This is a genomic window from Sphingobium olei (assembly GCF_042678845.1).
Taxonomy (GTDB): Bacteria; Pseudomonadota; Alphaproteobacteria; order Sphingomonadales; family Sphingomonadaceae; genus Sphingobium; species Sphingobium olei.
Genome location: NZ_JBHTLS010000123.1, coordinates 1 through 57,671 on the forward strand (window position 1 = coordinate 1; position 57,671 = coordinate 57,671).

Sequence of the window (57,671 nt, forward strand, 5' to 3'; positions counted from 1 at the left end):
ATCCTTGCGTGCCGGGAGACTGGCGTCCGTCTATGAAGGCGACCAACCGCAGCGAAAACCAATGGCCCTCACCGCGTCGGTGACCAGCCCTCTAAATCCAACAAACGAACCCGTCAACCGCAATTTTCAAAATTTCTTGCCGCGGCGGAAATCATTGTGGGTCGCTCGTGCGTGTGTGAGGCGACAGGCCGCCTGAGGCAATGATCAAGCACCTAGCAGCGCCAGAGCTTCGATCTGGGCGCGGTTGAAGCCCTGGGCCGAGAGAGCGGGAACGTGGCGCTCGGCAAGGCGATGCGATCGCCCGGTCTCACATAAAAAATCTCTGATCGACACCAGATCGGGCCGGAGAACCGGGCTATCCCCGATGGAACGAACCGCAGTAGCAGGCGACCGCCCGATACGCGACCGGAGGGAGGCCGCGCCGCGCGCCCCATTACAGCCGCAGTCCGCCACCGCGATCAGCGCCGATTGGACGTCCTGCCACTCGGCATCGGTAAGTCGGGGTGTCGCTATGTCCAGCATGATCGCCTCCTTGATCCTGTGCAGGATGTAGCAGCGATGATGGCTTGTAAGCATTCGGATAAAATCGTTCTGGATATTCTATTAACTCGAAGAACCGTTCCTCATTCACGCTCGGCCCTGTGCGTTGTGCTTACTCGAGGGCGAGCGGACAGAGGTACGAAGGTCGGCCGCGAGAGGAACATGAAGAAACCGTAATATCCCGCTCACCCTCCCGTGAAGCGCCTGCTCCTAACAGCGACGAGGCGGCCGTTCCCTGGTCGCAAGAAAGAGAGGCGGTGCGTTCCTGTCATGCACCGCCTCTCCATGTTCGCAGGGGCAAGGCAGATGCAGAAACCGGTTTTTTACGACGCCAGCGGGCGACGCAAGCGCATCACCCTGCCCCTCCTTTTCGTCCTGCTCCTCTCGATCTTGCTTACGGCAATCGCCTTCGCCGCGACGATCGTTAACGTGCCTGTACCGCCTGCCGTGCCGCTCAGCATGGAGCGTCCCCATAGCGAGGGCCTTGGCCAGAAGATCGGCAGATTAAGCGCCAAGCTGCGGGCCGACTTCGCCAAATGGCTGCCGCGACACGCCTCTCCTTGGCCTACCCATCCGGTTACCATGGCTTTCTATGTCCCGTGGGATGATGCCAGCCGAGCGTCGCTGCGCCAGCATGTCGGCAAAATCGACTGGGTCGCGCCTGCTTTGATGTCCGTGACCGGCAGCGCCCATGATCTGCGCGTCACGGCCGATCCTGTTTTCCAATCCATTATCCGGACCACCAGCCGCCGCCCGCACATCATGCCCGTAGTGCAGAATGTCGCCGATGGCACATGGGATGGCGAGGGGACGGCTGCCCTGCTTAACAGCAGACGCGCGAGAACCGCTTTCCTGAAAGCGTTGCTGCCACAACTCAAATCCATGCATGCTGCAGGCGTCATGTTCGATTTCGAGGCGCTGCCGCCCCGCGCGCAGGCTGACTATCTCGCCTTCCTGAGACAAGCCGCTCCGGTTCTTCATGGCCGACATCTGTCGCTGGCCCTCACCGTGCCGGTCGATGATCCGCGCTGGGATCTGCGCCAGTACGGCAAAGTCGCGGACAAGCTGATCCTGATGAATTATGACCAGCATTATATCGGTGACCATGCTGGGCCAATCGCCGCGCAGCCGTGGTTCGTGGAACGGTTGCGCGCTGCGATGCGGATCGTTCCTGCCCCGAAGCTCATAGTCGCGATCGGCAATTATGCCTATGACTGGACGGAAGGCGGCGGCGCGGCAGATACGCTTTCCATCGAGGATGCATGGCTCTCCGCCCATGATTCCGGCGCCACCATCCGCTTCGATCCCGCGTCCGGCAACGCCACTTTCGATTATCAGGAGAATGGGCGGATTCACCATGTGTGGATGCTGGACGCCGCAAGCGGTTGGAACCAGATCCGCGCGGCGCAACTGGCCGGGACCGGAGGCATCGCGCTATGGCGCCTCGGGTCGGAAGATCCCGGCTTCTGGTGGGCATTGAAAGCACGCAATGACCAGATGCCGCCTGACCTGTCCCGACTGACGAGCTTCAACTCGGTCGATATCGAAGGCAATGGCGAAATTCTGCGGATCAATGACGTGCCGACGGCGGGGCATCGCATGATCTCCACAGGCGCTGGCCCTGCAAAGGGGTTGATCGTCAACGAGAGTTTCGACAGCCTGCCCACGCCCTATGTGATCGGCCGCACCGGATACAAGCCACACGAGATCGCGCTGACCTTCGACGACGGTCCCGATCCGGTATGGACGCCCCCGATATTGGACCTATTGAAAAAGGCCAACGTGCCGGCGACCTTCTTCGTCATCGGTGAAAATGCGATGCTGCATCCTGCTCTGCTGCGTCGGATCGTCGCTCAAGGCAGCGAAATCGGCAACCACAGCTACACCCACCCAAATCTTGCCCAGGTCTGGGACAGAGGCGTTGAGCTGGAGCTGAACAGCACACAGCGACTGGTGGAAGCCTATACCGGCCGTGCCATGCGGCTGTTCCGTGCGCCCTATTTCGGCGACGCTGAACCAACGACCGCAGAAGAAATCAATCCCGCGCGGCTGGCCCAGATGGCGGGATATATCAACGTCGGCCTGCACGTCGATCCGGGCGACTGGACGCGGCCTGGCGTGGACGCAATCGTGCGCAGGACGGTCGCGCAAGTGGAAGCGGGGAACGCGGAAAGATCTGCGCAGGTCGTCCTGCTGCACGACAGCGGCGGCGACCGCGCACAGACCGTCGCCGCCTTGCCCATGATCATCCAGGCGCTAAAGGCCAGCGGCTATCATTTCGTGCCGGTGTCGTCGCTGGCAAACCTGTCGCGCGATCAGGTCATGCCCCGGATCAGCGGTGCGGACCTGATGGCAGTGCGGATCGACGTCGCCATCTTCCTGGTTCTGGCCGCCGTCAGCGTCAGCCTCAAGTGGCTGTTCTTCGCCGTCATCCTCCTGGGCATCGGGCGCGCGGTGACGCTGGCAGCTCTCGCTCTGCTCAGTCGATCGCGTCGCAACCGGGTCACGCCTCCCGACATCGTGCCCGGCACCTTCGTTTCGGTCATCATCCCTGCCTTCAACGAAGCGAAGGTGATCGAAGCATCGGTCCGGCGCGTGCTGGAGAGCCAGGATGTCCTTCTTGAAGTGATCGTCGTCGATGACGGATCGACCGATGCGACTAGCGCGATTGTCGCAAAAGCTTTCGCCGACGATGATCGCGTGCGACTGCTGACCCTTGAAAATGGTGGTAAGGCGGTCGCGCTCAACCACGCCCTGCAGCTGACCAACGCGCCCATCGTGATCGCGCTCGACGCCGATACGCAGTTCGAGCCCCTGACCATAGCACGGCTGGCTCGCTGGTTCGCGGATCCGTCAGTAGGCGCCGTTGCGGGCAACGCCATGGTGGGCAACCGCGTCAATCTTGTCACCCGCTGGCAGGCAGTCGAATATGTGACCGCGCAAAATTTGGAGCGGCGTGCCCTGGCCCGCTTTGGCGCGATTACCGTTGTGCCCGGAGCGGTAGGTGCCTGGCGGCGATCCGCGCTGACCGCGGTCGGCGGCTATCCGGTGGATACGCTGGCGGAGGATCAGGATCTCACCATCGCCGTGCAACGCGCCGGTTGGACCGTTGCCTATGACACCGAAGCGGTGGCATGGACGGAAGCGCCGGAAAGCTTCCGCGCCTTGGCAAAGCAGCGGTTCCGCTGGGCCTATGGCACTCTGCAATGCCTCTGGAAGCATCGTGACCTGGTGCGCAGTCGCAGGCCGGCTGGCCTGGCATGGGTCGGCCTGCCACAAGCCTGGCTGTTCCAGATCGGCTTTGCGCTCGTTTCGCCGATTATCGACCTCGCGCTCCTGGTAAGTGCTGCCGACACAGCGGTGCGTATCCATCAGCATGGCTGGGCGCAGACGCAAAGCGACGTGTTGCGCATGGCCGCATATTGGGTCGCATTCACGCTGATAGATATCATGTGCGGGGCTGTCGCCTATCGGCTGGAGCCGCGGGAGCGGCGTTATCCGGCTCTGCTGCTGGTGGCGCAACGCTTCGTCTATCGGCAGATCATGTATGGCGTGGTTATCCGCGCGGTCGGCACGGCCATTCTGGGTCCATGGGTCGGTTGGGGCAAACTTGAGAGAAGCGGCCGCGTGCAATCGAGCGAGGTGCCCCTTGTCCCGGAAGGCGGAAGGACGGAACGCGCATGACCCGCACCAACTCCGTCATCGGCCTCGTCCTGGTCGGTTTCCTGCTTACGATATGGCATCTCGGCTATATCGGAGGGCCGCTCTTCGATGTCCGCTTTGCCAAACATGCCGCACCGGGGCAACCTCGCGCCGTCGCTCTGTATCTGTCCGGCGACATGGGATTCCACGCGGGTCTGGGGCCCAAGATCGCAAAAGATCTGACCGAACAGGATGTTCCGGTCGTCGGCGAAAACAGTCTTTTCTTCTTCCGGACGCGTCGGACGCCTGAAGAGACGGGGGCAATGATCGCGCAGGGGCTGCGCCGCGCCATGGCGGTCGCCCCGGGTGCACAGGTGGTCCTGATCGGCCAGTCCTTCGGTGCGGACGTTGTGGCACCTTCCCTGCCCTATGTGCCTCTCGCATTGCGCAGGCGTATCGCGCTGGTCGCGCTGATCGTGCCGGGCGCGACCAGGCAATGGCGTGCGTCTCCATCCGAAATATTCTCCTTTACGGAACCGGAAGAGGATGCAGCGACGGCAGGCCGCAAATTGAGTTGGGTTCCAGTGCTTTGCATCTACGGCAAGGAGGAGGCGGCAAGCCTCTGCCCCGCCCTGCGCCAGGCCAACGCCGTGCGGCTGATGTTGCCGGGCGCTCACTCCCTCAATCATGATCCGGCGCTTGTCAGCAGAGCGTTGGTCCACGCCATTGACCGTACGGTCGCTCGGCGCAGCGGCAGGGGATGATCGCCATGAACATGAGCCATGCCGTGCGACGGCACCGTTCCTGGTTTGCGATCCCGGCGATGCTGATGATCGCGGCCCTCGGGATAATCGCGCTCGATCATCTGGTGGCCGACGTAAGATGGAGCGATGTGCGGACGGCGCTTGGCGCGCTACCACCCGTCACGATCGCAAAAGCGCTCATGTTCACGATCCTCAGCTATTTGGCGCTGACCTTCTACGATTATCTCGCCCTGCGCATCGTGGGCCGGCCGAGGCGCTGGTCCATCGCGGCTCTCGCATCCTTTTGCAGCTACACTTTGAGCCACAATCTGGGTCTTGCGCTGCTGACCGGCGGGTCAGCCCGCATGCGGATCTATGGAGCGTCCGGCCTGACGGGCGGCGATGTCGCCAGGGTGATCGCGTCCGCCAGCCTGGCCTTCTGGGGTGGCGTGGTCATGCTTGCCGCTGCTTCGCTCGCAATCGGCCCGACGAGCGTCGGCATAGGCGCGCTCGGCATTGCGCTTCCGTTGCAACGGGCGGTGGGCTGGACGTTGCTGGCGGCGGGAGCGGCGTCGATCGCTGCGCTCGGCCCGTATGCCCGGCGGGTGGACCTTTTCGGATGGACGCTGACCCTTCCCAACAGGGTGCAGGCGCTGGCCCATCTTGGTCTGGCGGCAGTCGACCTGATGCTGGCTTCCGCCGCCCTTTTCATCCTGATGCCGCACCTGTCCTGGTCACTCTACCCCCTCTTCTTTCTTAGCTATGTGCTCGCCATCATCGTCGCGCTGCTCAGCCATGTGCCAGGCGGACTTGGCGTGTTCGAGGCGGTGATCATCGCGCTTTTGCCGCAGGTCGATCGTCCAGCGCTGCTTACCGCGCTGATCGCATATAGGGTGCTCTATTATCTCCTGCCCCTCGTCGTCGCCCTTTGCCTCATTGCGCGGCATGAAAGCGTCATCTGGCAAAAACCCGCAGGAAAGATCCGCGAATTCGCGACCACGACCGGACACATGGTTGCGCCCTTCCTTCTTTCCGCCGTCGTGGCGGCCGGCGGTGCGATCCTCCTTGCTTCAGGATCATTGCCGGCGGTGCCGGATCGATTCCATGCTGTCTCCCGGCTGGTGCCGATGCCGTTCGTTGAAGCATCACATCTTGCGGCCAGCATCATCGGCGCCGTGCTCGTGTTGCTTGCATCAGGGCTATACCGCCGCCTTGATGGCGCCTTCTGGCTAACGAGATCGCTTCTGATCGCTGGCGCCTTCTTCTCGATCCTGAAAGGACTGGATTATGAGGAAGCGACCGTGCTGCTCCTCATCGCGGCCGTGCTGCAGGTTTGCCATGGCGCATTCTATCGAAAGACGAGCTTCACCTCTGCGATGTTGACGCCAGCCTGGGTCGGCGCGCTCGGCATCGCCGTCGTCTTGTCCGTGTGGATTGGCTTTATGGCTTATCGCCATGTCGAATATCAAAATGATCTATGGTGGCAATTTGGCCGCCATCAGGATGCGTCCCGCTTCCTTCGCGCCGCGTTGGCGGCCGGCGTCATTACGATTGCCGCAGCGATCTGGACGCTGCTCAGACCCGCACAGCCAGGACTTCGGCACCGGCCAGCCACAACGCCAAGCGACGTTGCGATGCGCCTGGCAACAAGGACCGACGCCTGCCTTGCACTGACGGGCGACAAGCTGTTTGAAACATCGCCCTCCGGCCGCGCGTTCCTCATGTATCAAGTGCAGGGCCATAGCTGGATCGTGATGGGCGATCCGGTTGGAGATCCCGCCGAATGGCCAGATCTGCTCTGGCGTATGCGGGAGCGGGCGGATGCTGCCCAGGGCCGTCTTCTCCTCTATCAGATAAGCTTCGCTTTGCTGCCACTCGCCATCGACCTTGGCTTGTCGATCCTCAAATATGGCGAAGAAGCCCGGGTGGACCTCTCCCGCTTTACCCTCGAAGGCCCGGCGGCCAGGCCGTTGCGGCACGCCATGCGGCGGGTTGCCCGCGAAGGCGCGGTGTTCGAAATTGTCGCGTCAGATCGCGTTCCTGACCTCATTCCCGAACTGCGAGCCATATCCGACGACTGGCTCTCCGAAAAAGCCATGACCGAAAAGAGCTTCAGCATCGGGCGTTTCGATCCCGACTATCTGTCCAAGTTCGATTGCGCGCTTGTCCGGTGCAACGGCCGTATCGTCGCTTTCGCCAACATATGGGCCACGACCGACCGCAAGGAATTGTCCGTCGATCTGATGCGACACCGTGCCGGCTCGCCGCCCGGAGTCATGGATTTCATCTTCATACATCTCATCCTGTGGGGACAGGAGCAGGGGTTCGGCTGGTTCACGCTCGGTCTGGCGCCCCTGGCGGGACTGGAAGCACGGCGGCTGTCCCCACTTTGGGTGAAAGCCGCGGCCTTCCTTTATCGTCACGGCAACGCATTATATGGATTTGGCGGGCTGCGCGCCTATAAGGCCAAGTTCGCTCCGGTCTGGGAGCCGCGTTTCATTGCTGGGCCACAAGGCCTCTCGCTGGCGCGGGCGACACTGGACCTTCAGCGACTTATCGGCGGCGGGCGCAGCAGTGCAGCTTCGAGGATGCGCAAGGTGATCCTCCCGACTGGAGAAGGGACGATGGAGTCATGAGCCACAAGCTGCTGCTGGTCGAAGACGATGCGACGACCGCAGATTACATCGTCCAAGGATTGATCGAGAAAGGTTTCACCGTGGACCGGGCGGATAACGGCCGCGACGGCCTGTTCCTCGCTACTGAAGCCGTGCATGACGCCATCATACTCGATCGCATGCTGCCCGGCATGGACGGCTTGGCCGTACTGGCCGCGTTGCGGGCCGCGCAGATTTTCACGCCGGTGATCCTTTTGTCTGCGCTCGCCACGGCAGATGAACGGGTCAAGGGCCTGACGGCAGGGTCAGACGATTATCTGACCAAACCATTCGCCTTCGCGGAATTGCTGGCCCGTCTGCAGATCATCTTGCGGCGAGGCAGCCAATCCACTCGGGAAACCCGGCTGTCCTGCGGCGATCTCGATATGGACCTGCTATCCCGAAAGGTGAAACGGAGCGCCAGGGCAATCGACCTTCAGCCTCGGGAGTTTCGGTTGCTGGAATATCTGCTGCGCCATCAGGACGAGGTCGTCACCCGCACCATGCTGCTGGAAGGGGTGTGGGATTATCATTTCGATCCAGGCACCAACGTCATAGATGTGCACATCAGCCGCTTGCGGCGCAAAATCGATGAGGAAGGCGAGCCGCCCCTGATCCACACCGTTCGCGGCGCAGGATATCGGCTGGGGCTGCAGGACTGACCGTCCATGCGTTGGCGTCATAGCGTTATCTGGCGGTTCGCCGCCCTCGTCTTCCTGATGCAGATTGCCTGCGTCATGCTGGCGCTTGTTGCCGTCCATCACTTCACCAGCCAGTCCGTCAACCGGGCCAGCCGCGAAGTGGCGGTGTCGCTGCGCGATGACATCGCTGCCACTTACGCCGCCGCTGGTCTGAAGGCAGCAGCGGCGGCCGTACGGTTCCGGATTGCCACAGACCCTGCCAAAAGCTCGGTCATATTGCTGCTGGACCCGCGCGGGCAGCGGATCGCCGGCAATCTGAGTGGATGGCCCGCAGGTGTGGGACGGTCGGAAAGCTGGCGGCATGTCGATCTGCGGCGCAGCAGACATCAGGATCGAGAGCCGCTGACAATGGGCATCGTGACGACGCGCTTTCCCGATGGCACACAACTTCTGACAGGACATGTCGTCGAAAATGATCTCCGCTTTGGCGGATATCTGGAGGCGTCTCTGGTCGGAGCCGTTCTTCTTGCCATACCGCTGGCAGGCTGCGCCGCGTTCGTGTCCGCAGCCATTATCAAGGGACGGCTGCGATCGGTCATCGAGGCGGCCGGTGCCGTGGGCAGCGGCGATATGGAGCGGAGAATAAAACCCACAGGCAGCGGCGATATGTTCGATGCGTTGAGCGAGGAAATCAACGCCATGCTCGACCGGATCACGTCCCTTATGAACGAGATGCGGCTGGTCACCGATGGGCTTGCGCACGATCTGCGCTCTCCTCTCACCCGTATGCGCGCAGTGCTCGACAACGCAATGCGCCACAGCAAGGACGAAATATCCACCGCTGCCCTGGAGAAGGCTCTGGACGAGGGCGACACCTTGCTGCGCATGCTGGACGCGGCCCTGTTCATCAGCCGCGCGGAGGCCGGCATCGGGCGGGACAGTTTCATTCCGGTGGACGTCGGTTCGCTCCTGCAAGACTTTCAGGAGATGTATGACGTGCTGGCCGAAGACCAGGGTGTGGTCATCGAAGTGGACGCGCCAGCCGGGCTGATGGTGCGCTCCCACCGGGAAATCTTCGGACAGGTGCTGTCCAATCTGATTGACAACGCTCTTAAATATGGGGGCGACCGCATCCTGTTGTCCGCACAGCGGCAGGACGGTCGGGTACGGATCATAGTGGCTGACAACGGGCGCGGCATTCCCGAGGGCCACCGGCAGGAGGCTCTGCGCCGCTTTGCGAGACTGGATGCCGCCAGGCATATATCGGGCGCGGGGCTTGGTTTGTCTCTTGCCGCCGCAGTCGCTCATCTTCACGGCGGCACATTGACACTGGGGGATGCAGCGCCCGGCCTTTGCGTATCCCTAATACTTCCTGCGATGATGGACGAGCCCAACACAACCGCCCAATAGCCCGCTGAGTTTCATCCATGACACTTTGCCAACTGGCAAAGTGTCATGGACGACAAAGCGACGGGCAGCGAAAAAGGCGATTCACACAGGCTGCATATTGTGCTTGATTCACGATATGTTTCACGCGCCTTCCCATTGCTCGTCGACCAGTGGCGACATGGCCCAGTTGCTGGACATGCTCGCGCAATGTTGCTCCCGGCCGCGTTATGCCTTCATGCTCCTGACATTGATCGCCGACGTGGCCCGCCCGGACGGTAGCGCCGGGCCGGTCGTAAGACATGAAGGTAACCTCATACCGCTGCGAGACTGGCTTTGCGATGCGCTTACGCCCATGGCCCATCGCGATCCCCGTCGAATTGCTCTGGTCGAACGTGTGCGCGACGACATGTGTAAGACCGGTCAATTGACCGGCGATCCGGACCGGGACGACCCATTGGTCCAGGAGGAAGTGCTGATTCGCGCGCGGGCGTCGGGGAAGACCAATCTAAGCCGGGCCGCCTCGGAGCTTGTAAAAGCGGGACTGCTGAAGCGGCATTATCAGGGCTATCGCGTCGATCACCTCAATCGCGGGGCGCAGAGACAGGCGGTATATACATTGATGGGCCGCGCCAGAACGTTGATGCCGATCGCAGCGGCCCGCGCAACCCCCACGCGCGTGCCTCGCCAGGGCGAGCTATTCGCACCCTGAGCGAGCCGATCGTCAATGCGTTTCTAGCTTCAGCCTCTCCGCAAGCGCTTCGATTTCCTCGGGATCGAGCAGCCATGTCCGCGTCTTTCGCCCCTCTCGGTGGACGGGCTGCGTCAACACTATGCGCGCTTGTGCCTTGGCATGGGGCTTGTAGAGGCCGAAATGCACGGCGCAGTCGCGGATCGTGCCGATCAAGGGCGGCTTGCCATCCAGATCGATCATCGTCGCGGGTTGATCCCACGGAATATCCTCAATGCCGGGAAATTTCTGTTGCATGCCGGCATGGACACCATGGTCGGCCACATAAATCAAGGGCCCCGACCTAACAAGGCAGTCAAAACCGGGTCGCCCGTTGCGCGAGGATCGCGACGGATTTCCGCCTCCTCCCGCCCAATGGCGCGAAAGATTGCATTGCCTATCTGCCCAGAAACCGTGTCGGCCAGCGCCAGGACATCCCTGCCCGATCCGGCGGACAGTGCGGCCGAGAGCATTTCAAAAAGGTCGGAACGCAAGGCGCGCGACATGCCCGGCACTATGGCTTCGACAAGCGACCCGCGCGTTTCTCTCGCAAGCAGATCCGTTGCCGCCGTCGGTCCTCCGCGCAACACACCGATCGCGTCGGCAAATGTCATGCGCCGGATAGAGTCGGTGACGATCGGCGCGGCGCTCGATGCCAGATCCACCGCCACATCGTTCAGCAAAATGGCCACCCTTTCCCGCAATGCGCGCGTGCGCATCAGAGCGGATAAAATGGCGCTCCCCCGATCGCCGGCACCATCCGGTGGCGTTATTCGGGTCAACTGATCGTCGTAGAAGCCGCCCGGCTCGGTCAACCGGGCGAAGGCGCGTTCGCTCGACAGCAGAAGGAGACGGCGGACGCCCTCCTCGACAGAATAATTGCCCATCGTGGTCGCGCAGCCAGCGAGCGGGAGCATCAGCAAACCGATCATTATCGCGCGCCTGTCCGGCTTTTGAATGTGTTCGCCCATCATCACCTCCTGCCCGAAACGGAGGCTATGCGACCCGCAGGCTTGCCCATCGCTGAACAATCAACTGGCGCCTCGCCATCCGCCGCCGAGGGCTCGGAATACATCCACTTGCGCGAAGGAGACGGCACGGCTGGCGGTGGCCAGCTCGGCTTCAGCGCCGGCAAGGGTGCGTTGCGCGTCGAGAACCGTCAGGAAATCGATTTGGCCTTCGCGCTGCCTCGCAAGACTGATGCGCGCTGCCCTTGCCGCTTCGTCCCGCGCGGCACTCAACGTCCGCATGCGATCAATGGCGTGCGCATAGGTGGAGAGCGCGCGCTCCGTCTCTTCCAACGCCTGCAATATGGTGCCGTCGAATGCTGCCAGCGAAGCGGCGCTGTCCGCCTTCGCCACGCCTATCCTGGCGCGGATCGATTCCTGGTTGGGGAAAGCCCAGCTGATCAGCGGCCCCAAGAGCCAGTTCAGCGGGCCGCCCCCGAACAGGTTGCCGCCGCCCAAAGCGGTGCTGCCGACCGACCCGCCCAAAGTGATGCGCGGATAGAGATCTGCTGTCGCGACGCCAATCCTCGCCGTATCGGCCGCCAGTCGCCGTTCGGCCGCGCGCACATCTGGACGGCGCGCCAGCAGCGCCTGCCCGTCGCCGACCGGGATGGGCTGCGACAATTGCGGCGTGCGGAGGGCCGCGCGCACAGCATCAGGGAGTTGCTGCGGCGTCCGCCCTGTGAGCGTAGCCAAGCGGAAAAGCGCGGCATCCCTGTCTGCTTGGAGCGAGGGGATTGCAGCTTTCTGCTGGTCGCGCAGGGAAGTCACGCGAATGACGTCGAGCCTGTCAGCGCGACCTGCGTCGAACCGGGCACCGGCGATCCTGACCGACTGGTCGAGGAGCTGCACCGTCCGTTCGGCCACCGCGAGCCGTTCCGCCGTTGCGGTTACGTCGAGATAAGCCCGAACCGTATCGGCAATCACGGCCACCCGTACGCCGTCCGCATCGGCCTGAACCGCACCTAAGTCGCCGCGCGCGGCCTCTACACCGCGTTTCACCCGACCGAACAGGTCGACTTCGTAGGAGAGGTCCAGCCCGGCATCGAAAACCCAGTTCTCGCGATCGAAACCGGGCAGCGAGCGAACGGCCGACGTGCGGCTATAGCTTTCGGACGCGTCCAGATTGGTTTGCGGCAACCGGTCGGACTTGGCACCGCGCAGCGACGCCCGTGCCCTTTCAATCCGCGCGACAGCCTGACGGATGTCCGTGTTGGCCGCGAGGGCATCGCTCACCAGCTGGTCGAGCAGCGGATCCTGATAGAGCGCCCACCATTTTTCTTGTGCCGGATCGGCCGTCAGGTTGGGATTAGCTGCTCCTATGAACGGAGCCGCCGCCAAAGAAGGAGGCGCGGGCATCCTATAATCCGGCCCAGCGGCGCAAGCCGTTAGCGCACTCGCGCCAAGCAGAAGGGCGGTCAAATGACGGATCATGATCATGTTCCTTATTCCGCGGGCTGGAGCGTTGCATCGCCAGCCTTGTCCCTGCGTCGGGCGAAGCGATCGCCCAGCGCGCGGCACACGACGTAGAAGGTGGGCGTGAAGAGCAGACCGAAGGCGGTGACGCCCGCCATCCCGAAGAAGACCGCCGTCCCCAGCGCCTGTCGCAATTCCGCCCCTGCCCCTTTCGCGATCACAAGCGGCACCGCGCCGAGGATGAAGGCGAAGCTGGTCATAAGGATCGGGCGAAGCCGGGTCTGCGCCGCCTGAACCGCAGCGTCGATGGGCGACAAGCCCTGTTCCTCTTCGGCCTGTTTCGCGAATTCGACCACCAGAATGGCATTCTTGGCCGCAAGCGCGATCAGCACGACTAGGCCGATCTGGGTCAGGATATTATTGTCCATCCCCCGCAGGTTGACGCCGAGCATTGCGGCAAAGAGGCACATGGGGACGATCAGAATGATCGACAGCGGCAGCGTGAGGCTTTCATATTGCGCCGCCAGCACCAGGAAGACGAAGAAGACCGCCATGCCAAAGACCAACCCGGCCGTGTTTCCGGCGATCTTCTGCTGGTACGCAACCCCCGTCCACTCCGCGCCGTATCCGGCTGGCGCAGCATCGGCGAGCTTCTCCATCGTGGTCAGCGACTGGCCGGACGAATAGCCGGGTGCCGTATCGCCGTCGATTTCGACTGCTGGCAGCAGGTTGTAGCGCACGACGCGATAAGGCCCGGTCTTGTCCTTGAAAGTGGAGACGGAGCCGATCGGAACCATCTGCCCGCTGTTGGACCGGGTTTTCAGGTTCGCGATGTCAGCCACCGTCCCGCGATGATCGGCATCGGCTTGGGCGGTGACGCGATAGGTGCGACCCAGCAGGTTGAAGTCATTGACGAAGGACGAACCCAGATAGACCTGCATCGCTTCGAAGATGCGCTCGGGGGGCACACCCAGAAGATCGGCCTTGCGGCGATCGACATCGGCATAGACGCGTGGCGTACCCACATCGAACAGGGTGTAGACCATCGAGAGACCCGGCGTCTGGTTTGCCTTGCCGATCAGTTCGCCGGCCACCTTGTTGAGTTCGGTATAACCGCGGTCCTCGCGATCCTCCAGCATGATCCGATAGCCGCCGGCGGACCCGATCCCCTGGATCAACGGCGGGGGGACGAGCAGGATGCGGGCCTTGTCATAGCCGGCGACGGCCTTGTTGGCCTCCGCCATGATGCCGGCATAGGTGACGCCCTCCTCCTTGCGCTCGGCAAAACTCTTGAACGGGAAGTAGATCGCCGCGCTGTTGGGTGCCTGCGTCTGGGAAGGCCCGTGGAAACCGGCGAACATCACCGCGCCGCGCAGCCCCTTGATCGGCAGTATCCTGGCGGCAACCTCACGCGTAACCTTGTCGGTACGTTCAAGCGAGGCACCGGACGGCAGCTGCACGACGGCAAGGAAATATCCCTGATCCTGGGTGGGAATGAACCCGCCAGGCGTAGCCCAGAAAAGCGCGACGGTAGCAGCGATCAACCCGGCATAGGTCAGCAGCATCTTCTTGGGCCGCGCCACGAGGAAACGGGTGAGGCGTCCGTAGTTGATGCTCAGCCGATCGAAACCGCGATTGAACATGTCGACTGCCACGCCGAGCTTCTGCCGCCAGACAGGGTCGCCGCTGCGATCGCGATGACCATGTTTGGATTTCAGAAGCAAGGCGGCAGCGGCCGGTGAAAGCGTCAGCGACAGGATGAGCGAGATGATGGTCGCGGTCGATATCGTGACCGCAAACTGCTGGTAGAACGCACCGGAAATGCCGGTGATGAACAGCGTCGGCACGAACACCGCGCACAACACCAGAACGATCGCCACCAGCGCCGTCGACACCTCATCCATCGAGGTTCGCGCCGCTTCAAGCGGACTCATGCCGCTTTCAATGTTGCGCTCGACATTCTCCACCACGACGATGGCGTCGTCCACAACGATACCAATCGCAAGGACCAGGCCGAAGAGCGAAAGGTTGTTCAGGGAATAGCCCAGCGCGGCAAGCATAGTGGCCGTGCCGATCAGCGAAACAGGAATGGCGATGATCGGAATGATCGCCGCGCGCCAGTTCTGGAGAAACACCAGGATGACCAGCACGACCAGCAGGACTGCCTCGATCAGCGTCTGATAAACAGCGTCGATCGACTGGCTGATGAATTCGGTCGGGTTGTAGATGACGCTATATTCAAGACCCTTGGGGAAGCGCTTGGACAGCGCGTCCATTTCCGCCTTCACCTTCTCCGCCGCGTCGAGCGCGTTGGAGCCAGGACGCTGCATCACGGCGATGACCACCGTGGGCTTGTTCGACAGATAGGTGTTGATGCCATAATCCTGCGCGCCCAGCTCCACGCGCGCCACATCGCTCACGCGCACCTGGCGACCATCTGCATCGGTACGGATCACGATGTTGGCAAATTGCTGGGGTTCGGTCAGGCGGCCCTGCATCTCGACGCCCAGCTGGAAGGCTTCGCCGCGGTCATAGGGCGGTTGGCCGATGGAGCCAGCTGAAACCTGAACATTCTGGGCGCGCAGAGCCTGGACGATCTCGCCCGCGGTCAGATCAAGCGCAGCGGCACGATCCGGGTCAATCCAGATGCGCATGGCATAATCGCGCGACCCGAACAGCTGCACGTCGCCGACGCCGTCCAACCGGGCGAGCCGGTCGCGCACCTGCGTCAGGGCATAGTTGGACAGATAGTTGCGGTCGAACGTGCCATCGGGCGACTGAAGATTGACGACCATGAGGAATTCGGGCGTCGTCTTGCGCGTCACGACGCCAAGGCGCTGCACCTCTTCAGGCAGGCGGGGAATGGCGACCGCCACCCTGTTCTGAACCAGCACCTGCGCGGCGTCGAGGTCGGTGCCGATCTTGAACGTCACGGTGATCACGACCTTGCCGTCGCCCGTCGATTGGCTGCTCTGGTAGAGCATGTCGTCGACGCCGTTGATCTCCTGCTCAATGGGCGCAGCGACCGTCGATGCCACGGTTTCCGCCGAGGCGCCGGGATATTGGGCCGTCACCGTGACCGTCGGCGGCACGATGTCGGGATATTGGCTGACCGGCAGCCCGATGAAGGCCAGAGCACCCACAACGGTGATCACGACCGCGATGACGGCCGCGAAGATCGGCCGGTCGATAAAGAAACGGGAGAAACGCATCGGATCGTCCTTTGCGGGCAAAAGCCGGCCGTACGATCCGGAACACCGGATCGCAGGCAGTCACATTGCAGTTGCGCGTCGAATGAAGGTCAGCGGGCGAAGGTGGCCTGAGCCGCTGCAGGCGAAAACCCTGCCGTCGGCGAAGGTGGAGCGGCAGCGGGCCTGATCGAGGCAGGCCGCGCTGACACCTTCGCACCCGGCATTGCTGCCTGCAGGTTCGAAATGATCACGCGATCTTGTGGAGCAAGGCCGGAACCGATGATCCGCAAGCCGTCGACGATGGGACCAAGTTCAACCGGCTTGGCAGTCACGACGTCATCCTTGCCGATGGTCAGCACGGTCTTGCGTGCCTGGTCGGACTGGATGGCCTCATCCGGCACCAGCAGCGCGTTGACCTTGCCGCCATCCGAAAGGCGCATGTTGCCGAACAAGCCCGGCGTCAGGAAGTTGTCGGGATTTGGCAGGACAGCGCGCACGCGGATCGTTCCGGAACGGGGATCAAGACCATTGTCGGTAAAGTCGAGCCGGCCCTTCCAACGATAATCGGCCTCATCCTGTAGGCGGATCTCGACCGCGTCGTCCTTATGGCCGACGCGCCGCGACTTAAGGTAGAGCGCTTCCGACGCATCGAAGTTGAAATAAATGGGATCGAGTTTGTTGATGGTGGTCAACAGGGTAGCGCCGGTCCCTTCGGCACCCGAAACGAGGTTGCCGATATCCACCCGCCGATCGGACACACGGCCAGCGATCGGGGCGCGGACCTGGGTGAACTCCACGTCGAGCGTCCGCTGCCGTTCGCGTGCCTGCGCCGCTGCCAACGCGGCCTGCGCGGCCTGAAGGCGCGACCGGATCGCATCGATTTCGCTCGCCGATACCGCTTCATCGCCAGTCAACCGTTGCACGCGCGCATAATCGCTCTGGGCAAGCAGCAATGCGCTACGCGCCGAGGCACTGTTCGCGCGTGCTTCGGCAAGAGCCGCCAGGAAAGGGCGTTGGTCGATCGTGAAGAGCAACTGGCCCTGACGGACATAGTCGCCGTCGCGAAAGTGGATGGCCGTGACCGCACCCGACACGCGCGGACGGATTTCGACTGTCTGACTGGGCGCGAACCGCCCGACATAATCATCCCACTGCGTCACCGCTCGCAGCAGGGGCGCCGCTACACCGACAGCGGCGATCGGTGCAGCTGACGCCTGTGCTTCCGGCTGGGCCGCGAATTTCCAGGCGACGCCGCCCAGCAGCAATATGCCGATCGCCGCCCAGGCAGCTCGTCGCTTCACCCGGCTTCCCGACACGGAAAGATCGACATCCTTTGTCTGGCCGTCTTGCTCGATCTTGGTCACCATATTCATGCACGAGGCCCCTTCAACGCACGACGAGCCGCTGTCACGGCAGACAGCAAGGTTTCGAGCTGCCCTTCGGTAAATCCAGCCGCCAGAAAGTTGTCGATCGACGAAGGACGAACGGCAAAACCCTGATGCCAGGCTTCAACAGCGAGACGCCGCAACGCCTCCAGCTTACCGTCCGCCAGCTGGAAATGGGGCTGCGGACCGAACAGGATCGTCTTCAGCCGGGACCAGCGGCCAGGGGCGCGAAGAGACGCCATTCCATCGGTTCGCGCGATCTGCACGATCTGCCATTCCGCAGTGGTAAATCCTTGTGCAGCCGTCCTGATGCGTTCGCGCATTGCAGGCAAAGCAAGTCCGGCCCCCGCCGCCGGCAGCGGCTGGGCGAAATCTACATACGCCATATTCAAACCCCTTGTTGAACGCCCATGGCGACGGGGAGGCGAACGGGCTGCTCGCCCGTGACGCCTGGATCGTCCCATGATCGTGCAAAACCGATGAACCGGGTCACACCCGATCAGCGGGAAAGACAATGGTCGCAGCCGCCATTCAGCGGTCCGCTCTCATATCCGTTGGTCAAGTCAGACAGTCATCAGCATAACATGCTCCTTCAAGGCAAAGCCTCACCGGAATTCATACTGAATGGTATATAATGCAGAGCAGCATTGCGTCAACGGCTTTTTTATACCGATCGGTATTTTTCCGTAAACGCTTGTTTAGACGTTATTTATTTAGTCGGCCACATGGCCAATGTCGTATGAACCAACTGCTCAAGCTGATGGCGGCTTGCTCCGCCACTTGCCTGCACGCCCATGCCCTGGATCACGGCCGTCAAATAGGTGGCCAGAGCCGCGGGTTCGACACCGTCCGGCAGATCCCCTTCCTCCTGCGCCCGCTCAAGCCGCTCAACGAGCGCCTTGTCCGACGATGCCCGCCGGGCAATTACATCCGCCTTGATGGAGTCGGCCTGCGTCGTGCAGGCTACCATGCTGATGACTCCGAGACAGGCACGCGGGTCATTACCCCCCGTCTGAATGTCCAGCGTCCCACGCAGCAGCCGCTCCGCCACGCCCCGTGCCGTAGGCTCCTGCAAGGCCGAACGCATGTAGCAGAGCTTGTCTCGCTCGTAGAGGTCCAACGCTTTATGAAACAAGGCTTCCTTGTTGCCGAAGCAGGCATAAAGGCTGGGTTTGGTAATCCCCATCGCTTCGGTCAATTCGGCAAGGGAGGCGCCCTCATAGCCTTTTTCCCAAAATACCGTGAGCGCGGCCGACAAAGCCTCCTCAGGATCGAATTCCCTGGGACGTCCCCTGGTTACAGATTCCGCAGCGCTTTTCATACCGGACGGTATATAGTGCGATTGGTCCGCCTGTCCACCCCAAGCACCTCAAGGGGCATCGCACAGTCGATCGGCATGCCAGTTCAAGTGGTCCGCCATGAAGGTGGATACGAAATAATAGCTATGATCGTAGCCCGGCTGTATCCGTAAAGTGAGGGGCTGTCCCGCGCGCTGGCAGGCTGCCGCGAAAAGCTCCGGCTTCAACTGCTCTGCAAGAAACGAATCCGCGTCGCCCTGATCGATCAGGATGTCGGGCATCCGCGCGCCGTCCTCCACCAATGCGACGGCATCATGACGCCGCCAGAGTTCCCTATCATCCCCGATGTAGGTCTCGAACGCCTTTTGACCCCATGGAACCTGCGACGGCGCGACGATGGGAGAGAAGGCGGACACCGCGCGAAAGCGTCCCGTCATGCGCAGCGCCATGGTCAGGGCACCGTGGCCGCCCATGGAATGGCCCATGATCGACTGACGCTGCATATCGGCCGGATATTCCCGCTCGATCAATGCCGGCAGTTCATCCGCTATATAGGACCACATCCGGTAATGCTGCGCATAGGGGGACCGGGTCGCGTCGACATAAAAGCCGGCCCCGAGTCCCAGATCATAGCTACCCTGCGGATCGTCGGGGACGTCATTACCGCGCGGGCTGGTATCCGGCGCCACCAAAATCAATCCCAACTCGGCACAGGCGCGACGATATTCCCCCTTTTCGGTCACATTGGCATGGCTGCAGGTCAAACCAGACAAATACCAGACGACCGGCAGCCTGACGCCTTCTTCATGCGGCGGGACATAGACGGAGAAGGTCATGTCCGTACCGGTGGAGGAGGATGCGTGCCGGCAAACTTCTTGCCTTCCGCCGAAGGCAACATGACTCTCGAGGATGTCCATCATCAGTAGAGGACAACGCTACGAATAGACTCGCCCTGGTGCATCAGGTCGAACCCCTTGTTTATCTCTTCAAGACTGAGGACATGGGTGATCATAGGATCGATTTCTATCTTCCCGTTCATATACCAGTCGACGATCTTCGGCACGTCGGTCCGGCCTTTCGCCCCGCCGAAAGCGGTGCCCTTCCACACCCGTCCCGTCACCAGCTGGAATGGACGGGTGCTGATTTCCTTGCCGGCTTCGGCCACCCCGATGATGATGCTTTCGCCCCACCCCCGATGGCAGCATTCCAGCGCGGTCCGCATGACGTCCGTATTACCGGTCGCGTCGAAGCTGTAGTCGGCGCCTCCGTCCGTCAGTTTCAGCACCTCGGCAATCACATCTTCCCGGCTTTTGCCCTTCCCGTTGATGAAATGCGTCATGCCGAACCGACGCCCCCATTCCTCGCGGTCCGCATTGATGTCGACACCGACGATGACGTCCGCACCCACCATCCGCGCGCCCTGGATAACGTTGAGGCCGATGCCCCCGAGGCCGAACACGACCACCTTTTCGCCCACTTGGACCTTGGCGGTGTTGACCACGGCCCCCACACCAGTGGTCACGCCGCAACCGACATAGCAGCTAGTCTGAAAGGGCGCATCGTCGCGAATTTTCGCCACCGCTATCTCGGGCAGCACGGTGAAGTTGGAGAAGGTCGAACAGCCCATATAGTGGTAGATCGGCTGCCCCTTGTAGGAGAAGCGGGTCGTGCCGTCGGGCATCAGGCCCTTGCCCTGCGTTACGCGGATGGCAGTGCACAGATTGGTCTTGCCCGACAGGCAGCTTTTGCACTGGCGGCATTCGGGCGTGTAGAGTGGAATAACGTGGTCCCCCGGCATGACACTGGTCACGCCCGGCCCGACTTCCCGCACGATCCCAGCCCCTTCGTGCCCGAGCACCGACGGAAAGATGCCCTCGCTGTCGAACCCGTCCAGCGTGTAGGCATCGGTGTGACAGATGCCCGTCGCCATGATCTCGACCAGCACCTCCCCTGCCTTCGGGCCCTCCAGGTCCAGCTCTACGATCTCGAGGGGCTTCTTGGCCTCGAAAGCCACGGCGGCGCGGGTTTTCATGATTTGTCTCCAGCAAGATGAGCTGACGGCGCGTTCGTCCCGTAGCCTCTAGCAAGATTGCATCGAGGCGATAAAGCCCTGTTTGAGATCACCTCTTCCCCGTTCCAGTCCACGGGCGACAGGGCCGCGTCAAGTTTGCCGAAGCGCACGGGCCGGTCGAACGGACAGAAGTGGGAGAGAGCCTGCCATGCCGATGACGAGTGTCAGCATCGCGCCAGCCGCCAACGTCGCCAGCACGATGCTCCAATCAGGCGCCCAGGAGAATTTAAACAGCTGCACGATGACGTACCAGGCCGCCGCGCTGCCAAGAGCCAATGCCAATATGGACAACAGCACGGCGAGCAATGCATATTCCACTGCCTGTCCACCAAGCAATTGCGCCCGCGTCGCGCCTAGCGTCTTCAAAATGATACTGTCATAGACGCGCGACTGCCGGGAAGCGGCTATCGCCCCCACCAGAACGGCGATGCCGGCCCAAATCGCGACTGACGCTGCGACGAGGATGGCCCGTGCCATTTGCGAGAGGATCGTCCCAACCTGATCGATGACATCGGACACGGCAATGACAGAAGCCCCCGGAAAGGCCGCGAGAACCGCCCTTGCCACGGCGGTGGCGTGGCGCGGATCCATCGTGACGGTTGCCGCCACGGTATGCGGAGCGGAGCGGAGCGTATCCGGCGTGAAAACCATGATATAGTTGAAGCCCATCGTATCCCAATTTACCTTGCGCAGGGAGGCGACGCGCGCTTTGATCTCCCGGCCGAGTACGGATACGGTCAGCGTGTTGCCCACGCCTATGCCCAGCAGCCTTGCCGCTTCGACATCCAGCGAGACAAGCGCCGACCCTCGATAATCTGCCGGCCACCATCGTCCTTCCACCAGATCGCTGCCTTCAGGCAACGTGGCGCTGTAGGTCACACCGCGCTCTCCGCGAAGGAACCACGCCCCCTCTGGAAGAGCTTTCAGCTCCGCTACGCGTTGATCGCCATAGGCCGTGATCGTCCCGCGCAATACGGGAACGATGTTGAGCCGGGCGTCCGCCGCTTGTCCCTCCACGATCCGTCGGAATTCTGCCTGCCTGTGCGCAGGGACATCCAGCACTATCTGGGCAGGCGCCTTTTCTGGCACGACACTCCGCAATTCTGCGTCCAGGCTGGTCTGGATCGCCGCCAGCGTGACGAAGAGCGTCAAGGCGAGACCCAACGCAACCACCAGAGAGACGGTCGATGCTCCCGGCCGATGCAGATTGGCGATCGCCATGCGCAGCAGCGGCCGCCGCGCCCGTGGAAGACCGCGCGCGAGGCGGCGAATGGCCGCGCCAACCGCGACGAGCAGCAACAGCGTCAAAGCCACGCCAGCAATCACCCCGGCTGAAAAAACCGGCTGTTGCGCCGTGACGAGCACCAGCAGGATGAGCACGACCGCAGCGCCGATCATTCCGATCAGGCTCCGCCGGTCGAGGATGGCCCGCGGGTCCACCGCGCCCCGGAAAATGGCTGCCGCCGGTTCGCTGCGCGCACGCGCGAGAGGCGGGAAGGTGAAGATGAATGCGACGAGCAGTCCATAGGCTGCGCTCGTAGCCAGGGGCACCGGGTGAAGGCCGAAGCCGGGTTGTACCGGAAGCGCGTCGCCCGCAACCGAGATGATCAGCAGCGGCAGGATCGCGCCCGCGATCAATCCCGCACCGATGCCAAGGAGCGCGACGGCGGCGATCTGTAGCCGATATATGCGTCCTATGTCCGACGATGTCGCACCAAGAACCTTGAACGTCGCGATGCTGTCGCGCTTGCCCGCAAGGTAGGAGGCTACACCGTTGCTGACTCCGATGCCGGCTATCACCAGCGCAGCAAGGCCGATCAGAGACAGGAACTGGCCCATCTGGTCGATGAAGCGGTTGGCGCCTGGGGCCGCGCGTTTCCAATCCTTGAATACCCATCCTTCGGTCGCCCGCGCGCGCTCCCAATCGCGCCGCACGGCAGCGGGATCGTATCGAGGCAGCAGTTTGATGCGATATTTGGCCGTATAGAGGCTGCCTGGCTGGATCAGTTGCGTTCGCTTTAGCCCTTCGAGCGAGAGGATGGCGACCGGCCCGAGGGTAAAGCCTTCGCCCAGCCGGTCGGGTTCATCGGTGATGACGTCGGATATAACGAAGTCAGCCGATCCATAATGAAGAGGGTCGCCCGGACGCACATTCAATCGTTCGGCCAGCGCTTCGCTCACCAGAATCTGGTTCACGCCCAGAGGACGGTAAGCCGATCCCTTTAGCCGCAAAGTTCCATAGAGCGGGTATAGTCTGTCGACGGCTTTAAGCTCCGTCAGTACCGGAACCACTTGTGGGCGACCCACGCGCGCGACAGGCTGGGCCATCGCGCGCGTTCGGATCGTTTCACTGACCGTGCCAAGTTGGCGAAAAGCCTGCTTATCACCGAAACCAGCCTCACGCTGCGTCATGGCGATTTCGATGTCGCCGCCAAGGATGACTCGGCCACGATCACCCAATTCCTGCGTGATCGCGCTCGTAAGGCTGCCAATGGCGGCCAGTGCCGCGACCCCTAAGAACAGACAGACGAAGAGTAGACGCAGGCCGCGAAATCCCAGATGAAGATCACGGCGCGCGACGGACCAGGCTGCGCCCCAGCTCAGAGCGTTCATGCCGCGCGGTCCGCGACGATCCGTCCGTCCTGCATTTCCACGATCCGCCCGCACCGCTGCGCCAGACGCGGATCATGCGTGATGATGACAAGCGTGGCTCCCGTGGCGTGTTGCCGGTCGAACAACAAGTCCATGATGGCAGACCCCGTGATCGCATCCAGATTGCCGGTGGGCTCGTCTGCAAACAGCAGGTCGGGCCGTGGTGCGAGCGCGCGCGCGATCGCCACCCGCTGCTGCTCGCCTCCCGATAGTTGCGCGGGATAATGGTTCAGCCGATGGCCCAGCCCAACAGCGCGAAGTTCCTCCACCGCAACATCGAACGCGTTGGTCCTACCGGCCAGTTCCAGCGGCACCGCGACATTTTCCGTCGCCGTCATAGTGGGAAGGAGATGAAAGGCCTGCAGCACGATGCCGATGCGGCCGCGCCGCGCGCGGGACAGTTCGTCCTCGTTCATGATGCTGAAATCCACGCCGCCGACATCCACCTTGCCGCCGCTGGCGCGTTCCAGACCGGAAAGCACTGCCATCAAGGAGCTTTTGCCCGATCCAGATGCGCCCAGAATTGCGACTGTCTCTCCCTTTTGGATGGTAAGATCCACGCTTTTCAAAATTTCCAGTTCAGCGCCGCTCGATCCGAGCTGCAAGGTGACATTGGACGCGCGGATCGCGATAGTGGCGGCATCAACAGTGGATTGCATGAAGAAAGGACGCTCCTTGGCAGGCCGATATTTCCAATATGGATTGCTGACGCTAATTGTCCATCTAGCGGCCAGCTGTTCCGACAGTCCGCCTCCCCCTCCTCCTCCGTCCAACATGGCGGCGGCGGCCCCAAACCCATTGTCGACACAAGTACGGGCTGACCGAAAGCTGATCGTGGCCTTTGGAGACAGTCTCTATGCCGGATATAATCTTGATCCGGGCAAGGGGCTCGCCCCCATGCTGGAAAAGAGCCTTGCGGCCGGCGGGCTGCAAGCTGAGGTCGTCAATGCCGGCGTGTCAGGCGATACATCCGCTGCGGGGTTGGCACGACTGGCCTTTACGCTCGACGGGTTGCCCCGCAAGCCGGACTTGATGCTGGTCGGCCTGGGTGGCAACGACATGCTGCGTGGGCTCGACCCATCGGCCACGCGCGATAATCTGAACGCCATTCTTAGGGAAACACAGAAGCGCAAGATCCGGGTTATGCTGACGGGCATGCTGGCGTCACCTAATATGGGCCGCGACTATGCGACGGCCTTCAACTCCATTTATCCCGACCTAGCCCGGCAATATGGCCTTCCGCTCTATCCCTTTCTGCTGGATGGCGTGATCGGACGCAGAGCCATGCTGCTGCCCGATGGCATCCATCCCAACGATCAAGGTGTCAATCTCATCGCAGCCCGATTGGCGCCGATCGTCTCGAAGGAACTGCAGCCCTAGGCTTGTCGTCCATATTCGAAGGCAGAAGGCGCCCCGGATGGATGTCCGGGGCACCTTCTGTCGCGACCGTTACATCCGTACGCGCAGTCCGACCGTCATGGTGCGGCCCAGTGGGTTGGACACGAAGCCATTATAGCCCCACGCTCCGCCCAAGATGCCCGCCGTGTTGCCATTGTAGAAGGGCGGATCCTTGTCGAAGACGTTCTGGGCATCGAGGAATATCTGCCAGCCCCGGGTGAAACCTTCGCCCTGGAATTCATATTGCAAGTGCAGATCGAAGATATCGTTGGACTTCACCTTATCACCGCCGCCAACGGGATTGCCGGCCGAATTGACTACGATGGGCTGCACCGTGGTGCTGATCCAGTTGCGATAGGAACCGGTGTGGTTCCAGAAAAGGTCAGCGGAGATTCCGCCCTTCGACCAACCCAGTTGCGCTCGGTTCTTGAACTGCACCGATGGGAAGGTGGTGTTGTAGCCCGATGTGTTGAGGATGCTGAAATCCGTTCCGCCGCCGAAATTCTGGCGGAACTTGGTGAAATAGGTGAAGCCCGTGCCGATGACGAAGCTGCCCAGCTCACCGATGTCGGTCCTGTAGTTGAACTGACCGTCGATGCCCTCGACAGTCAGGTTAAGCGCGTTACGGGCACTTTGGTCGATCAGGAAATAGACCTGCGGCGGAATGGCGCCCGACACGGTCGCACCATTGGCAAGGTTGGCGAATTCGTCGATCTGCGCCTGCGAACAGGTCTGGGGGCAGATAGTGAGCAGGTTGCGCAAGCCGGCCGAGTTCACGATCGCGCTTGGGCTGGGAGAGGAGACACCACCGATGAACTTGTTGTGGAAGTAGGTAAAGGCGGCGGTGAACCCCGGCATGAAGCGGGGCGCGAGGTCGATGCCGGCAGACCAGCTGCGGCCCTTTTGCGGGGTCATGTTCGAGAATCCGCCGCCCAACTGCCGGCGCATGCCCTGAACCGCCGGAGTGCCGATCGTGCAGGTCGTGGCGTTGCACTGCACCCCAGGAATATTGACCACGCTGGGGTAGTTGGCAATCGGCACGGCGATCTGCGTGCCGTTCACGCCAACGCTGCCCGATGCATAGAGATAGCCTTGGGTCGGATCACCGATGACTGCCGTCGGCGGAGCCACGAAGGCCCGCGAATAGTTGCCGCGCAGTTTGACACCCGCCACAGGCTCCCAATTCGCCGCGAACTTGGGATTAGTGGTCGATCCAACGTCGCTGTAGCTATCGTAGCGGCCGGAAATGCTGAGGTCGAAGCTATGCACGAGCGGCACGCCCATATCCGGAGACACGACCGGAATGTATAGTTCGGCGTAGAGGGACTTCACATCACGCTTGTAATTATAGACGCGGAAGTTGGAGCCCGTCGTGGTCGGCCCGGTATTGTTCGAGCCGCTGATCTTCTGCGTCTGCTCATACCAGAGATATTCGCCGCCCACCGCGATCTTCAACTTGCCGGCAGGCAGGCTGAAGAGCGAGCCGTTCAGGTCCAGCTTCATCTGGTTGAAGGTGTTGTAGTTCGTATTCTCGCTGTTGTTCCGATAGAGCGAGCGGATAACTGCTTCCGACGTCCGGTTGGTCCCATCGAAGGGACGCCACACGTCCAACGCATTGGCTGCGGTCAGCGGCAGGTTCAGCGCGATGACATTCTGGCCGGGAATGTTGGTCGCGGTGGTGCTGCCGCTAAGCTGGCCCGTGCCGTTGAGCGCGAGGAGAGCGCAGGCCGAGCAGAAGCCGTTGATCGTATTGAGGGCCGAACGGTTCCAACCGAACGCGTCGCTCAAGGTCAGTGTCCAGACGTCGTTGACCCGATATTCTGCCACGGCGGTCGAATAGATGGAATCCGATTGCGATTCCGATTCGCCATAGTCCGCATCAGGAAGCAGTGCGAGCCAGCTGACCGTCTGCTGCGTGGCGCCAGGCGCTCCGGCCGGAGCCTGATAGAAGGGGTTGATCTGGCCCCCTCGTCCCGAACCTGGGCCAAAGACGGTGGCATTGGTGAGGCCCCCGGGACCAAAGTCGTTGTGGGTTTCCTGCCGGCTATAGTTCATCATCGCCGTCACGGTGAACTTGTCGGAAAAGTCGTTCGTGACCTTGATCATGGCGTTCGCGCGGAACTGCGACGGGAGCAGGTTTGAATAGATCGAATTGTTGCAGGGGGCGTTCGCCTGCGTGTTAGCGACTGTCGTTGTCGCGCTCGGCGAGAGGAAGACGCCGCTGACGCCAGGCGCGATAATGGTCGCGGGGCTGCACTGATAGCTGTTAGTGTTGGTGCCGCCGACCGGACGATAGTCGCCCAGGCTCGAAAAGCTGCGGTCCCTGTTCTTCAGTTCCGATTGGTCGGCGTAGGATCCGGCGACGTAGACACCGCCCGTGTCCCATTTCTTGCCCCAGATGAAATTGAAATTGGTGCTGTTGTAATTATCAGCAAACCCGGCCTGCGCATTGGCTTCGAAACCGTCGAATGTCCGCCGTGTGATGAAATTGACCACGCCCGCGACAGCGTCGGAGCCATAGACCGACGAAGCGCCGTCGGCCAGAACTTCGACGCGCTGGATGGCGCTTACCGGAATGATGTTCGGGTCGGTCTGCGCAAACTGCGTTCCGCCGCCCGGCAGACGCAGGCCGTCCAGGATCACCAGGGTCGTGTTGGACGACGATCCGGCAAGACTGTGAATCTGCGGCGAATAATAGGAATAGGCGTTTTCACCTTGCGCAACCGACCCGGATGTCGAGATCGACGGCACTGTGTTGACGAGTTGCGAGACATTGACCGGCGCCGTTTTCTCGATCGTCTCTTGCCCGACCGAAATCAGGTTGGACCCAACGGGCGCAACCCCGCGGATGGCGGAGCCGGTTACAATGATATCCGCATCGGTCGTGGACTGCACCCCCGGTGGCGGTGGAGCGATGGTCGTATTGTCTTGTGCGACCACAGGCGCCGCTGCACTCAAAGCAGCAGCAATCGCGATGACGGAACTGCTCAATTTGGCAGGCAGATTCTCTCCCAACATTTTACCCTCTCCTTCTCCATGCTATATTTCATATAGTATAGGATTCTGCCGGCAGTCTGCGCTGTCCTGACAGGCCTTTTCAGTGCCTTTGAACTCGGGAAATCGGCTGGTTTGTTAATGCGGCTGGAAGCTGTGCAAGCCGCGGGGATAGGGATTGATGGCAACGCGAGTAGCCATTTTCCCGACTTCACCGCCGAAGCTTGCGCGGTGCCACCGTCCTTGCGCCGCCGTGACGATGTCGCCGGGCGAGGCCGTAAAGAAGGGAACGCCTTCTATCTGGTAATCGATATTGCCTTCCATCACGAACCAGAACTCATCATAGCCGAAATGGAAGTGGCCAAGATCGCTGGCCGGCGGTGTCTTCATGCCAGGCCCACGGATGTTGTTCACGAAAAGATGATCGCCCGCGATGAATGACCCTGCACGCTGACCGCCTCCGACAACATCCTTGTAATAGTCGAGATAGGGCCGGTCGTTGGGGCCATAGCGGCCGTCACCCCCCATCAGGGACGCTTTGACGTAGGTGAACCCTTTCACATCCTTCGGCTTGTCTGCCTTAGTGGCAACCGGGTAGAGAGGAACGTCCCCAGCACCATGGACTTCAAGCCACAGCGCGGGCTCGCTGCCGAGGGCTTCAAGCGTGAAGGGCAGCCGGAATGGAATGTGGACCTCTCCACCCTTCACCGCGATGAAGGGCTCCTGCCCCTTGATGGTCACGCGCAATTGTCCGCCCCAGACGATCAGGGCCGTCGCATTGTCGGCATACATCAGCGACTCCGTCCGCTGCCCGCCCGCCATCTGGCGCCAGTCGGCTTCCAGATCGCGGTTGCGGACCACGGCTTGGCTCCAGTTCGCCTGCCCTTTGTGCGCCGCCAAAATGTCGGCGAGCTTCCAATGCGGCTTATTGGGTGCGTCGTAAGCCCTAGGCGGAGTGCGTTTGGGCGACCAGCCGATCTCCATGGGCGGGCGGGCCGGAGACCCGGGTCGGACGGCGGAAGGCGCTGCCGGCGTCTGCGCAGCGGCAGCGGCTATCAGGAAAGCTGGCCCGCACAGATAGGAAGCGGCCTTGAAGATCGTCATCATTCCTCCCCTTCAGCAGACTTTTGCGTCTTGCAATTTATCATATAGGATATGATCACCGGGCTTTAGTCAAACGAATAATGACATCAGAGGAGACGGAATGTGAACGTTAACTGGAAATGGGCGTTCAGCGCGCTTCTGATAGGGCAGCCCGTCACCCTTTTCGCTCAGGATGATCGATGTGCAAGCATCGACGATCCGTCCAACCGCCTGGCTTGCTATGACGCGCGATCCGGTCGCGCGGTCCAATCAGGTGCAGCGCCAGCTCCGCGTCCCGCGCCGTCTTCCGCCCCGCCCGCAACCAGTCCTGCCCTGTCCAACACCAATCTCGACCAGCGCGAGGCCTTGAAAAGCCGGACCGATTTCGACAGCCGGCTGAAGGCGGTGGTGCCGCTTCGCCACGGCTATTATAGATTGGAATTGGCCGACGGCACATCATACGACACGACCACAGTCGCGCCTCCGCCCACCGTTGGTGACCTCATCCATGTGCGTCGCACCCCTTTCGGCACGACTTTCTTCGACATTGAAGGCCGCAAGCCCTTTACCGTCAGGCTGTCACGGCGCCAGTAGTGGATTCGAGGCTCCGGTCGATCCCAACCGGCTCAAGTAGCCGGTTGGGATCGACCACAGCCCATGCCAAGACCCCCGTCAGGACGACTGCGGAGCCGGCGATGAATGCTGCGGTCCAGCCGAACTGGGCAGCGATCATGGGCGTCAGGGTTGAGGTGAGCGCGCCGCCGATCTGGCATCCCATGTTCATGAACCCCGACACCACGCCGCTATGCTGGCCGGAAATGTCGGCGGTCACCGACCAGAAGGAACTTTGCGACAGGTAGATGGCGCCAGCGCCGCCCGCCAGGATCAGCACAGCGAGCGGCGCATTGTCCACCATGGAGCCGCTCGCCAGAAATAGTCCCGTAAGGACGAAAGATATGATCCCAAGGCCCGACCGTCCCCAATAAAGGCCGTAACGGGCCGAAACCCGGTCGTTGATCACCCCGCCAGCCAAGCAGCCGAAGGTCATGCAAAGGAAGGGCAGCATGGAGAAGATCGCGCTTGACTTGACGTCCAACTGTCTGGCTTCGGCAAGATAGATGAAGAACCAGCTGAAGAAGATCCAGATGACATAGCCGAAGGCGAAATAGCTGACGAACAGCCCCCACACGTTGCGGCTGCTGAGGATCGCGCGCCATGGAATGGGATCGCCTGATCGCGCCTTTGCAGGCGGGAGACCAGCCTCGATATGCGCGAGTTCGGCGGTATTGACGGAGGGATGCTCCTGCGGACGATCCCTTGAAAGCCAGAACCAGATCCCGGCGGCGGCAAGCCCGACGGCCGCGCAGACATAGAAGGATGCGCGCCAGCCGCCCCACAATATGATCGCCGTGATGAGCGGAGGCGTAATGCCGGATCCTGCGCCGACACCGGCAAAGATCCAGCCATTGGCCTTGCCGCGCTCTTGCGCTGGAATCCAGCGCGACAGAAACTGGTTGCCGCAAGGGTAGACGACCGACTCGCCGATCCCCAACGCAAATCGAGTCAGTGCAAGCAACAGCAGAGCGCCGCTGCCTTGCGGATGGATGAGCGCAGTCGCGGCGGTAAACAGGCCCCACCAGATCAACGCCCCGGTCAGAACGATGCGAGGCCCAAAGCGCGTTGCAAGCCAGCCGGCGGGAACCTGGAACAGCGCATACCCGATGAGGAAGGCGCTGAAGACCCACCCCAGTTCGACCTGATCGATCGCATATTCCTTGCGCATTTCAACGCCGGCCACCGAAATATTGGTCCGGTCCAAAAACGCGATCGCGCTGATGATGAACAACAGGAATATCAGGTAAAGTCTGACCCGAGATCTTGCAGCTTCGCCCATTAGCATCTCTCCCGCCTCTGACTTGCCTGCCAGACAATATAGTATATGATTCGCTACAAGGTGGATGTATGTCCGCATAATCAGACAAGAGCAAGGCATTGGAGGGGATAGGATGAGCAACTTGGCTCTACGGCCGCTGGTGATGATGGCCGCGCTAGGCTGGTCGGCCGTGTCCTATGGCCAGAGCACCCAGAATCTCGATGTCGCCCATAGCAAGGCCGAAGCAATGGGCGTGGCCTCGGGCGTGCATGGCGGCGCGGGGACGATGAAGTTCGGACCGTTGCTCGGCGCGGATGCCCTCAGCACCAACTTGATCTTCTTGCATCGCGGCGAAATCGCCCCGCGGAGCGGAATAGGCCAGCATTTCCACAATGATTGCGAGGAGATGTTCGTCATCCTCGATGGCGAGGCGGAATTCACGATCGACGGGCGCACATCCCGCATTGCAGGGCCTGCAGGCGTTCCCGACAGGATGGGCCACGCCCATGCCATCTACAATCCCACGGACAAGCCCTTGCAATGGCTGAATGTCAATGTGGGCATGACGAAGAGCTACGACAATTTCGATCTGGGGGATGCCCGAACCAATGTGACGCTCGATCCCGTGCCGCAGTTCATCACGATGCGGCTGGATCGTAGCCTGCTGAAGCCTGCGGCTGAAAGCTTGCCGGATGCGTCGGCAGCCGTCCTCTACCGTCGCGCGCTTGGTCCGACCATCTTCTCGACGCCATGGACCTATGTCGACCATGTCCTCCTGCCGCCTGGCGCGTCTCTCGCAAGCAGGACGGAGCCGGACATGAGCGAGGTTTATTATGTGATCGCCGGCGCAGGAGAGGTGACGGTTGGAACCCAGACAGCTGCCATTGTCGCGGGCGATGCTATCCCGATCGATCTGGGCGCGGCGCGGGGCATTCGGCAGGCAGGCGACAAGCCGCTTGAGCTGATGGTGATTGGCGTCGCGCGCGATCTTGCCGCGAAGGCCAAATATCGCGCAGCAATGGACGCGCGCCTGCGCCCGCGCCGCTGACTACTGCATGGCCGGTCTTGGTTGAACCCGTCGCCTCGAACCGGCCTATCACTCATAATCTTCATCGGAGGAACCAAGTCCATGCGATCTCGATCACGCGCTGCCCTGCTGGCCGTCGCCTTGGGATATTTCAATTCAGCCCCCCTTCTTGCGCAGGCGCCGGCTCCTTCAGCGCACTCCATCGAACGGATTGACCCGAGCCTGGATGCGATCATCGCGCCGGGGACTGAGATCGAGAAGGTCGCGACGGGCTTCGGTTTCACCGAGGGGCCGATGTGGCGCGATGGGCGTCTCTGGTTCTCGGACGTGTCCGGAGACAAGATGCGTGCAGTATCTCCCGACGGACAGGTCGAGGAACTCATCCCCAATTCCGGCGGCCTTCCCAATCCGCCGGCGGGCGCCAGCATCGGATCGAACGGCATGGCACCAGCGCCCGACGGCACCGTCCTGATGGCGCAGATGGGCGCTCGCCGCATCGTCAAGGTCGGTAAGGACAAGAGCATCAAGCCCTTCCTGTCCGATTATGAGGGCAAGCGGCTCAACAGCCCCAACGATCTCGTTTACGACAAGTCCGGCGCGCTCTGGTTCACCGATCCGCCTTTCGGCCTCTTTAACGGCATGGACAAGGATCCCGCGAAGGAATTACCCTATAATGCGGTGTTCCGTTATGCGAAGGGCAAGCTCACGCCCGTCATCACCGACATGACCTTGCCTAACGGCATCGGCTTCTCGCCCGACTTCAAGACGCTCTATGTTGGGAATTACGGCCCGCAAATGTACGTCCGCGCCTATTCCGTGAAGGCGGACGGCACCCTCTCAGCTCCGCGCAATCTTATCCAGTTGAGTGGCCGCGGCGGCGTAGATGGGCTTAAGGTGGATACGGCGGGCAACATCTGGCTGACCAGCCCAGGCGGCATTCGTATCTTCACATCACAGGGCAAGCTGCTGGGCCAGATCAAACTGCCGGAAACCGCCGCCAACCTTGCCTTCGCGGGGGACGGCCACACGGTCTACATCACGGGCAGCACCAGCATCTACCGCCTGCGCAGCAAGGTGAAGGGCATGTTGCCGCTCTATGCCAATTTGAAATGAGGCCAGGGGGCAGCGATACCGCTGCCCCTATACCTACTTGCCGGCGGGCGCGGGAGCAGCGCCAGGGGTAGCGGGCGACAGCGCGTAATTTTGCGCAAGATAGGCTGTGATCGTCTTGATCTCTTCGGGCGATACTTCCGCTCCGCGATCCGCCATGCCCTGAACCGTCGCCGCCCAGTCCGCTTCGGTGCGCCGCTTCTGGAACACCTGTCCTATCGTATGGCAGAAGCCGCAACGCTCGTTAATGAGATCAAGGCCCGGTCCAGGTGGCGGCGTCGCCGCAGTTGTAGGCACCTGCTGCGCCAGCGCACCTGCCCCCATCAGGGGCAGGGCAAGCGCCATGATCATCAATCCAACTTTACGCATAAAATGTCCTCAGGGCAGTGCATAAGCGACCACTTCGTCGCTGGTCGCCGGTGAAAATGCGAAGCCCCCTGTTGCAACGATGGCCACCATCTGCCGTTTCCCGGCGGCATAGGTCATCGGCGTGCCATAGCTCGAACCGCGCAGCTCGCCAGTCCACAGCAGTTTGCCGGTTTTGGTCTCGAACGCGCGGAAGCGCTGGTCTTTTGTCGCACCAATGAAGGTGAGGCCGCCCGCGGTCGTGAATGGTCCGCCCGCGCTGGTGATGCCTGCGTCCTTGAGCGCCGGATGCCCCGTATCGCCAAGCGGACGCCGCCATGCCACGGTGCCCTTGACCACATCGACGGCCACCAATTCGCCCCATGGCGGCTTGTGGCACGGGAAGCCCGTTTCCATGTCAGCGAAATAGGCATATCCACCCTTCATCCCCCAGGAGCCGTCCGGCTGCTGTTCCAGTTGCTGCGGGCTGGCGAGTTCATTCAGGTTGATGACATAGAGGCCAAGGCCGGGATCGAAGGCCCCGCCGCCCCAGTCGACGCCGCCCAGGCTTCCAGGAAAGAAGTTGATGGCGCTGTCGGCGCGCAGCGGCTGGAACGGCTTGCTGGGGGTGATGTTCAGCTTCTTGACCAACGCCTCGCATCGGGACTTCAGTTCCGGCGTAACGTCCAGAATATCGTCCGCATTGTAGGCAAGCCGCGTGAGCGGAGGCGGAGCGACCGGCATCGGCTGGGTCGGCCAAGGCTGCTCGCCCGGCACGTCGGTTTCGGTGGGCACGGGCACTTCGCGCACGTCGAACAGCGGCTTGCCGGTCACACGATCGAGGATGAACATGATCGCGGTCTTGTTCATCGCCACCAGCGCGGGCGTGACGCGGCCGCCGCGCTTGATATCCACCAGCGTCAATGTCGGCAGGTCCAGATCCCAGATGTCGTGATGAACCGTCTGGAAATGCCAGAGATACTTGCCGGTCGCGGCATCCACCGCAACCACCGAATTGGAATACAGGTTGGCGCCCTTGCGGTCCGCACCCCAGCGGTCGAAAGTCGGCGCCCCGATAGGGAGGTAGGCGATACCCCTTTTCTCGTCCACCTGGACGAAGGTCCAGACGTTCGTGCCGGAACGGCTCTTCGCGCTGCCGGGTTCCCAAGTTTCAGCGCCAGGCTCCCCGTCGTGCGGAATGCTGTGGAACGTCCACACCAGCTTGCCGGTCCGCGCGTCCCATGCGCGAACGTCGCCCGCTGCGCCCTTCACGGGCATCTCCTGCACGCGCGACCCCGTGATCACCAGATTCTTGTATATGGCAGGCGGGCTGCTCATGCCCAGTGGCGCGCCCCTGAAGCCGTTCATGACCTCGGGCGTCTTCATGTTGACCATGCCGGTCTCGCCGAAGTCGCTGATAAGCTGGCCAGTTGCTGCATCCAGTGCGATGAGCTTGCCGGACCTTGTCCCGAAGAAGATGCGCGCGCCCTTCCCCTTCTCGCCCGGCCAATATGCAACGCCGCGGGTCGAGGGCTGATCCTTGTTGGCGAGCGTATAGACCCACCGTTCCTTGCCCGTTGCGGCGTCGAGCGCGACCACGCGATTATAGGGTGTGGAAAGAAACATGACGCCGTCCACCACCAGCGGCGTCGCTTCGGACGCGGAGAAGCCCGTGGCGAATTTCGCCCGCATCCCGTCAGGCATCGGCCCCACATCGGCGGTCACGCCTGCCGGCCGCATGTGATATACCCACGCCTGGCGCAGGTTGGCGACGTTAGCAGTCGTGATCTGCTTGAGCGGCGAGTGACGGGCACCGCCGGGATCGCGGCCATAGCTCCCCCAGTCCGCGTCCTTGGAGGGTGCGGCGGCGGCAGCGCCGGCCAGGGCGGCCGCGGTGAGGGAAAAGACGGAGACCAACGCCGTGGAATGGCGGAAAACAGATGGGAAGTTCAACGACATGCCTCTCCTGAAGGCGGGGTTCGACCTTATGTCGACAAGCCCGGTTGTTCTTTCGTAAGCAGGATGCTAGCAGACGGTCAAATCATATACAATATGATCTGAGGTTGAAAATTTGCGCGGCTTAGGTCGGCGTTTCAGGGAGAAGGACTATGGCGACGCTGCCTCTGGCTGGCATCAGGGTACTCGATATTTCGCAGGTCATGGCAGGCCCATTCTGTTGCATGCTGTTGGGCGACATGGGTGCCGATGTCATCAAGATCGAGCCGCCCAAGACCGGAGATTCGACCCGGCATTCGATGGGCTTTCGTTTGAAGGGTGAAGATAGTCCGGGTTTCCTCGCGCTTAACCGAAACAAGCGAAGCATCGCGCTCAACCTCAAGGACGATGCCGACCGGGAGGTGCTCTACGCTCTTGTAAGAAGCGCGGACGTGCTGGTTGAAAACGCCCGTCCGGGCGTCGCGGGACGCCTCGGCATCGATTATGACACGCTGTCTAAGATCAACCCGCGCCTCGTGTATGCGAGCATCTCCGGCTTTGGGCAGACCGGTCCTTGGGCGCAGCGGCCCGGCTTCGACCTTATCGCGCAGGCCATGTCCGGCATCCTCAGTTCTAACGGCTTCCCCGGCATGGAACCAGCCAAGAACAGCATAGCGGTAGCAGATTTGGGCGCAGGCCTGTTTTCTGCCTATGCGATCCTTTCGGCAGTTATCGGCCGCGAGAAGAGCGGTCAGGGCCAATATATCGACGCATCCCTGCTGGAGGCAGCGCTCGGACTTTCGATCTGGGAAACCACCGAATTGTGGGGAACCGGCAAATCCCCTACGCCGATCGGATCGGCCAACCGCATGTCTGCCCCTTACCAGGCGGTGCAGGCTTCGGACGGATGGTTCGTCATCGGTGCCGCGAACCAGGGATTGTGGCTGACCTTTCTGGGCGTTCTAGGCCGTACCGAGTTGCAGGACGACCGGCGCTATTCCACCAATGCCGCGCGCGTGGCCAATCGGATCGCGCTGATCGAGGATCTGGCGCCGACCTTCCTTACCCGCCCCAAGCAGGAATGGATTGACGCTCTGCTCGATGCCGGCGTACCCGCCGCTCCCATTCTCGACTATGGCGAAGCCGTGGTAAGCGAGCAGGCCGCCGCCCGCGACATGGTCATGCAAGTGCCGCATCCTATAGAAGGCGAGTTCAAGGCGCTGGGCTTCCCTGTGAAAATGCGCGGTACTCCGCAGGAAGTCCGCCTGCCCCCTCCCCTGCTGAACGAACATAGCGATGCGATTCGTCAAGAACTGGTGGAGAGGGGCCTGCTCGCCGCAGACAAGGAAGCGGCGCAATGAGCGATGCGCGACTAATCTACGAAAAGCGGGGGAATCAGGCCCATATCCGGTTCGACAATCCTGCAGCCCACAACGCGCTCACCAGCGCGATGTGGCACAATCTGCGCGATGCAGCCCGCGACATTGCATCTGACCCTTCCATCCGCGTAGCGGTTTTTCGCGGCGTGGGCGGAAAGGCCTTCATATCGGGCACCGACATTTCCAAGTTCGCCGACTACCAAACGGGCCAGCAGGGCGTCGATTATGAACGCGAGATCGACGAATGCATGGGTGCGGTGGACGCTATCCCCTGCACCACCATCGCCGTCGTCGAGGGTTGGGCAGTCGGTGGAGGGATCAACATCTCTTCCGCCTGCGATTTTCGCATCGCCACGCGGGACGCCCGGTTCGGCTCCCCGATCGGGCGGACGATCGGCAACTGCCTTTCCGCAGCCAGCGTCGCGCGTATCGGGGGCGCCATAGGCGTCCAGCGCGCCAAGCGCATGGTGCTGCTTGGCGAGATGCTGACGGCGGAAGAGCTGCTTGCCAGTGGGTTCCTGCTGCGGATCGTGGAGCGCGAGGCGCTGGATGCGGAGGCGGAGGCCCTGGCGATCCGGGCGGCGGAGAACGCGCCGCTGACGACGCGCGCGACCAAGGACATGATACGCCGGATGACCTTCGGCAACCTGCCCAACATCGAGGATTTGATCGCCCAGGTCTATGGAAGCGCAGACTTCCGGCGCGGCGTCGCCGACTTCCTCGCCCGCACGAAGAAGGTTCCCGAATGGGCCGGAGAATAGCCGAAGCTATTTCTCCGGCTTCTGGGCTACGATCCGTACATTGGGCATCAGCGCGGCGTTGGGCGGAAGCGCGAGATTGCCGGCCGGAAATCCGTTGGCTTCGAACATATAGGCTTCGATGTCCGCCACCTTCCGGCCGCCAAGGCTGCCCGGCGCATTCAAGGGCATGGTGGACTGGATGCGGCTGAACAGGTCACCGGCCGATGTGTTGTTCCAATTGTTGAGGAAGGTCGGACCGACCAGCGCCGGCGCTACGTCGATGCCGGCCAGTGTGTCGCCATGGCAGGCGGCGCAGTTTTCCGCATAGGCAATCTTGCCGCGCTCTGCCTGCTCCGCCCTATAAACGCCCGTCCAGACATTACGTTCAGGTGCCTGCGCGTGTGCGATCACGGCGCCGCCAAGCAGCAGCGCCGCACCGGCAGCCCAATATCCGTTCTTCACTTTCATCATGCCACTCCCGGCAGCCTGAATGCCACAAGCTCCGCGCTATAGTTGCCGCCGCCAATGGCGACGACGATATACTGCCGCCCGTTCAACATATAGGTCATGGGCGATCCGCTCTGTGGCGCGGGCATATAGACCGCGCCTTTCTCCTCGCCGGTCGCCTTGTCATAGGCCCGCAGCATCGCACCCCGGATGCCATATTCGTTGGTGTAGAAGCCGGCTTCTCCACAGATCACCAATGTCTTGGTACAAAGTGGCCCCAGATTGCCCGATCGGCCGGTCCGCGGAATTTTCAAACCCTTGAGCGCCGGGTGATTGCGCACATTGTCGGGCGTTTCGCCATGGGCGATCTGCCATTTCAGATCCCCTTTGGTGAGGTCGATCGCAGTGATCCGACCATAGGGTGGCTTCAGCAACGGCAGGCCATCGACCATCAGGAAACCGGGTGGCGGGTCGGAACCCGGCTTTGGTGCTGGCGGACGGCGGAACTGGTCGGCCCGCTCCGCTCCCATCGCCACCTGCGGCGCGACATCCCGTCCGGCGATGCCATGGACATACGGGAATTCGGAAACGCTGGGATCCTTGTTCGGGATGATGCCCATGACCGATGGCTGAGTCTTGGAATAGACGAAGACGGTATGGCTTTCTGGATCATAGCATCCGCCGGGCCAATTGGTCCCGCCCTGAACACCGGGCGCGGAAATCGTGCCCCACCGGCCGGGCTTGCTGATGACCGGCGGTGTGTAGAGCGGACCGATCTTATATTGCTTGACCAGTTCCACCGCCTTGGCCCGCAAGGCTGGCGTGAAGTCGATCAGATCGTCGACGGTCACCCCCTGCACGTCATAGGCAGGCGGCTTGGTCGGGAAGGGCTGCGTCTTGGCATACCATTCGCCCGGCACATCGCCCTTCTCGACCGGTCGCTCGACGATCGGCCAGATAGGCTTCCCGTTGGTCCGGTCCAGGACGTAGAGGAAGCATTGCTTGGTCGGCTGCGCAAGCGCCTTCACCGTGCGGCCGTCGACGGGAATGTCGCAGAGGATCGGCGCGCAGGGAATGTCCCTGTCCCACAGGCCATGATGGACGAGCTGGTAATGCCAACGCCGCTCGCCTGTTTCGATGTCGAGCGCGACGAGCGACTCACCGAACAGAGCATCGCCCCTGCGGAACATGCCCATCTCGTCGCCGGTCGCCAATTCGACTGGCACGTAAACGAGGCCGAGTTCTTCATCCGCCGACATTTCGGCCCATACGCCGCCGTTACCCGCTTCGTCGGCGTCCCTGTTCAGCCAGCTGTCATAGCCAAACTCCCCTTTTTTGGGAATCGTATGAAAAATCCATTTGCGCTTGCCCGTCCGCACGTCGAAGCCGCGCACATAGCCCTTCACGTTCTTGCGCACGGCCGGCACGTCGCCGGCCGTATGCGCCGCCCCGACGACCACGGTGTCCCGCGCGACAAGCGGCGTGGCGTGCAGGCCGACGTCGGCCGTTTCAAGATCGATGTCCTGATCGAAATCCTGCTTGAGATCGACCACGCCGTTCACGCCGAACGCGGTATCGGGCAAGCCTGTGGCCGCATCGAGCGACACCAGCTGATAGCCGATCGTTACGAACAGGATGCGTTCCTGCTTCCCGTCCGTCCAATAGGAACAGCCATGGCCCGAGAGCTGGCGCGGCGAATTGAGCGCGCGCTGGCCTTCATCCTTGCGGTACATCCAAAGCAGTTCGCCCGTTGCCGCGTCGACCGCCACACAATCCCGCCGCGACCCTGCTGTCAGGAACAACCTTCCTTTGATGAGCAGGGGCGTCGGCTCGAACTGATATTCCTTCCGCGCGCCGAGAATGTCGGTCTTGAAGCTCCAGGCGACTTGCAAATCCCCGAAATTCTCGCCATTGATCTGGTCGAGCGGCGAATAGCGGGTATTCGCCTGGTCGGCGGCATAATGGCGCCATTCCGTGTCCGGCCCGCCCGGCAATTCCTGGGCCGCTGCGCGCCGGATCGGATGGGTTCCAATGGCGGCGGCAGCGGCGACGGTCCCGCCTAAAAGCCCACGTCGGCTCACTTTGGTCATCGCGCTTTCGGCCCTCTCCTAGCTCTGTTGCGCTTCACTTGGCTGTGCAGATCACCAGCTGACGGCGATATATTTGGCCTCGCAATATTCCAGCAGGCCATGGTGCGATCCTTCGCGTCCAAGCCCGCTCTGCTTGACGCCACCGAACGGCGCCGCCGCGTCGGATACAAGACCGCGATTGATCGCGACCATTCCCGCCTCGATCTGCTCGGCCATTTGTAGGCCGCGCTTGAGGTTGTCGGTATAGACATAGGCCGCTAGCCCATATTCGGTCGCATTGGCGAGCGAGATAGCTTCCTGTGGATCGTCGAAAGGGATCACGGCTGCGACTGGACCGAACACTTCGGTGGTCAATATCTCGGAACCCGGCTGAACATTGGCCAGAACCGAGGGCGGATAGAAGAAACCGGCTCCGGCAGGTGTCTGACCGCCCAGCTTTACCTCCGCCCCACGGCTGACCGCATCGGCGACCAGATGTTCGATCTTGTCGATCGCCGCCCGGTTGATCATCGCGCCGCACTGGGTTGCGCTTTCCAGGCCGGGCCCCATCTTCATCGCCCCCATACGGTCCACCAGCTTGGCGACGAAGGCGTCGTGAATACCGCGCTGGACATAGAAGCGATTGGCAGCGGTACAGGCCTCACCAGCGTTGCGCATCTTGGCCACCAGAGCGCCTTCGATCGCCTCGGCCAGGTCCGCGTCGTCCAGAATCAGGAAGGGCGCATTGCCGCCCAGTTCCATGGACGAGCTGATGACCTGATCGGCCGCCTGCCGCAAAAGGATGCGACCCACTTCGGTCGATCCGGTGAAGGACAGTTTGCGGACGCGGGGATCGTGCAGGATCTCGCTGCAGACCGGTCCCGGTTCGCTGGTGTTGATGACGTTCACGACGCCTGCCGGCACACCGGCGCGACGCATGATCTCCGCCACAGCCAGCGCCGTCAGCGGCGTCTCTTCGGCTGGCTTCAGGATACAGGTGCAGCCTGCCGCCAGCGCCGGGGCGATCTTGCGGGTCGCCATCGCCGCGGGGAAATTCCACGGCGTGATCAACAGGGCGATGCCGATCGGCTGATATTGCACCATGATCCGGTTTGCGCCACCCGGTGATATCGACAGTTCGCCATTGATGCGTACCGCTTCCTCCGCATACCAGCGGAAGAATTCGGCTGCGTAGGCGACCTCGCCGCGCGCATCGGCCAGTGACTTGCCATTCTCAAGCGTGATGAGTTGCGCCAGCCATTCCTGCTCTTCCATCATGGCATGGAAGCAGGCGAGCAGGATATCGGCGCGCTTGCGCGGCGGCGTCGCTGCCCACGATCCCGCCGCAGCGGATGCCGCATCGACTGCGGCGATGCCTTCCGCCGGACTTGCGTCGGCCACCGAGGTCAGCGTTGTTTCGGTAGCGGGATTGAGGATGTCGATGCGCTTGCCGCTCGCGGCCCCCGTCCATTGCTCACCGATCAAAAGATCGGTCGGAATGGCGAAGGGGCCGGCATGGCCTTCAGTGGTAGTGCAAGTGAAGCTGTTCGTCATGGCAAACCTTGTGGCAGAGGATCAGACAGCCCGGAGCGCAGCGCGCTCACCGGAAAATGCGGCCCGGGTAATGGCCTGCATTGCAATCAGATCGAGGGGGCGGGGGTTGTTCTTGACCAGCCGGGCAGCGTTCAGGGCGTTTTCGGCGACGAAATCCTGCTGCTCCGCCTTAAGCCCCAGCGCCGCGAGCGAGCGAGGGATCGCGACCCTGCCGAGCAGATCGGCGACAGCGTCGATGAACGCCTGCGACAAGTCGGCCTCGGGGGCGTCGGGCAGCTGGATCGTCCGAGCAAGCTCAGCGAAAGCGGCGCGGCAGAAAGGCTGATTATACTGCATCACGAACGGCAGCAGCGTTGCTACGCCATCGCCATGCGCCGTGTGCGTGAGGTTGCCGACCGGATACTGGATCGCGTGCGCTGCGGCGGTGCCCGCAGTCCCGAAGGCGCAGCCAGCTGCGAGGGATGCAAGCATCAGCCCCTCGCGCGCTTCGATGTCGCTGCCGTCGCGATAGGCCCGCTCCAGATAAAGGAAGATATTAGCGACCGCCAATCGAGCGAAATGATCTGAAAGGAGGTTCTTGCCGACGAAGACATGATCCTGCGTCAACATGGGATCGGCAGGACGCGCTAAGGTCGTGTAGGCCTCTACCGCATGGGTCAGCGCGTCAGCGCCGGAGCAGGCGGTCAGGGTCGGGGGGCAGGTGACGGTCAGTTCGGGATCGCAGATCGCAACCAGCGGTATGAGATGCGGACTGGCTATGCCCACCTTCGCGCCGCGTTCGTCGTCGGATACCACAGCAACGGGCGTCACTTCCGATCCGGTGCCTGCCGTGGTCGGCATGGCGATCAACGGCATAACGGGTCCGGGAACCGCGAACTCGCCATAATAGGAGCGCAGATCGCCGCCATGAGTCAGCAGAACGGCGACGACCTTCGCCATGTCCATGGAACTGCCGCCACCAATACCGATAACGACATCCGGCGCGAAGCTACGCACTTCCTCGACACAATCCTCGATCGGCCCGATCGGAAGGTCGGGGATGGTCCGGTCGAAGACGTGAACCTCCATGCCGTGGCTTTTCAGATCGGCGACCATGGCGTGGAATTCAGGCTGTGCGCCCTGCCGTTCGTCCGTACAGATCAGCGCGCGCTTGCCCAGCTTGCTGGCGGCCGCGCCCAGCGCATGGCGCTGACCCCGGCCGAACAGAACCGATCGCGGCAGGCGAAGCGCGCCGAAAGCATAGGGGATGTCGCTCACTTCTTGTTACCGTCCGCGCCATATTGTTTCAGATAGGCGATGACATCAGCGCGATCCTGCGGTGATGCCATGCCAGGGAAAATCATCTTCGTGCCGGGGACCAGCTTGGCCGGCCCCTGCAGCAACTTGTCGATGCTGGCCTCGTCCCACTTGATGCCCGATGCCTTCATCGCCGGCGAGTAGCGGTAACCCGCTTCGGTGCCGGCGGGGCGACCGACCACTCCGTTCAGCGACGGACCGATCGAGCGGGCTGGACTTGGCCCCACCTTGTGACAGGCGGCACAGCGGGCGAAAATCTGCTGGCCCTTGGCGGGATTGCCCTTGGGCGCGGCAGCCAGCGCAGTGCCGGCCAGAGCCATCGCTCCAATCCCTGCGGCAAAAATCCAAGTCTTCACGTACCTAACCTCCTATGGTGCGCGTCGGGCGCACAATGTTCAAACCAGAGCGCCGGGGCGCTTGAGATATTTTTTGGTAATGGCGTCCGCCGCCCAGAATGCGAGGGCGCCTACCGGGCCCGTGGGGTTGCGGCCCGCATTTTGCGGAAACACGCAGGAGCCGAGCACGAACAGGTTCGGCACGTCCCAGGACTGGCAATATTTGTTGAGCGCGCTGGTCTTAGGATCGTCGCCGAACACCACGCCGCCGGTATTGTGGGTGGTCTGGTAGAAACCGCTGTTGAAGTGACCGAAGCTGCGGGGCATCCCGGCTCCGCCTTCCTTGCGGCCTGTGATCTCCTCAGCGATGCGCTGGCAGACGGCGCTGTGCGCCGCCATCAGCTTCTGTTCATTAGGCTGCCAGTCGAAGGTCAGGCGCAGCATCGGCCTGCCGAATGCATCCCGGTACGTCGGATCGAGATCGAAATAATTCTGTCGATAGCTCATCACCGCGCCCTGATGGCTGACGCCGGCGACATGATGATAGGCGTCGACCATCGCCTTCTTCCATCCCTTGCCCCACCGGGGCTGGCCGGGCATGGTCGGATGATAGGTCAGCGGGTCTCCGCTATTGCTGCCGATGCTGATGCCGCCGCCACCGATATAACCGGCCTTGGCGAAATCATAATTGTCGCCGTTGAAGTCGTCGATCCAACTGCCGAGCGCACCCGACCCCATGAAAGGGTTGGTGAACGTGTTGCTGTCCAGCAGCAACCGCGCGCCGCCGCCGCCCTGGAAGGCGTAGTTGCGGCCGATGACGCCCGTATTGGTCTTGGGGTCATAGGGCTTGCCGATGCCCGAATGGAGCATCAGATGGACGTTCCCGGTGACGAATGCACCGAGCACCACCAGATCGGCTGGCTGTTCGATCTCGCGGCCACGGGCATCGACATAGGTGACCCCGGTCGCACGCTTGCCATCGGAGTCCAGGTTGATCTTCACGACCGTGGCGTTGGTGCGAAGCTGGAAATTGGGGTTCTTGCGTGCAAGCGGCAGCATCAGGAAATGCGGGCTCGCCTTCGCGTTGGCTTCGCAGCCGAAAGCTGTGCAGTGACCGCAATAATGGCACTGACCAAGTGCGATGCCGTCCGGGTTCACATAGTCCTGCGAACAGTTGGCGGTCGGGATCGGAAAGGGATGATATCCGAGATTGGCAGTCGCCTTGTCGAACAGCGTCATGACATGCGACGCGGTCATTGGCGGGGTTGGATATTCATTCTGGCGAGGCGCCTCGAACGGATTGCCGCCGGCTACCTTGCGGCCTTTCAGATTCCCCGCCTTCCCCGATATCCCGCACACCTTCTCGAACCGGTCATAATAGGGTTCGAGTTCGTCGTATGAGATAGGCCAATCCTGGAGGTTCATGTCCTCCGGAATGAGGCTCTTCCCATATTTGCCGATCGTCCCGGAGCGCATCTTGTGCTCCCACTCCGACCAGCGCCAGGTAAGCCCCGACCAGTGCGCACCCGATCCGCCGACATTTGTACCGGGCCAGTAGAAGCCGTGCTGGCGGATCGGCAAGGCGACCTGATCCATGCTGTTCCGGAAGGTAATGGTTTCCTGTGACAGATCCTGCACCATATGCAGACGCCGACTATATTTCAGCGCGTCATGCGCCTGCGGACCCGCGAAGTCGGGGACGGTATCCTGCGGCCGGCCGCGTTCGAACATCACGACCTTGAGTCCGGTGGGCGCCAGTTCCTTGGCGACGATGCCGCCGGTCCAGCCCGACCCGACGATCACCACGTCAACGGCAGGTAACTTCGTCGCCATCAACTGAGATCCTGGATCGAAAGAGGTTCGTCGACTCGGTAGGGACGATTGCGCCATTCGGCGATCTTGTCGGCATACATCTCGCCCACGCCCGGATAGCCGAGCATCTTCCACGACGCCTTCCCGCGATTGCCGCCATAGATGGGGTCCGCGAAGAACCCGTCCATCGCCAGCTGGAAAAGCGTGTTGAAGAAGGTGCGCACCGGGACGCTCGGCAATTCGATCTTGCCTGCCTCAAGCGCCGTCACAAATGTAATGCGGTCCGCTTCTTCCAGCGTGTCGAAACTGGCCCCGCCATTGCTGGCGCGCAGATGGTCGTTCACATCGGCAATGCCAACCCGCACGAGCTGGTTCGGGGTCAGTTTCAGCTGGTAGCCCTGTTCCGGCGTCCCTTCTTGGAAGGGGCCCTGAAGATACATGCGATCCCCATTGCCCCAACCGCTGTCCAGCTGCCGGTCGATGAAGATGGCAACGCCAAGGTCGGTCCCCTTGTCGCTATATTCGTCCTGGGGGATGAGCGTGTCGACAAAGGCTTCGACGAAGGCGGCCTCGTCGGGATTGAGGAAGATATAGCCTGGCGATACGGCGCCGCCTGGCGATTGCGCCGCGTTCGCCGCGGGCATGGCCATCTGGTGCCCGGCATGCGTGTCTTGAGCCGCCGCGGCGAACGGCGCGGCAGCCATGCCGACACCAAAACCGGCAAGCTTCAGCAGGGTTCGACGATCGGTTTCCGACTTCTCCGTCATATCCGCGCCTCCTGCCCGTCCCGCAATTTACGCGAGGCATCGATACGCAGGAACAATGCAGCGGCGATCAGACATAGGATGGAAAGGACCGCGAAGGCTGCGAACCAGCCACTCATGGTGACGATATAGCCAGTAACCGCCGCAGCGACCGCGGCACCGCTGTTGCCCAGCGTGTTCATGACTGCCGAGACGGAACCGGCATATTCGCCGCCGATGTCGAGCGTGACTGCCCAGGACACACCAACGGTCAGCTCAAGGCCGAACAGGGCGAAGCAGAAGCAGATGATGCTCGCCACATGCCCGTCCATCGCGGCGGCCAGCGGGATCATGATCGCGGCGGTGAGGAAACCGACGACGGCAACGCTGCGCCGCGCCATCTTCAACCCTGCACCGCGCTTCACTAGAAAGTCGGAGAACCAGCCGCCCAGCAGGTCGCCAATCACGCCGGCCATCAGCGGCATGCTGGCGAATAGGCCCATGAGCGCGATGTCGAACCCACGGGCGTCATGCAGATATTTGGGAAACCAGGTAAGGAAGATGTTGATGCAGTAAGCATAGCAGAAATACATCGCCGACAGCACCCAGAGCTGGGAATTGCTCAGCAAGTGGCGCCATGGCACGCTGACCCGAGCGCGGCCGGCACCCAGCGCGCCTTCGATCATCTCCAGCTCGGCGGCGTTGACCGATCCATGCTCACGCGGCGTGTCGCGATAATACCAGAACCATAGCCCCGCCCAGGCGACACCGACGAGTGCGAACGCCATGAAGGGCATGCGCCAGCCGAATTGCACGATCAGCAGCGCCACGAAGACCGGCGTCACCGCGCCGCCCAGCCGCGCACCCGCATGAGTGACGCCCTGCGCCCAGCCACGCTCCGACGGCAGCATCCAACGGGACAGCGAGCGCGTGGCGATGGGAAAAGCCCCCGCTTCGCCCATGCCGAACAGGAAGCGGCACACCATCATCGACCCGGCCGACCAGGTCATCGCTGTCGCTGCGGTGAAGGTCGACCACCACAGCACCACGCCCGTCAGCGCACGGCGAGGGCCGAAGCGATCGCCCAGCCAGCCGCCCGGAATCTGGAACAGGGCGTAGGCAATGGAGAAAGAGGCGAAGATCCAGCCCATAGTCACGGGCGAGAAGCCATATTCCTGCTCTATCACCGGGGCGGCGGTCGCAATGACGACGCGATCCATATAAGTAATGAGATAGGCCAGCACCGTCAGCCACAGAACGACATGGCGCGCGCGTGTAGGACGCATGGTCGCCGAGGCGGCTTGCTGGTCTGGCAGTGCCGTCGCTTCTCCGGTCACGGACGACCCTCGCACGCGGTGGCGGCCCGGCCCTTGCAAGTCTGCCAGATGGTCGGAACCTTCGTCCCGCTGATGAAGACGGTATTGATGGCACGCGTGTTGCGGATGTCCTTGGTCGGGTCACGATCCAGCACCAGCAGATCCGCCCATTTCCCAGGTGCGATCGTACCAATGTCCTTGGCGCCCATGAATTCGGCATTGGCACTGGTGGCCGCGGTCAGCGCCTGCATCGGCGTGATGCCGGCCTGGACCATCAGTTCCAGTTCCCAATGGGCGAAATAGCCGGGGAAGCGCGCCGTCGGACCGCTGTCCGTGCCCATGCCATATCGAATGCCCGCTTTGACCTCGCGTCCGAAATTATCCGACGCCTGCTTCAGCGCGGCCGCATATTTCGGGAAATTCGGAGCGGCGCCCAGCTTCGCGGCACGCTCCGGACTCTTGAGCTCTGTCAGCACTGCCGGGGTCACGCCACGCGAAAAGAAGGGATCGTCGAGGAAGGGCAGCGTCTTGTAGATGAACGATGCCTCACGGCTGAGCGTCGCGGCCATCTGCCACACGCCCTTGGCCTTCATCTGGTTGACCAGGGCATCGTCCACGGAGCGATCGCGCACCGAATGGGCGAAGGCATTCACGCCTTCACGCGTCAATTCAGCAGCATTGTCATAATAGAAGATGTGGGCAACGGTCTTCTTGCCGTCCTTGCGCGCCTGGTCGATGACCGCGGTGCTGATCTGCGGCGGCATCCTCTCGTCCAGCATGCCGAATTCGTCATCGACCCATAATTTGATCAGATCCGCGCCCTTGGATGCCTGGGCATCGACCATCTTGCGTGCTTCGTCCGGCGTAGCCACCGACTGGTCCAGGCCGGGGACGCCTCCGTAGCTGCCCTTGAAGACGACGCCCTGCCCTACGGTGTAGACGCGGGGACTTGAGGTCCGCCCCTTCCGCTTTTGCTGGATGGGAAAGATCAGATCCTGCTCCGTACCCAGCGTCTGAACGGTCGTGACACCATAAGCCGCGTAGGTCTTGAGCTGCTCCTCGATATTGGCGGTCGTCTGATATTTGAGATTCTGCGTGATGCCATCGACCAGCCCAAGATGGACATGGCTGTCGATGAGGCCGGGCATCAGATATTTGCCTGCCAGCTTTTCGATCTTCGCCCCCGCTGGCGCCTTCAACTTGCGGACGGGGCCGACCCAGCTGATCTTGCCATCCGTCACGACAAGAGCCTGATTTGCGACGGGCGCACGCCCGGTGCCGTCGATCAATGTAAAGTCACGCAGCACGAAAGTTTCGGCCACCGCTTGACCCGACGCGCCTGCCAGCATCGCGGCGGCCAAGCAAGCTATCGAAAATCCAGTCTTCCTCGAAACGCGCATACCCGTCCTCTCCAGACCTGTTTCATATCATATATGATCCGGCGAAATCGTGGTAAGTGCTGCCAACAGGCGCGTCAAGGCCCTTTCAACTTGATTTGCGCCAGCTTGGCCGGTCGCTTCAATCGCGGCGGGTGCCGGTTGCGCGGTCCATACGTAGTTGCGAACAGCTGAGATGTTCGCGCACCGATTGTTCCGCTGCCACCGGGTCATGCGCCAGCAAGGCTGCAATGATAAGCTGATGCTCCCGTGCGGCTATTTCGGGCGCGTTGGGCTGTGCGCTGTTTTGATACAAGGATCGGAAAATCTGGAGATGAGCATGGAGCCGCTCGATCGTCTCCTCGATCAGCCGATTGCCGCTGCCCTTCGCAATTAGTCTGTGTAATTGTGCGTCTGCTTCGGCGAAGCGGGCGTAGGCCTGCTCGTTCCGCTCCACCACAGCATCCATGTCCTTTTGGATGGTCTGGAGAATCGAAAGCGTTTCATCATCCATATGCTCGGCTGCCCGAGCAGCGGCGTAGGGTTCGATGAGCAAGCGCAGCGTGTAGAGGTCGTGCACCTCTTCCGGTGTCATCTGCGGACTTGCACGATAACCGACATTCGTCGTCTTGTAGACCAGTTTCTCCGCTTCAAGCTGGCTCAAAGCCTCGCGTATCGGGGTTTGGGAAATACCCAGTTGACGCGCCACCGTGTCGATAGGAATTCGCTCTCCCGGAGCGATCTTCACCGTCATCAGCATGGACAGGAGATGCTCGTATGCGCGCTCGACCAGCGTCGGCGCCGGCCGGCCGGGGGCCTCCGCGGTGGGGAGAGAGTGAGCTATAATCCTAAGGTCTGACATACTCGTCGCTTAAACGCTAACGCAGCAAACATATAGGATATTTTCCAATCTACAACGAAGATGATAATTGGGGATAAGTCTGACAAAACATATAGTGTTTCACGACGCTGCTCGAATCAAGCGGGTCCGCTACCCGGCCATCAGCAAACGAGCCCCGTTGGCTCAGCACGTCCGCTGCCACATGCCTTAGAGGTCGGGTAGAGTTTGCGCCGCGAAGCCCCACCCCTTGAGGGACACGGCACGATCCAGCAGCGTGGTCGCGTCGCCAATGGCATAGGGATGGGCATCCGCAATACCCTCCAGTTCATCCCAGTCGACAGGAATGGCGACGGGGGCACCGGGGCGCGCGCGGGCGGAATAAGGGAGTACAGCGGTGCTGCCACGTTGGTTGCGCAGCCAGTCGATGAAAATGCGGTCCTTGCGCTTGGCCTTGCTCATCGTGGCGACGAACCGGTCCGGCTCTGCAGTGCTGAGCGCCTGCGCAAAACGGGACGCGAAATCCTTATGGGCGCCCCAGTCGTGACCGGGCGTCAAAGGGACCACGACATGGACGCCCTTGCCGCCCGAAAGCATCGCAAATGAAACCAGTCCGAGATCGGAGAGGCGGGCGCGGATGTCCTGCGCCGCTTCCTTCACCCGTCCGAAATCCATGCCTTCGTCGGGATCGAGGTCGAAGATCATGCGGTCGGGCTTCTCTACCGCGGCTACGCGGCTGCCCCACCCATGGAATTCGATGGTGCCCATCTGAACACAGGCGAGCAGCCCCTCCACATCATCGACATAGATATAATCCTCCGCGCCGCCATCCTTCTCCCGGATCGGCACCTGATGCACCGCCTTGCCGAAGGCGCCGCTGTCATGCTTCTGGAAGAAACATTTCTTGGCGCGCCCTTGCGGACAGCGCACCAGGCTGACCGGGCGTTGAGCGGCGAAGGGCAGCATCAGGGGAGCGACGGCTGCATAATAGTCGGCCAGTTCACCCTTCGTCTGGCCACTCTCGGGAAAGATGACGCGGTCCCGATTGGTGATCCTGACCCCCTCGCGCGGCATGGGGGCGGGGGCGGGCCGCTCTGGCTTCACATCGGCTGCTTTCTTGTCGCCGCGCAGCCCCAGGAAGCTGGCATGGCGGACACGCCCCTCCGCGGTAAATTCGGCAAAGGCAATTTCAGCGACCAGCACTGGTTTGAGCCAGGTCGCGCCGCGGGCTTCGGTGCGGGGGACATCGGTGGGCGCCTTTCCCGCGGCAAGCGGTTGCATCGCTTGGTCTAGCTGTGTCATCATGTCGGTATCAAACCCCGTGCCCACCTTCCCCTTGTACACCAGAGTCTTGCCTTCATGCTGGGCAAGGAGGAGAGACCGGAAGGGGCGTCCTCGCGCCGTGCTGCCGACGCGGCCGATCACGACGAATTCCTGCCGCCGGGTGCATTTCACCTTCACCCAATTCTTCGTCCGGCCGGCGCGATAGGGCGCGTCGACGCGCTTGGCGATGATGCCCTCCTGCCCCGCCGCGCACAGGGACTGGTAGAGCTTCTCTCCAGCGCCGATGATGTGATCGGCGACGCGGATCGGCGGCTCTGCCCGCCCAAGCAGCGCCTCCAGCCGTTCCTTACGCTCGATCTGAGGAAGCGGCCTCATGTCCGTGCCGTCCAGGGCAAGCAGATCGAAGGCGAAGAACTGAAAGGGCGTATCCTCGCGTTGCGCGCCATGGCCGCGCTTCAGCACGTCTTGAAGCGCCGAGAAGCTGGGATTGCCATCCGCGCCGAATGCCACGATCTCGCCATCGATCAGCGCTGGCGGTAGATCGAGCGCGGCGATGGCACGGACGAGCGGGCCGAACTTATCCGTCCAGTCGAGGCCGTTGCGGGTCGATACGCGCACCTTATCGCCAGCGGCGGCAATCAGCGCGCGATAGCCGTCGAACTTGATCTCGTGCAGCCACTCATTGCCTGCGGGCACCGCATCCACCAGCGTGGCAAGTTGGGGTGAGGAAACAGCGGGGAGCTTACCAGCGGACCGGCGGGGCTTTCGGGCAACCTTCGCATTATGGTCTCGGGCGGCCTGCATCTTCTGGCCGAACGCCTTGCCCTTTGCGCCCTTCAACGACTGTGCGCCAGCCTTGTCGGCGGCGATCTCCGCCATGGACCGGCCCGTCAGGACGCTGGTGAGCGCGCGTTCGACCAATATGTCGCCCTCCCCCGCATGCGCATCATCGATCTTGCGCAGCAGCCAGTTGTCGCGCTTTTCGCCCGGACGGCGCTTCATGCGGACGAGCAGCCACTCGCCCTTCATGCGTTCGCCATCCAGCGTGAAGTGGAGATGGCCGTCTTTCAGGTCTGCGGCGCTTTTCCCCTCAACCGGCGCCCATGTGCCCCGATCCCACAGCATCACCGTGCCGCCGCCATATTCGCCCTGGGGTATGACCCCCTCGAAATCGCCGTAGCTGAGCGGATGGTCTTCGGTCTGGACCGCCAGGCGCTTGTCCGCAGGATCGGTGCTTGGCCCCTTGGTCACCGCCCAGCTTTTGAGCACCCCATCCACTTCCAGCCGGAAGTCCCAGTGCAGCCGCGTCGCATCATGTTTCTGCACGACGAAGCTGTTGCCGCCCTTGCCGGCAATCTCCCCCTTCGGCTCGCGGGTGCGGGTGAAGTCACGCTTGGCATTATAGGTATCAAGCGGGCTTTTGCCGGGCATCAGCGCGGCTCCCTCGGGTCCAGCCAACGATCCTCCACCAGCCGCAAAGCGGTCAGCATGACGATCGCGACGATGGCCGCGCTGACGACCAGGGGCCATTGCCCCGCGCCGCAGGCGATGCCGATCATGGCGGTCAGCCAGACATGGGCCGCGGTGGTGAGATTGCGGACCCGCCCGCGACTGGTGACGATGATCCCGGCGGCGATGATGCCGGTGAACGCGGCCGAAGCCTCGAACACGCGGAGGGGATCGATATTCCCCTCCCCGCCCATCTGCTTGTGCAGGGCGATGGCGCTGATCGTCATCAGTGCGCAAGTGAAGCAGAGGATGCCATGGGTACGCAGCCCGGCCGGATAGCCACGCAACTCGCGATCGAGGCCGAGCGCCAGACCGATCATAGCCGCCGCGCCGAGGCGCAGCAGGATCGGCCCGTCGATCACATGCAAGGGTGTTGCGGGGTTGAGCTCCATGGTCAGGCGCTCTTGCGCTTTGCGGTGGTACGGGGCTTGGCCGTGGACTTGGCCGCGGATTTTGCCGGTGTCTTGCGTGCGGTGGGCTTCTTGGCTGGTGCTGCCTTGCCCCCCTCCCCCACCGACTTCTTGAGCGCGGCCATAAGGTCAATGACGTTGCTGCCCTTGGCGGCGGGCTCCTCGACATCCTCTATGATGCGCTTGCCCTTCGCCTTCTTCTTCTTTTCGATGAGCCGCTGGAGCGCATCGACATAGCCGTCGTGAAACTCCTCCGGGTGGAAGGGCGCCGTCTTCTTGTCGATGATGGCGGTGGCAAGGTCGAGGAGGTCGGGGTCGGCCTTGTGGTCCGGGATGGCGCTGAAATATTTCTGCGCGCGCGTGACCTCATCGGCGTAGCGGAGCACCTCCAGGATAAGGCCGCGCCCGCAAGGCTTCAAGGATACGAGTTGCTCCCGCCCGCGCACGGACAACTGCCCAAGGCCGACCTTTCGCGTGGCGCGCAATGCATCGCGCAGCACGGCATAGGCTTCCTCCGCCAGATCGTCCGCCGGCAGCACGAAATAGGGCTTTTCATAATAGAGAACGTCGATCGCGTCCGCTTCCACGAACTGGACGAGATCCAGCGTCTTGCGGCTCTCGATCTTGACCGCCTCTATCTCCTCATCCTCCAGCAGGACGTAATTGCCCTTGGAGATTTCGAAGCCCTTGAGGATGTCGTCGCGATCGACGGGGCCGACCCCTGGGGCGACCTTTTCATACCGGATGCGCTGACCGCTGGGTTCATGGATCTGGTGAAAGGAAATCGCCGCGCCCGACCGGGTCGCAGGATAGATTTCGACCGGGATGGATACGAGCGCCAGCCGGATCTGGCCTTGCCAATATGCACGAGCCGCCATACGAAAAACCTCCGCCCGGTTCAGCGTCCGGCGCAGGCGGAAGTTCCTTGGGAAGCGAGCTTCAGTTACCCTGAAGCAGCTTCATCATCACGGAAAAATCGCGTTCGCCCTCGCCCCGGTTGGCGAGCAGCTGGTAGAGCGCTTCGGCCGCATTGCCCATGGGTACGCTGGCCCCTGCTTGTGCGGCGGCCTGGGTCGCGAGCTTGAGATCCTTCAGCATCAACGCCACAGCGAACCCACCCTGATAGTCATTGTCAGACGGGCTTTGCGGGCCGACGCCCGGAACCGGGCAGTAGCTGGTCATCGACCAGCTCTGGCCCGAGGACACGCTGGAAATGTCGTAGAAGGTCTGCGGATCGAGGCCCAGCTTTTGCGCCATAGCGAAGGCTTCGCAGGTGGCGACCATCGTCGCGCCGAGCAGCATGTTGTTGCAGATCTTCGCCGCCTGCCCATTGCCCGCCGCGCCGGCATGGATCACCGCCTTGCCCATCGCCGACAGGATCGGCTGGGCGCGCGCGAACGCCTGATCGGACCCGCCGGCCATGAAAGTCAGCGTCCCACCCGCCGCCGCCGCGATGCCGCCGGAGACGGGCGCATCGACCATTGCAAAGCCTCGCGCCTCGGCCGCATCGATCACGCGCCGGGCGGTCGCGACATCGATGGTGGAGCAATCGAGGAACAGCGTGCCCGGTGCCGCCGCGCCGAAAACGGCGTCACTATAGACCGATTCCACATGGGCGCCGGCCGGCAACATGGTCACGACGGCATCCACCCCGGCAGCGGCTTCCGCCGCGCTGGCGCAGGCGGTCGCCCCTGCCTCCACCGCGCGTCGCAACGCATCCTCGGAAAGGTCGAAGGCACGCACCGCGTAGCCATTCTTGAGCAGGTTGGCGGCCATCCCGCCCCCCATATTGCCGAGGCCGATGAAGCCGATGGTGGACGTCATGTCTGGGATCCTCTTCCGCTTAACTTCGCATATTTCCCGCAGATTTTGACATTTTGTTGCGTCGCCCTGATCCTATCGGAAAGTGGGGCGCCCATTATCGTCACGCGCCGCCTGATAGGACAGGATCAGCCAGCGCCTGCCAGTTCCGGCAACGGCGTCCAGCGATCCGGCCGCTCGGCGAAGATGGCATCGAGCATTTCGTCGCTCACTGCCTCCAGCGTCGCCGGCTGCCATTTAGGGCTGTTGTCCTTGTCGATGATGACAGCGCGCACGCCTTCCACGAAATCGGGTCGGCGGATGACGGCGCGGGCAAGATCATATTCCATCGCCATATTGTCGGCGAAGCTGGTCATGCCAGCGCCAAGAGCCAGTTGGCGCAAAGCCACCTTGATGGTCTGGGGGGATTTGCCGGCAATTGTCTCAAGCTGCTGCGCCGCCCATGCGCCGCCGTCGGCGCGCAAGGCGGCGACGATCGCCTCCGCCCGGTCGGACGCGAACAAGCGGTCGATGTCGGCGCTATGCTCCGCCAGTTTGGATACGGGTGGCGGCGCCGCATTTTCGTCCAATATCTCGCCGATGCCCAGCGGATCGGCGAGGATGCGGGCCTTCACCGCGTCCAGCCGGTCGGATGCGAGATATTGGGTGGCGATGCCCGCCGCGACGCAGTCCGCACCGTCAATGCGCGCGCCCGTGACCGCCAGCCAAGCGCCCACCCGGCCAGGCAGCCTTGGCAGGAACCAGCCGCCGCCGACATCGGGGAAAAGGCCGATGCCGGTTTCCGGCATGGCGAAGATCGTCCGTTCGGTCGCGACCCGGAACCCCGCGGGCATGGATAGCCCGACACCGCCGCCCATGACGATGCCGTCGATGAAGGCGACGATCGGCTTTTCATAGACGAACAGCAGATGATTCATCCGATATTCGGCATGGAAGAAGGCTTCGGCTTCGACGCAGTCGGCCTTTGCGCTCGCGGCGATCATCGCGATGTCGCCGCCCGCGCAGAAGCCCCGCCCTTCTGCATGATCGATCATCACCGCGCTTATCGCCGCATCCTCTCGCCAGTCGAGCAGGGCGGCGGTGATCGCCTGGCACATGGGGAGCGTAAGCGCGTGGAGCGCCTTCGGACGATTGAGGCGGATGCGGCCGATGCCGTTTTCGACATATGTCAGCACATCCTGCGTCATTGCCGCAGCATGTCCCGGGCGACGATCATGCGCATGACCTGGTTGGTGCCTTCCAGGATCGAATGGACGCGCAGGTCGCGCCAGAAGCGTTCGATCGGATAATCCATCAGATAGCCATAGCCGCCGTGGAGTTGCAGCGCGCGGTCGACCACGGACGATCCGGTGTCGGTCGCGAGACGCTTGGCCATGGCGGCGAAGCGGGTCTTGTCAGGTGCATTGTCCGTCACCTTGACGGCAGCGGCGTAGAGCAGGGTGCGGGCGGCCTGAAGCTCCGTCTCCATGTCGGCCAGCATGAACTGGGTGTTCTGGAATTCGGCAATCGCCTGGCCGAACTGCCTGCGGTCCTTGGTGTAGCGGACGGCTTCATCAATGCAGCGTTGCGCGCCGCCCAGCGAGCAGGCGCCGATGTTAAGGCGGCCGCCGTCGAGGCCCATCATCGCGATGCTGAACCCCTGCCCTTCGCCGCCGACCAGATTTTCGACCGGAACGCGTACCCCGTCAAAATTGACCTGCGCGGTTGGCTGCGAATGCCAGCCGAGCTTGCGTTCAGGGGCGCCGAAGCTCACACCCGGCATGTCCTTTTGGATGACGAGACAGCTGATGCCCTTCGGCCCCTCCTCCCCGGTGCGGACCATCACGACATAGATGTCATTTTCGCCGCCACCCGAAATGAACTGCTTGGAGCCGGTGACGACATAATGGTCGCCGTCCCGCGCCGCCCGCGTTTTGAGCGCGGCGGCGTCCGATCCCGATCCCGCTTCGGTCAGGCAATAGCTGCCGATCCGGTCCATCGGCACCATGGACGGAAGATATTTGTCCTTGAGGCTCTGGCTGCCGAAGCGGTCGATCATCCATGACGCCATGTTGTGGATCGAGATGAAGGCGCTGGTAGACGGACAGCCATAGGCCATCGCCTCCATGATGAGCGCCGCTTCCAGCCGGCCGAGGCCGATGCCGCCCGACGCTTCCGAGACATAGATGCCGCCGAAGCCCAGCTCCGCCGCCGCGCGGATCGTGTCGCGCGGGAAGATATGCTTCTCGTCCCACTCGGCGGCGAAGGGCGTGATGGCGTCGGCGGTGAAACGCCGCGCCATCTCCTGAATGGCGCGCTGATCTTCGGTCAGGTCGAACTGGGTCATGGCCTTGTGTGTCTCAATGAAGGGGAATGGCGCTCCGCCTCTATCATCCCATGGTTGGAATGACGAACGCGTTGCCACCGTCGGCCGCTCCATCGGGCCAGCGCTGAGTGATCGTCTTGACCTTGGTCCAGAATTTGACGCCTTCCATGCCATGCTGGTTGGTGTCGCCGAAAGCCGAGCGCTTCCACCCGCCGAAGCTGTGGTAGGCGACCGGCACCGGGATCGGCACGTTAATGCCCACCATGCCGACATTGACGCGCGCGGCGAATTCGCGGGCGGCGTGGCCGTTGCGGGTGAATATCGCGACGCCGTTGCCATATTGATGCTGGCTGGGAAGCGCGAGCGCTTCCTCGAAGCTGTCGGCGCGGACCATCTGAAGGACAGGGCCGAAAATCTCTTCCTGATAGGAGCGCATGGTCGGCTTCACATGGTCGAACAGCGTCGGGCCGACGAAGAAGCCGTCCTCATGCCCCTGGAGCGTAAAGCCCCGGCCATCGACCACCAGTTCCGCGCCTTCATCCACGCCCATCTGGATGTAGCTTTCGATTTTTTGCTTGTGCGCGGCGGTGACGACCGGGCCGTAATGGGCTTCGGGGTCGGTGGAGACACCCACCCGAAGCGCTTCGATCGCCGGGATGAGCTTTTCACGGAGCGCGGTTGCCGTTTTCTCGCCCACCGGCGCGACGACCGGCAGCGCCATGCAGCGCTCGCCCGCCGAACCGAAGGCCGCACCGGCGAGATCGTTCACCACCTGGTCGAGATCGGCGTCGGGCATGACGATGCCGTGATTCTTCGCGCCGCCCATCGCCTGCACGCGCTTGCCATTGTCGACGCCCCGCTTGTAGACATAATGAGCGATGTCGGACGAGCCGACGAAGCTGATCGCGCCGATGTCCGGATGGTCGAGGATGGCGTCCACCATCTCCTTGTCGCCCTGCACCACTTGAAGGATGCCTTCGGGCAGGCCCGCTTCCAGGAACAGTTCGGCGAGGCGCACCGGAACCGAAGGGTCGCGTTCCGACGGTTTCAGGATGAAGGCATTGCCGGTCGCGATCGCCACGCCCGACATCCAGAGCGGGATCATGCCGGGGAAGTTGAAGGGCGTGATGCCCGCGCCGATGCCGATCGGCTGGCGGAAGGAATAGACGTCGATGCCCGGCCCGGCACCCTGCGTGTATTCACCTTTCAAAACATGGGGGATGCCGCAGCAGAATTCGATGACTTCCAGACCGCGCTGGATATCCCCCTTCGAGTCCGCAATCACCTTGCCATGTTCGGAACTGAGCAGATGCGCC

At 62.3% G+C, this 57,671-nt stretch carries 46 protein-coding genes (1 of these 46 running past the window's edge); 12 read left to right on the forward strand and 34 right to left on the reverse strand.

What is annotated here, in order from left to right; translation table 11 throughout:
* Window positions 1-204: 204 nt before the first annotated feature.
* On the reverse strand, window positions 205-522 hold the full coding sequence (locus tag ACFQ24_RS10515) for a hypothetical protein (RefSeq protein WP_380911027.1): 318 nt from the start codon (window positions 520-522) through the stop codon (window positions 205-207).
* A 324-nt stretch (window positions 523-846) separates the two neighbouring features.
* Here ACFQ24_RS10515 and ACFQ24_RS10520 point away from each other — a divergent pair, with 324 nt between their 5' ends.
* The 6 genes from ACFQ24_RS10520 to ACFQ24_RS10545 all read left to right on the forward strand — a co-directional run bounded on the left by ACFQ24_RS10520 (window position 847) and on the right by ACFQ24_RS10545 (window position 10,318).
* Complete coding sequence (locus tag ACFQ24_RS10520; protein ID WP_380911029.1) at window positions 847-4,224, forward strand: polysaccharide deacetylase family protein; 3,378 nt, start codon at window positions 847-849, stop codon at window positions 4,222-4,224.
* Window positions 4,221-4,946, forward strand: a complete 726-nt coding sequence (locus ACFQ24_RS10525; RefSeq protein ID WP_380911031.1) for an AcvB/VirJ family lysyl-phosphatidylglycerol hydrolase — start codon at window positions 4,221-4,223, stop codon at window positions 4,944-4,946. Before ACFQ24_RS10520 ends, ACFQ24_RS10525 begins: the two co-directional genes overlap by 4 nt.
* A 5-nt stretch (window positions 4,947-4,951) precedes the next feature.
* The gene (mprF, locus tag ACFQ24_RS10530) at window positions 4,952-7,561 is read left to right on the forward strand and encodes a bifunctional lysylphosphatidylglycerol flippase/synthetase MprF (protein WP_380911033.1); all 2,610 of its coding nucleotides are present in this window, start codon (window positions 4,952-4,954) and stop codon (window positions 7,559-7,561) included.
* Window positions 7,558-8,241, forward strand: coding sequence for a winged helix-turn-helix domain-containing protein (locus ACFQ24_RS10535; RefSeq protein ID WP_380911035.1), 684 nt, complete (start codon window positions 7,558-7,560; stop codon window positions 8,239-8,241). The genes mprF and ACFQ24_RS10535 overlap by 4 nt, the downstream gene beginning before the upstream one ends.
* Window positions 8,242-8,247: 6 nt before the next feature.
* Window positions 8,248-9,630: a sensor histidine kinase gene (locus ACFQ24_RS10540; RefSeq protein WP_380911037.1), complete on the forward strand. Its 1,383-nt coding sequence runs from the start codon at window positions 8,248-8,250 to the stop codon at window positions 9,628-9,630.
* Window positions 9,631-9,745: 115 nt separating this feature from the next.
* Window positions 9,746-10,318 (forward strand): hypothetical protein, encoded by a 573-nt coding sequence (locus ACFQ24_RS10545; protein WP_380911039.1) that lies wholly within the window; start codon window positions 9,746-9,748, stop codon window positions 10,316-10,318.
* A 12-nt stretch (window positions 10,319-10,330) separates the two neighbouring features.
* Here the strand turns inward: ACFQ24_RS10545 and ACFQ24_RS10550 are convergent, their stop codons facing one another.
* From ACFQ24_RS10550 to ACFQ24_RS10600, 11 genes are all read right to left on the reverse strand, one after another.
* Entirely contained in the window at window positions 10,331-10,594 is a 264-nt protein-coding gene (locus ACFQ24_RS10550; RefSeq protein ID WP_380911041.1) for a hypothetical protein, read from the reverse strand.
* Window positions 10,595-10,626: 32 nt separating this feature from the next.
* A complete protein-coding gene (locus ACFQ24_RS10555) occupies window positions 10,627-11,268 on the reverse strand; it encodes a DUF4197 domain-containing protein (RefSeq protein ID WP_380911043.1) in 642 nt (213 codons plus the stop codon).
* A gap of 99 nt (window positions 11,269-11,367) precedes the next feature.
* On the reverse strand, window positions 11,368-12,777 hold the full coding sequence (locus tag ACFQ24_RS10560) for an efflux transporter outer membrane subunit (protein ID WP_380911045.1): 1,410 nt from the start codon (window positions 12,775-12,777) through the stop codon (window positions 11,368-11,370).
* A gap of 11 nt (window positions 12,778-12,788) precedes the next feature.
* Entirely contained in the window at window positions 12,789-15,971 is a 3,183-nt protein-coding gene (locus tag ACFQ24_RS10565; protein ID WP_380911047.1) for an efflux RND transporter permease subunit, read from the reverse strand.
* Window positions 15,972-16,060: 89 nt separating this feature from the next.
* Window positions 16,061-17,323: an efflux RND transporter periplasmic adaptor subunit gene (locus ACFQ24_RS10570; protein WP_380911049.1), complete on the reverse strand. Its 1,263-nt coding sequence runs from the start codon at window positions 17,321-17,323 to the stop codon at window positions 16,061-16,063.
* Window positions 17,320-17,721: a hypothetical protein gene (locus ACFQ24_RS10575; RefSeq protein WP_380911051.1), complete on the reverse strand. Its 402-nt coding sequence runs from the start codon at window positions 17,719-17,721 to the stop codon at window positions 17,320-17,322. The genes ACFQ24_RS10570 and ACFQ24_RS10575 overlap by 4 nt, the downstream gene beginning before the upstream one ends.
* Window positions 17,722-18,044: 323 nt before the next feature.
* A complete protein-coding gene (locus ACFQ24_RS10580; RefSeq protein WP_380911053.1) occupies window positions 18,045-18,656 on the reverse strand; it encodes a TetR/AcrR family transcriptional regulator in 612 nt (203 codons plus the stop codon).
* Between the two features lie 48 nt (window positions 18,657-18,704).
* Window positions 18,705-19,550 (reverse strand): S-formylglutathione hydrolase, encoded by an 846-nt coding sequence (gene fghA, locus ACFQ24_RS10585; protein WP_380911145.1) that lies wholly within the window; start codon window positions 19,548-19,550, stop codon window positions 18,705-18,707.
* A 2-nt stretch (window positions 19,551-19,552) separates the two neighbouring features.
* Window positions 19,553-20,665 (reverse strand): S-(hydroxymethyl)glutathione dehydrogenase/class III alcohol dehydrogenase, encoded by a 1,113-nt coding sequence (locus ACFQ24_RS10590; RefSeq protein ID WP_380911055.1) that lies wholly within the window; start codon window positions 20,663-20,665, stop codon window positions 19,553-19,555.
* 129 nt (window positions 20,666-20,794) lie between these two features.
* On the reverse strand, window positions 20,795-23,317 hold the full coding sequence (locus ACFQ24_RS10595) for an ABC transporter permease (RefSeq protein WP_380911057.1): 2,523 nt from the start codon (window positions 23,315-23,317) through the stop codon (window positions 20,795-20,797).
* Window positions 23,314-24,015, reverse strand: coding sequence for an ABC transporter ATP-binding protein (locus ACFQ24_RS10600; RefSeq protein ID WP_380911059.1), 702 nt, complete (start codon window positions 24,013-24,015; stop codon window positions 23,314-23,316). Before ACFQ24_RS10600 ends, ACFQ24_RS10595 begins: the two co-directional genes overlap by 4 nt.
* On the opposite strand from ACFQ24_RS10600, the gene ACFQ24_RS10605 reads away from it, so the two are divergent.
* Window positions 24,014-24,736, forward strand: coding sequence for an arylesterase (locus ACFQ24_RS10605; protein ID WP_380911061.1), 723 nt, complete (start codon window positions 24,014-24,016; stop codon window positions 24,734-24,736). The two genes, ACFQ24_RS10600 and ACFQ24_RS10605, sit on opposite strands and share 2 nt — an antisense overlap.
* Window positions 24,737-24,805: 69 nt before the next feature.
* Here the strand turns inward: ACFQ24_RS10605 and ACFQ24_RS10610 are convergent, their stop codons facing one another.
* The gene (locus ACFQ24_RS10610) at window positions 24,806-27,772 is read right to left on the reverse strand and encodes a TonB-dependent receptor domain-containing protein (RefSeq protein ID WP_380911063.1); all 2,967 of its coding nucleotides are present in this window, start codon (window positions 27,770-27,772) and stop codon (window positions 24,806-24,808) included.
* Window positions 27,773-27,886: 114 nt separating this feature from the next.
* Window positions 27,887-28,732, reverse strand: coding sequence for a cupin domain-containing protein (locus tag ACFQ24_RS10615; RefSeq protein ID WP_380911065.1), 846 nt, complete (start codon window positions 28,730-28,732; stop codon window positions 27,887-27,889).
* A 222-nt stretch (window positions 28,733-28,954) separates the two neighbouring features.
* Here ACFQ24_RS10615 and ACFQ24_RS10620 point away from each other — a divergent pair, with 222 nt between their 5' ends.
* The gene (locus tag ACFQ24_RS10620) at window positions 28,955-29,425 is read left to right on the forward strand and encodes a hypothetical protein (RefSeq protein WP_380911067.1); all 471 of its coding nucleotides are present in this window, start codon (window positions 28,955-28,957) and stop codon (window positions 29,423-29,425) included.
* Here ACFQ24_RS10620 and ACFQ24_RS10625 read toward each other — a convergent pair.
* A complete protein-coding gene (locus tag ACFQ24_RS10625) occupies window positions 29,403-30,677 on the reverse strand; it encodes an MFS transporter (protein ID WP_380911069.1) in 1,275 nt (424 codons plus the stop codon). The genes ACFQ24_RS10620 and ACFQ24_RS10625 overlap by 23 nt on opposite strands.
* 160 nt (window positions 30,678-30,837) lie before the next feature.
* Here ACFQ24_RS10625 and ACFQ24_RS10630 point away from each other — a divergent pair, with 160 nt between their 5' ends.
* Window positions 30,838-31,752, forward strand: coding sequence for a cupin domain-containing protein (locus tag ACFQ24_RS10630; protein ID WP_380911071.1), 915 nt, complete (start codon window positions 30,838-30,840; stop codon window positions 31,750-31,752).
* Between the two features lie 81 nt (window positions 31,753-31,833).
* The gene (locus ACFQ24_RS10635) at window positions 31,834-32,844 is read left to right on the forward strand and encodes an SMP-30/gluconolactonase/LRE family protein (RefSeq protein ID WP_380911073.1); all 1,011 of its coding nucleotides are present in this window, start codon (window positions 31,834-31,836) and stop codon (window positions 32,842-32,844) included.
* Window positions 32,845-32,877: 33 nt separating this feature from the next.
* Here ACFQ24_RS10635 and ACFQ24_RS10640 read toward each other — a convergent pair whose 3' ends face one another.
* Both ACFQ24_RS10640 and ACFQ24_RS10645 read right to left on the reverse strand, forming a co-directional pair.
* Complete coding sequence (locus tag ACFQ24_RS10640) at window positions 32,878-33,186, reverse strand: hypothetical protein (protein WP_380911075.1); 309 nt, start codon at window positions 33,184-33,186, stop codon at window positions 32,878-32,880.
* Between the two features lie 33 nt (window positions 33,187-33,219).
* Window positions 33,220-35,145, reverse strand: a complete 1,926-nt coding sequence (locus ACFQ24_RS10645) for a pyrroloquinoline quinone-dependent dehydrogenase (RefSeq protein ID WP_380911077.1) — start codon at window positions 35,143-35,145, stop codon at window positions 33,220-33,222.
* A 149-nt stretch (window positions 35,146-35,294) separates the two neighbouring features.
* Between ACFQ24_RS10645 and ACFQ24_RS10650 the strand changes: the two genes are divergently transcribed.
* Both ACFQ24_RS10650 and ACFQ24_RS10655 read left to right on the forward strand, forming a co-directional pair.
* Window positions 35,295-36,482, forward strand: coding sequence for a CaiB/BaiF CoA transferase family protein (locus tag ACFQ24_RS10650; protein WP_380911079.1), 1,188 nt, complete (start codon window positions 35,295-35,297; stop codon window positions 36,480-36,482).
* Window positions 36,479-37,261, forward strand: a complete 783-nt coding sequence (locus ACFQ24_RS10655; protein WP_380911081.1) for an enoyl-CoA hydratase — start codon at window positions 36,479-36,481, stop codon at window positions 37,259-37,261. Before ACFQ24_RS10650 ends, ACFQ24_RS10655 begins: the two co-directional genes overlap by 4 nt.
* Before the next feature lie 6 nt (window positions 37,262-37,267).
* On the opposite strand, the gene ACFQ24_RS10660 is transcribed toward ACFQ24_RS10655, so the two are convergent.
* The 17 genes from ACFQ24_RS10660 to ACFQ24_RS10740 all read right to left on the reverse strand — a co-directional run.
* Complete coding sequence (locus ACFQ24_RS10660) at window positions 37,268-37,711, reverse strand: c-type cytochrome (RefSeq protein ID WP_380911083.1); 444 nt, start codon at window positions 37,709-37,711, stop codon at window positions 37,268-37,270.
* Window positions 37,708-39,777, reverse strand: a complete 2,070-nt coding sequence (locus ACFQ24_RS10665) for an outer membrane protein assembly factor BamB family protein (protein ID WP_380911085.1) — start codon at window positions 39,775-39,777, stop codon at window positions 37,708-37,710. The genes ACFQ24_RS10660 and ACFQ24_RS10665 overlap by 4 nt, the downstream gene beginning before the upstream one ends.
* A gap of 51 nt (window positions 39,778-39,828) precedes the next feature.
* Window positions 39,829-41,310: an NAD-dependent succinate-semialdehyde dehydrogenase gene (locus tag ACFQ24_RS10670; protein ID WP_380911087.1), complete on the reverse strand. Its 1,482-nt coding sequence runs from the start codon at window positions 41,308-41,310 to the stop codon at window positions 39,829-39,831.
* 21 nt (window positions 41,311-41,331) lie between these two features.
* On the reverse strand, window positions 41,332-42,567 hold the full coding sequence (locus ACFQ24_RS10675; protein WP_380911089.1) for an iron-containing alcohol dehydrogenase: 1,236 nt from the start codon (window positions 42,565-42,567) through the stop codon (window positions 41,332-41,334).
* Window positions 42,564-42,962: a c-type cytochrome gene (locus ACFQ24_RS10680; RefSeq protein ID WP_380911091.1), complete on the reverse strand. Its 399-nt coding sequence runs from the start codon at window positions 42,960-42,962 to the stop codon at window positions 42,564-42,566. The genes ACFQ24_RS10675 and ACFQ24_RS10680 overlap by 4 nt, the downstream gene beginning before the upstream one ends.
* A 39-nt stretch (window positions 42,963-43,001) precedes the next feature.
* Complete coding sequence (locus tag ACFQ24_RS10685; RefSeq protein ID WP_380911093.1) at window positions 43,002-44,774, reverse strand: GMC family oxidoreductase; 1,773 nt, start codon at window positions 44,772-44,774, stop codon at window positions 43,002-43,004.
* Window positions 44,774-45,520, reverse strand: a complete 747-nt coding sequence (locus tag ACFQ24_RS10690; RefSeq protein ID WP_380911095.1) for a gluconate 2-dehydrogenase subunit 3 family protein — start codon at window positions 45,518-45,520, stop codon at window positions 44,774-44,776. Before ACFQ24_RS10690 ends, ACFQ24_RS10685 begins: the two co-directional genes overlap by 1 nt.
* A complete protein-coding gene (locus tag ACFQ24_RS10695; RefSeq protein ID WP_380911097.1) occupies window positions 45,517-46,833 on the reverse strand; it encodes an MFS transporter in 1,317 nt (438 codons plus the stop codon). The genes ACFQ24_RS10690 and ACFQ24_RS10695 overlap by 4 nt, the downstream gene beginning before the upstream one ends.
* Window positions 46,830-48,134, reverse strand: a complete 1,305-nt coding sequence (locus ACFQ24_RS10700; RefSeq protein ID WP_380911099.1) for an amidohydrolase family protein — start codon at window positions 48,132-48,134, stop codon at window positions 46,830-46,832. The genes ACFQ24_RS10695 and ACFQ24_RS10700 overlap by 4 nt, the downstream gene beginning before the upstream one ends.
* A 196-nt stretch (window positions 48,135-48,330) precedes the next feature.
* Window positions 48,331-49,050 (reverse strand): GntR family transcriptional regulator, encoded by a 720-nt coding sequence (locus ACFQ24_RS10705; protein WP_380911101.1) that lies wholly within the window; start codon window positions 49,048-49,050, stop codon window positions 48,331-48,333.
* 186 nt (window positions 49,051-49,236) lie between these two features.
* Complete coding sequence (gene ligD / locus ACFQ24_RS10710) at window positions 49,237-51,741, reverse strand: DNA ligase D (protein ID WP_380911103.1); 2,505 nt, start codon at window positions 51,739-51,741, stop codon at window positions 49,237-49,239.
* On the reverse strand, window positions 51,741-52,211 hold the full coding sequence (locus tag ACFQ24_RS10715; RefSeq protein WP_380911105.1) for an MgtC/SapB family protein: 471 nt from the start codon (window positions 52,209-52,211) through the stop codon (window positions 51,741-51,743). The genes ligD and ACFQ24_RS10715 overlap by 1 nt, the downstream gene beginning before the upstream one ends.
* 2 nt (window positions 52,212-52,213) lie before the next feature.
* The gene (ku, locus tag ACFQ24_RS10720; RefSeq protein WP_380911107.1) at window positions 52,214-53,107 is read right to left on the reverse strand and encodes a non-homologous end joining protein Ku; all 894 of its coding nucleotides are present in this window, start codon (window positions 53,105-53,107) and stop codon (window positions 52,214-52,216) included.
* Window positions 53,108-53,168: 61 nt separating this feature from the next.
* Complete coding sequence (mmsB, locus tag ACFQ24_RS10725; protein WP_380911109.1) at window positions 53,169-54,053, reverse strand: 3-hydroxyisobutyrate dehydrogenase; 885 nt, start codon at window positions 54,051-54,053, stop codon at window positions 53,169-53,171.
* A gap of 125 nt (window positions 54,054-54,178) precedes the next feature.
* Window positions 54,179-55,237, reverse strand: a complete 1,059-nt coding sequence (locus ACFQ24_RS10730; RefSeq protein WP_380911111.1) for an enoyl-CoA hydratase/isomerase family protein — start codon at window positions 55,235-55,237, stop codon at window positions 54,179-54,181.
* Window positions 55,234-56,376: an acyl-CoA dehydrogenase family protein gene (locus ACFQ24_RS10735; protein WP_380911113.1), complete on the reverse strand. Its 1,143-nt coding sequence runs from the start codon at window positions 56,374-56,376 to the stop codon at window positions 55,234-55,236. Before ACFQ24_RS10735 ends, ACFQ24_RS10730 begins: the two co-directional genes overlap by 4 nt.
* Window positions 56,377-56,419: 43 nt before the next feature.
* On the reverse strand, window positions 56,420-57,671 hold the 3' portion of the coding sequence (locus ACFQ24_RS10740) for a CoA-acylating methylmalonate-semialdehyde dehydrogenase (protein WP_380911115.1). It continues 245 nt past the right edge of the window; only the last 1,252 of its 1,497 coding nucleotides appear in the window; its start codon lies beyond the right edge, outside the window; the stop codon is at window positions 56,420-56,422.

Excerpts from the sequence above, each read along its gene's own strand:
- ACFQ24_RS10515 (WP_380911027.1), bottom strand. The coding sequence starts at position 522 with ATGCTGGACATAGCGACACCCCGACTTACCGATGCCGAGTGGCAGGAC.
- ACFQ24_RS10520 (WP_380911029.1), top strand. The coding sequence starts at position 847 with ATGCAGAAACCGGTTTTTTACGACGCCAGCGGGCGACGCAAGCGCATC.
- ACFQ24_RS10525 (WP_380911031.1), top strand. The coding sequence starts at position 4,221 with ATGACCCGCACCAACTCCGTCATCGGCCTCGTCCTGGTCGGTTTCCTG.
- mprF (WP_380911033.1), top strand. The coding sequence starts at position 4,952 with ATGAACATGAGCCATGCCGTGCGACGGCACCGTTCCTGGTTTGCGATC.
- ACFQ24_RS10535 (WP_380911035.1), top strand. The coding sequence starts at position 7,558 with ATGAGCCACAAGCTGCTGCTGGTCGAAGACGATGCGACGACCGCAGAT.
- ACFQ24_RS10540 (WP_380911037.1), top strand. The coding sequence starts at position 8,248 with ATGCGTTGGCGTCATAGCGTTATCTGGCGGTTCGCCGCCCTCGTCTTC.
- ACFQ24_RS10545 (WP_380911039.1), top strand. The coding sequence starts at position 9,746 with ATGTTTCACGCGCCTTCCCATTGCTCGTCGACCAGTGGCGACATGGCC.
- ACFQ24_RS10550 (WP_380911041.1), bottom strand. The coding sequence starts at position 10,594 with ATGCAACAGAAATTTCCCGGCATTGAGGATATTCCGTGGGATCAACCC.
- ACFQ24_RS10555 (WP_380911043.1), bottom strand. The coding sequence starts at position 11,268 with ATGATCGGTTTGCTGATGCTCCCGCTCGCTGGCTGCGCGACCACGATG.
- ACFQ24_RS10560 (WP_380911045.1), bottom strand. The coding sequence starts at position 12,777 with ATGATCCGTCATTTGACCGCCCTTCTGCTTGGCGCGAGTGCGCTAACG.
- ACFQ24_RS10565 (WP_380911047.1), bottom strand. The coding sequence starts at position 15,971 with ATGCGTTTCTCCCGTTTCTTTATCGACCGGCCGATCTTCGCGGCCGTC.
- ACFQ24_RS10570 (WP_380911049.1), bottom strand. The coding sequence starts at position 17,323 with ATGAATATGGTGACCAAGATCGAGCAAGACGGCCAGACAAAGGATGTC.
- ACFQ24_RS10575 (WP_380911051.1), bottom strand. The coding sequence starts at position 17,721 with ATGGCGTATGTAGATTTCGCCCAGCCGCTGCCGGCGGCGGGGGCCGGA.
- ACFQ24_RS10580 (WP_380911053.1), bottom strand. The coding sequence starts at position 18,656 with ATGAAAAGCGCTGCGGAATCTGTAACCAGGGGACGTCCCAGGGAATTC.
- fghA (WP_380911145.1), bottom strand. The coding sequence starts at position 19,550 with ATGGACATCCTCGAGAGTCATGTTGCCTTCGGCGGAAGGCAAGAAGTT.
- ACFQ24_RS10590 (WP_380911055.1), bottom strand. The coding sequence starts at position 20,665 with ATGAAAACCCGCGCCGCCGTGGCTTTCGAGGCCAAGAAGCCCCTCGAG.
- ACFQ24_RS10595 (WP_380911057.1), bottom strand. The coding sequence starts at position 23,317 with ATGAACGCTCTGAGCTGGGGCGCAGCCTGGTCCGTCGCGCGCCGTGAT.
- ACFQ24_RS10605 (WP_380911061.1), top strand. The coding sequence starts at position 24,014 with ATGAAGAAAGGACGCTCCTTGGCAGGCCGATATTTCCAATATGGATTG.
- ACFQ24_RS10600 (WP_380911059.1), bottom strand. The coding sequence starts at position 24,015 with ATGCAATCCACTGTTGATGCCGCCACTATCGCGATCCGCGCGTCCAAT.
- ACFQ24_RS10610 (WP_380911063.1), bottom strand. The coding sequence starts at position 27,772 with ATGTTGGGAGAGAATCTGCCTGCCAAATTGAGCAGTTCCGTCATCGCG.
- ACFQ24_RS10615 (WP_380911065.1), bottom strand. The coding sequence starts at position 28,732 with ATGGAGATCGGCTGGTCGCCCAAACGCACTCCGCCTAGGGCTTACGAC.
- ACFQ24_RS10630 (WP_380911071.1), top strand. The coding sequence starts at position 30,838 with ATGAGCAACTTGGCTCTACGGCCGCTGGTGATGATGGCCGCGCTAGGC.
- ACFQ24_RS10635 (WP_380911073.1), top strand. The coding sequence starts at position 31,834 with ATGCGATCTCGATCACGCGCTGCCCTGCTGGCCGTCGCCTTGGGATAT.
- ACFQ24_RS10640 (WP_380911075.1), bottom strand. The coding sequence starts at position 33,186 with ATGGCGCTTGCCCTGCCCCTGATGGGGGCAGGTGCGCTGGCGCAGCAG.
- ACFQ24_RS10645 (WP_380911077.1), bottom strand. The coding sequence starts at position 35,145 with ATGTCGTTGAACTTCCCATCTGTTTTCCGCCATTCCACGGCGTTGGTC.
- ACFQ24_RS10650 (WP_380911079.1), top strand. The coding sequence starts at position 35,295 with ATGGCGACGCTGCCTCTGGCTGGCATCAGGGTACTCGATATTTCGCAG.
- ACFQ24_RS10655 (WP_380911081.1), top strand. The coding sequence starts at position 36,479 with ATGAGCGATGCGCGACTAATCTACGAAAAGCGGGGGAATCAGGCCCAT.
- ACFQ24_RS10660 (WP_380911083.1), bottom strand. The coding sequence starts at position 37,711 with ATGATGAAAGTGAAGAACGGATATTGGGCTGCCGGTGCGGCGCTGCTG.
- ACFQ24_RS10665 (WP_380911085.1), bottom strand. The coding sequence starts at position 39,777 with ATGACCAAAGTGAGCCGACGTGGGCTTTTAGGCGGGACCGTCGCCGCT.
- ACFQ24_RS10670 (WP_380911087.1), bottom strand. The coding sequence starts at position 41,310 with ATGACGAACAGCTTCACTTGCACTACCACTGAAGGCCATGCCGGCCCC.
- ACFQ24_RS10685 (WP_380911093.1), bottom strand. The coding sequence starts at position 44,774 with ATGGCGACGAAGTTACCTGCCGTTGACGTGGTGATCGTCGGGTCGGGC.
- ACFQ24_RS10690 (WP_380911095.1), bottom strand. The coding sequence starts at position 45,520 with ATGACGGAGAAGTCGGAAACCGATCGTCGAACCCTGCTGAAGCTTGCC.
- ACFQ24_RS10705 (WP_380911101.1), bottom strand. The coding sequence starts at position 49,050 with ATGTCAGACCTTAGGATTATAGCTCACTCTCTCCCCACCGCGGAGGCC.
- ligD (WP_380911103.1), bottom strand. The coding sequence starts at position 51,741 with ATGCCCGGCAAAAGCCCGCTTGATACCTATAATGCCAAGCGTGACTTC.
- ACFQ24_RS10715 (WP_380911105.1), bottom strand. The coding sequence starts at position 52,211 with ATGGAGCTCAACCCCGCAACACCCTTGCATGTGATCGACGGGCCGATC.
- ku (WP_380911107.1), bottom strand. The coding sequence starts at position 53,107 with ATGGCGGCTCGTGCATATTGGCAAGGCCAGATCCGGCTGGCGCTCGTA.
- mmsB (WP_380911109.1), bottom strand. The coding sequence starts at position 54,053 with ATGACGTCCACCATCGGCTTCATCGGCCTCGGCAATATGGGGGGCGGG.
- ACFQ24_RS10730 (WP_380911111.1), bottom strand. The coding sequence starts at position 55,237 with ATGACGCAGGATGTGCTGACATATGTCGAAAACGGCATCGGCCGCATC.
- ACFQ24_RS10735 (WP_380911113.1), bottom strand. The coding sequence starts at position 56,376 with ATGACCCAGTTCGACCTGACCGAAGATCAGCGCGCCATTCAGGAGATG.